The organism is Undibacterium sp. TJN25 (assembly GCF_049339885.1).
GTDB lineage: Bacteria > Pseudomonadota > Gammaproteobacteria > Burkholderiales > Burkholderiaceae_D > Undibacterium.
On record NZ_JBMPPM010000011.1, the window covers coordinates 1 to 57671 of the forward strand.

The 57671-nt window shown below is 52.0% G+C and carries 44 protein-coding genes and 2 pseudogenes (1 of these 46 running past the window's edge); 27 read left to right on the forward strand and 19 right to left on the reverse strand.

Annotated features, from left to right (window positions below):
• Positions 1 to 132, reverse strand: a 132-nt coding sequence (locus tag ACO0LO_RS23185) for a sugar phosphate nucleotidyltransferase (RefSeq protein WP_422968215.1), incomplete at its 3' end; no start/stop codon positions are given.
• Positions 133 to 568: 436 nt separating this feature from the next.
• On the opposite strand from ACO0LO_RS23185, the gene ACO0LO_RS23190 reads away from it, so the two are divergent.
• Both ACO0LO_RS23190 and ACO0LO_RS23195 read left to right on the forward strand, forming a co-directional pair.
• Entirely contained in the window at positions 569 to 2071 is a 1503-nt protein-coding gene (locus tag ACO0LO_RS23190; protein WP_422967858.1) for a methyltransferase domain-containing protein, read from the forward strand.
• Positions 2071 to 5436 (forward strand): glycosyltransferase family 4 protein, encoded by a 3366-nt coding sequence (locus ACO0LO_RS23195; RefSeq protein ID WP_422967860.1) that lies wholly within the window; start codon positions 2071 to 2073, stop codon positions 5434 to 5436. Before ACO0LO_RS23190 ends, ACO0LO_RS23195 begins: the two co-directional genes overlap by 1 nt.
• A gap of 124 nt (positions 5437 to 5560) precedes the next feature.
• On the opposite strand, the gene ACO0LO_RS23200 is transcribed toward ACO0LO_RS23195, so the two are convergent.
• The 4 genes from ACO0LO_RS23200 to ACO0LO_RS23215 are packed head-to-tail and all read right to left on the reverse strand — an operon-like array spanning position 5561 to position 9912.
• Positions 5561 to 6367, reverse strand: a complete 807-nt coding sequence (locus ACO0LO_RS23200; protein ID WP_422967862.1) for a Crp/Fnr family transcriptional regulator — start codon at positions 6365 to 6367, stop codon at positions 5561 to 5563.
• Positions 6368 to 6410: 43 nt separating this feature from the next.
• Positions 6411 to 6725, reverse strand: a complete 315-nt coding sequence (locus ACO0LO_RS23205) for a VanZ family protein (protein WP_422967864.1) — start codon at positions 6723 to 6725, stop codon at positions 6411 to 6413.
• A gap of 47 nt (positions 6726 to 6772) precedes the next feature.
• Positions 6773 to 8029, reverse strand: a complete 1257-nt coding sequence (locus ACO0LO_RS23210; protein WP_422967866.1) for a tetratricopeptide repeat protein — start codon at positions 8027 to 8029, stop codon at positions 6773 to 6775.
• Positions 8026 to 9912: a CHASE2 domain-containing protein gene (locus tag ACO0LO_RS23215; protein WP_422967868.1), complete on the reverse strand. Its 1887-nt coding sequence runs from the start codon at positions 9910 to 9912 to the stop codon at positions 8026 to 8028. Before ACO0LO_RS23215 ends, ACO0LO_RS23210 begins: the two co-directional genes overlap by 4 nt.
• 427 nt (positions 9913 to 10339) lie before the next feature.
• On the opposite strand from ACO0LO_RS23215, the gene ACO0LO_RS23220 reads away from it, so the two are divergent.
• The 6 genes from ACO0LO_RS23220 to ACO0LO_RS23245 all read left to right on the forward strand — a co-directional run bounded on the left by ACO0LO_RS23220 (position 10340) and on the right by ACO0LO_RS23245 (position 21714).
• Positions 10340 to 11695 (forward strand): FecR domain-containing protein, encoded by a 1356-nt coding sequence (locus tag ACO0LO_RS23220; protein WP_422967870.1) that lies wholly within the window; start codon positions 10340 to 10342, stop codon positions 11693 to 11695.
• A 353-nt stretch (positions 11696 to 12048) separates the two neighbouring features.
• Entirely contained in the window at positions 12049 to 15189 is a 3141-nt protein-coding gene (locus ACO0LO_RS23225; RefSeq protein WP_422967872.1) for a DUF4214 domain-containing protein, read from the forward strand.
• Between the two features lie 291 nt (positions 15190 to 15480).
• Positions 15481 to 17292 carry a sulfotransferase gene (locus tag ACO0LO_RS23230; protein WP_422967874.1) on the forward strand — a complete coding sequence of 604 codons (1812 nt, stop codon included), beginning with the start codon at positions 15481 to 15483 and terminating at the stop codon, positions 17290 to 17292.
• Positions 17282 to 17884: an adenylyl-sulfate kinase gene (gene cysC / locus ACO0LO_RS23235; RefSeq protein ID WP_422968216.1), complete on the forward strand. Its 603-nt coding sequence runs from the start codon at positions 17282 to 17284 to the stop codon at positions 17882 to 17884. Before ACO0LO_RS23230 ends, cysC begins: the two co-directional genes overlap by 11 nt.
• A gap of 116 nt (positions 17885 to 18000) precedes the next feature.
• On the forward strand, positions 18001 to 19542 hold the full coding sequence (locus ACO0LO_RS23240) for a class I SAM-dependent methyltransferase (protein ID WP_422967876.1): 1542 nt from the start codon (positions 18001 to 18003) through the stop codon (positions 19540 to 19542).
• Between the two features lie 63 nt (positions 19543 to 19605).
• On the forward strand, positions 19606 to 21714 hold the full coding sequence (locus ACO0LO_RS23245; protein WP_422967878.1) for a tetratricopeptide repeat protein: 2109 nt from the start codon (positions 19606 to 19608) through the stop codon (positions 21712 to 21714).
• A 104-nt stretch (positions 21715 to 21818) separates the two neighbouring features.
• Here the strand turns inward: ACO0LO_RS23245 and ACO0LO_RS23250 are convergent, their stop codons facing one another.
• From ACO0LO_RS23250 to ACO0LO_RS23260, 3 genes are all read right to left on the reverse strand, one after another.
• Positions 21819 to 23822, reverse strand: a complete 2004-nt coding sequence (locus tag ACO0LO_RS23250; protein ID WP_422967880.1) for a tetratricopeptide repeat protein — start codon at positions 23820 to 23822, stop codon at positions 21819 to 21821.
• 81 nt (positions 23823 to 23903) lie between these two features.
• Positions 23904 to 24434 (reverse strand): hypothetical protein, encoded by a 531-nt coding sequence (locus tag ACO0LO_RS23255; RefSeq protein WP_422967882.1) that lies wholly within the window; start codon positions 24432 to 24434, stop codon positions 23904 to 23906.
• 27 nt (positions 24435 to 24461) lie between these two features.
• Positions 24462 to 25310, reverse strand: coding sequence for an FAD/NAD(P)-binding protein (locus tag ACO0LO_RS23260; protein ID WP_422967884.1), 849 nt, complete (start codon positions 25308 to 25310; stop codon positions 24462 to 24464).
• A gap of 607 nt (positions 25311 to 25917) precedes the next feature.
• Here ACO0LO_RS23260 and ACO0LO_RS23265 point away from each other — a divergent pair.
• The 4 genes from ACO0LO_RS23265 to ACO0LO_RS23280 all read left to right on the forward strand — a co-directional run bounded on the left by ACO0LO_RS23265 (position 25918) and on the right by ACO0LO_RS23280 (position 31427).
• Positions 25918 to 27780 carry a type I secretion system permease/ATPase gene (locus ACO0LO_RS23265; RefSeq protein ID WP_422967885.1) on the forward strand — a complete coding sequence of 621 codons (1863 nt, stop codon included), beginning with the start codon at positions 25918 to 25920 and terminating at the stop codon, positions 27778 to 27780.
• Between the two features lie 2 nt (positions 27781 to 27782).
• The gene (locus ACO0LO_RS23270; RefSeq protein WP_422967886.1) at positions 27783 to 29138 is read left to right on the forward strand and encodes an HlyD family type I secretion periplasmic adaptor subunit; all 1356 of its coding nucleotides are present in this window, start codon (positions 27783 to 27785) and stop codon (positions 29136 to 29138) included.
• A gap of 2 nt (positions 29139 to 29140) precedes the next feature.
• Positions 29141 to 30502: a TolC family outer membrane protein gene (locus ACO0LO_RS23275; protein WP_422967887.1), complete on the forward strand. Its 1362-nt coding sequence runs from the start codon at positions 29141 to 29143 to the stop codon at positions 30500 to 30502.
• Positions 30503 to 30914: 412 nt separating this feature from the next.
• A complete protein-coding gene (locus ACO0LO_RS23280) occupies positions 30915 to 31427 on the forward strand; it encodes a hypothetical protein (RefSeq protein WP_422967889.1) in 513 nt (170 codons plus the stop codon).
• Positions 31428 to 31602: 175 nt separating this feature from the next.
• On the opposite strand, the pseudogene ACO0LO_RS23285 reads toward ACO0LO_RS23280, so the two are convergent.
• The 10 genes and pseudogenes from ACO0LO_RS23285 to gatC form a co-directional block, all read right to left on the reverse strand.
• Positions 31603 to 32338, reverse strand: a pseudogene (locus tag ACO0LO_RS23285) (hypothetical protein); the annotation flags it as partial.
• Between the two features lie 52 nt (positions 32339 to 32390).
• A pseudogene (locus tag ACO0LO_RS23290) lies at positions 32391 to 32708 on the reverse strand (helix-turn-helix domain-containing protein); the annotation flags it as partial.
• A 117-nt stretch (positions 32709 to 32825) separates the two neighbouring features.
• Positions 32826 to 34342, reverse strand: a protein-coding gene (locus ACO0LO_RS23295) for an IS3 family transposase (RefSeq protein ID WP_422968218.1) whose coding sequence is annotated in 2 segments (ribosomal slippage) — positions 32826 to 34249 and positions 34249 to 34342 — 1518 coding nt in all. Because the reading frame shifts where the segments join, the coding sequence is not laid out codon by codon here.
• A 548-nt stretch (positions 34343 to 34890) separates the two neighbouring features.
• Positions 34891 to 36249 (reverse strand): tetratricopeptide repeat protein, encoded by a 1359-nt coding sequence (locus ACO0LO_RS23300; RefSeq protein WP_422967891.1) that lies wholly within the window; start codon positions 36247 to 36249, stop codon positions 34891 to 34893.
• A gap of 185 nt (positions 36250 to 36434) precedes the next feature.
• Positions 36435 to 36854, reverse strand: a complete 420-nt coding sequence (locus tag ACO0LO_RS23305; protein ID WP_422967893.1) for a hypothetical protein — start codon at positions 36852 to 36854, stop codon at positions 36435 to 36437.
• A 43-nt stretch (positions 36855 to 36897) separates the two neighbouring features.
• Entirely contained in the window at positions 36898 to 37515 is a 618-nt protein-coding gene (locus ACO0LO_RS23310) for an IS3 family transposase (RefSeq protein WP_422967895.1), read from the reverse strand.
• 536 nt (positions 37516 to 38051) lie between these two features.
• Positions 38052 to 39512 carry an Asp-tRNA(Asn)/Glu-tRNA(Gln) amidotransferase subunit GatB gene (gene gatB / locus ACO0LO_RS23315; protein WP_422967897.1) on the reverse strand — a complete coding sequence of 487 codons (1461 nt, stop codon included), beginning with the start codon at positions 39510 to 39512 and terminating at the stop codon, positions 38052 to 38054.
• Between the two features lie 58 nt (positions 39513 to 39570).
• Positions 39571 to 40059, reverse strand: coding sequence for a hypothetical protein (locus ACO0LO_RS23320; protein ID WP_422967899.1), 489 nt, complete (start codon positions 40057 to 40059; stop codon positions 39571 to 39573).
• The gene (gene gatA / locus ACO0LO_RS23325; RefSeq protein ID WP_422967901.1) at positions 40056 to 41510 is read right to left on the reverse strand and encodes an Asp-tRNA(Asn)/Glu-tRNA(Gln) amidotransferase subunit GatA; all 1455 of its coding nucleotides are present in this window, start codon (positions 41508 to 41510) and stop codon (positions 40056 to 40058) included. Before gatA ends, ACO0LO_RS23320 begins: the two co-directional genes overlap by 4 nt.
• A 75-nt stretch (positions 41511 to 41585) precedes the next feature.
• Positions 41586 to 41888: an Asp-tRNA(Asn)/Glu-tRNA(Gln) amidotransferase subunit GatC gene (gene gatC, locus ACO0LO_RS23330; RefSeq protein ID WP_422967903.1), complete on the reverse strand. Its 303-nt coding sequence runs from the start codon at positions 41886 to 41888 to the stop codon at positions 41586 to 41588.
• Between the two features lie 390 nt (positions 41889 to 42278).
• Here gatC and ACO0LO_RS23335 point away from each other — a divergent pair, with 390 nt between their 5' ends.
• The 6 genes from ACO0LO_RS23335 to ACO0LO_RS23360 all read left to right on the forward strand — a co-directional run bounded on the left by ACO0LO_RS23335 (position 42279) and on the right by ACO0LO_RS23360 (position 49219).
• Positions 42279 to 43322: a rod shape-determining protein gene (locus tag ACO0LO_RS23335; protein WP_188567775.1), complete on the forward strand. Its 1044-nt coding sequence runs from the start codon at positions 42279 to 42281 to the stop codon at positions 43320 to 43322.
• 72 nt (positions 43323 to 43394) lie between these two features.
• Positions 43395 to 44411 carry a rod shape-determining protein MreC gene (mreC, locus tag ACO0LO_RS23340; RefSeq protein WP_422967905.1) on the forward strand — a complete coding sequence of 339 codons (1017 nt, stop codon included), beginning with the start codon at positions 43395 to 43397 and terminating at the stop codon, positions 44409 to 44411.
• Positions 44408 to 44926 (forward strand): rod shape-determining protein MreD, encoded by a 519-nt coding sequence (mreD, locus tag ACO0LO_RS23345; RefSeq protein WP_422967907.1) that lies wholly within the window; start codon positions 44408 to 44410, stop codon positions 44924 to 44926. The genes mreC and mreD overlap by 4 nt, the downstream gene beginning before the upstream one ends.
• Before the next feature lie 53 nt (positions 44927 to 44979).
• Positions 44980 to 46968 carry a penicillin-binding protein 2 gene (gene mrdA, locus ACO0LO_RS23350; protein WP_422967909.1) on the forward strand — a complete coding sequence of 663 codons (1989 nt, stop codon included), beginning with the start codon at positions 44980 to 44982 and terminating at the stop codon, positions 46966 to 46968.
• A gap of 5 nt (positions 46969 to 46973) precedes the next feature.
• Positions 46974 to 48080 (forward strand): rod shape-determining protein RodA, encoded by a 1107-nt coding sequence (gene rodA / locus ACO0LO_RS23355; RefSeq protein WP_422967911.1) that lies wholly within the window; start codon positions 46974 to 46976, stop codon positions 48078 to 48080.
• A 74-nt stretch (positions 48081 to 48154) separates the two neighbouring features.
• Positions 48155 to 49219 carry a septal ring lytic transglycosylase RlpA family protein gene (locus ACO0LO_RS23360; RefSeq protein ID WP_422968220.1) on the forward strand — a complete coding sequence of 355 codons (1065 nt, stop codon included), beginning with the start codon at positions 48155 to 48157 and terminating at the stop codon, positions 49217 to 49219.
• Positions 49220 to 49257: 38 nt separating this feature from the next.
• Here the strand turns inward: ACO0LO_RS23360 and rsmI are convergent, their stop codons facing one another.
• On the reverse strand, positions 49258 to 50172 hold the full coding sequence (rsmI, locus tag ACO0LO_RS23365; protein ID WP_422967913.1) for a 16S rRNA (cytidine(1402)-2'-O)-methyltransferase: 915 nt from the start codon (positions 50170 to 50172) through the stop codon (positions 49258 to 49260).
• A 39-nt stretch (positions 50173 to 50211) separates the two neighbouring features.
• On the opposite strand from rsmI, the gene ACO0LO_RS23370 reads away from it, so the two are divergent.
• The 9 genes from ACO0LO_RS23370 to soxC form a co-directional block, all read left to right on the forward strand.
• Positions 50212 to 50667 carry a YraN family protein gene (locus tag ACO0LO_RS23370; protein ID WP_422967915.1) on the forward strand — a complete coding sequence of 152 codons (456 nt, stop codon included), beginning with the start codon at positions 50212 to 50214 and terminating at the stop codon, positions 50665 to 50667.
• Positions 50668 to 50738: 71 nt separating this feature from the next.
• Positions 50739 to 51335, forward strand: coding sequence for a phosphoheptose isomerase (locus ACO0LO_RS23375; RefSeq protein WP_422967917.1), 597 nt, complete (start codon positions 50739 to 50741; stop codon positions 51333 to 51335).
• On the forward strand, positions 51328 to 52002 hold the full coding sequence (locus tag ACO0LO_RS23380) for a BON domain-containing protein (protein WP_422967919.1): 675 nt from the start codon (positions 51328 to 51330) through the stop codon (positions 52000 to 52002). Before ACO0LO_RS23375 ends, ACO0LO_RS23380 begins: the two co-directional genes overlap by 8 nt.
• A 128-nt stretch (positions 52003 to 52130) precedes the next feature.
• Entirely contained in the window at positions 52131 to 52721 is a 591-nt protein-coding gene (locus ACO0LO_RS23385) for a LemA family protein (RefSeq protein ID WP_422967921.1), read from the forward strand.
• Between the two features lie 129 nt (positions 52722 to 52850).
• Positions 52851 to 54797: a M48 family metallopeptidase gene (locus ACO0LO_RS23390; RefSeq protein WP_422967923.1), complete on the forward strand. Its 1947-nt coding sequence runs from the start codon at positions 52851 to 52853 to the stop codon at positions 54795 to 54797.
• A gap of 59 nt (positions 54798 to 54856) precedes the next feature.
• Positions 54857 to 55198, forward strand: a complete 342-nt coding sequence (locus ACO0LO_RS23395) for a c-type cytochrome (protein WP_422967924.1) — start codon at positions 54857 to 54859, stop codon at positions 55196 to 55198.
• Positions 55195 to 56475, forward strand: coding sequence for an FCSD flavin-binding domain-containing protein (locus ACO0LO_RS23400; RefSeq protein ID WP_422967926.1), 1281 nt, complete (start codon positions 55195 to 55197; stop codon positions 56473 to 56475). Before ACO0LO_RS23395 ends, ACO0LO_RS23400 begins: the two co-directional genes overlap by 4 nt.
• 133 nt (positions 56476 to 56608) lie before the next feature.
• Entirely contained in the window at positions 56609 to 56953 is a 345-nt protein-coding gene (locus ACO0LO_RS23405) for an ArsR/SmtB family transcription factor (protein ID WP_422967928.1), read from the forward strand.
• A gap of 77 nt (positions 56954 to 57030) precedes the next feature.
• A protein-coding gene (soxC, locus tag ACO0LO_RS23410; RefSeq protein WP_422967929.1) for a sulfite dehydrogenase crosses the window boundary here: on the forward strand, positions 57031 to 57671 show its beginning. It continues 718 nt past the right edge of the window; 641 of the gene's 1359 nt are visible here — the first part of the coding sequence; the start codon lies at positions 57031 to 57033; the stop codon falls past the right edge of the window.

The window sequence follows — 57671 nt, forward strand, 5'->3', positions numbered from 1 at the left end:
GCGGGTGGCAGTGGCTTGCAGCATTGTTTCTTCGCCGACTAGCGCCAGCAGCTGCTTTGGATGCTTTTCCCGGGACAGGGGCCACAGGCGCGTGCCGGAACCGCCCGATAAAATCACTGCTTGGAGTAACATGGGGGGGTCTTTCTATGAGTCTGTGAAGGTTTTTATTGTTCGTCGGTGAAAGACGTACTTCATTTGCCGTTGAACTGCATGAACCAGCTCAGTAAATCAGCAATGGTTAGTTTGTGCTGAATACAGAATCTAAAACCGGTATCTGTAAAAATTGAACAAAATAGTACCGGTTTGGGGCATTGCAAGCAAGCCGCTTACCGAGTGGTATATATTTTACAATAACAGGATTCATATGCATAATGCCGGCGATACAGGCAAACCTGCTGCTCTAGCGGTACTTGGAAGCGATTCCACAGTACAGCGTGAGTTCATTTATACTAATTGCTTTGCAAGCTGATTCACAGTGACGCCAAAGTTCACATACATACTCTTTCCCTTCACAGAATTTGTCTCTGCGTAAACCCTTGGGCTGTGATGCGAATACAAACACAATAATATGGCGATTAAAAATAATTCCGACTTTGATGCTGCAGAGCTTTCCAAAAAAGCTGAACACTTAAGTTTTCATCGGCGCCGCGCCGAATTTCAGCTCCCGAAAAAAACGGGCTTTCATAGTGAATATGCCGCCACTCTCGTTTCTGTCGATCAAGATAGCAATGCTACTGGTAATACAAATCTGACGCTGGAAAATAAGCCGGTTGAAAATGTGCCGTCGCATTCCGTGCCGCAGTCTGTCGCAGAAAAACCAGGTATCGCCGATTCGCACCATACCGCATCGCGTTACCTTCTTTTTGCGCAATCGGGATTAAGTCTTAAGCAGCGTGTCCGTTTATTCCCAGGGCTGGGATATTTTCTGGCATGGTGCAATGCATTGCTACGCTTACCTAGGATGAGACAGGAGATCATTTCTTTGCATCGCCAAGCCGATGTTCTTGATACGCTTTTGCGTCAACTGACGCAAAAGCATGATCAGCTAATGCACCTCCACCAAGTAGTGGCAGACCAGGTTAATGAATTAAATGCATTAAAAATAGGCCTGCGATTGCAGCGCTACGATGCACTTGATGTTGGTGATCGGTTGATGAAGCTTGATCGCCTCCAGATTGGCAGGCAGCTGAAATCCGTTAACCAGCTTATGCGCGAAAACGAAGCGGCCGACACGAGAAAACAGACCAGGGAGATCGCCTTGCTGGCCAGGATAAGCGCTCTGGAACAGGCTTTGCACAGCCAGCATACCGAATTAACACCAGATCAGCTAAAGGCTTGGCAGGCCCGAGCTGAAAATGCAAGCTCCGGCCAAAGTTCTTTAGTGCATGCAACATCCAAAGACTTTGACCATGATCGCTTCTATGTTGAATTTGAAGCTCTGTTTCGTGGTACGCGAGAAGATATCAAAGAGCGCCTGAAGGTTTACCTCCCCTATCTGGAGCATATCTCGAATCAGCCCAAAAACGAACGTTTAGCAGTGGTCGATGTTGGCTGTGGGCGCGGAGAGTGGCTGGAGTTGATGGATGAGCAGCATATTCCTGCCACTGGTGTCGATATGAATGCTGCGATGGTGGATGCATGCCTGGCCCGCGGATTTGCCGCGCGTTGCGACGATGCCATCGCCTATCTGAGAGAGCTTCCTGCAGGCAGTATCGCCGCAGTGACAGGCTTTCACATCATAGAACATTTGCCGTTTGAAATACTGATTGCTCTTTTTGATGCAGCACTTCATGCGCTGGCGCCTGGAGGAGTCATTATTTTTGAAACCCCCAATCCTGAAAATCTGATGGTGGGCGCGTGTAACTTCTATTACGATCCTACGCACCTGCATCCTATCGTGCCTCAAGTGGCGCAGTTCATGGCAAGGCAGCGCGGTTTTTCAAAAGCGGAAATCCTGCGCCTGCACCCTTTTCCCGAAGACCATCAATTACATGGAGGTACAGATGTAGAGGCTGCGGTTAACAAGGCGCTGTTCGGCCCCCAGGATTATGCCGTGATTGGATGGAAGTGATGGAAACGAAGGCGATACATCAATTCAGTCCTTCGTGTGGCAAGGGGGACGGTGTCAGTAACGGGATGTTTTTTACTCGTAGCCTGCTGAGAGGACTAGGTTTTTTGTCGGAAATCTATTGCGAGCTAATTCCAGACGACCTTCGTCATGAGGTTAAACATCTGAGTGTGCTGCAATTGCAGGGCGATGATCTACTGCTTGCGCATCATAGCCTGGGTTACCAAAATTGCGCGTGGCTTGAGCAACTGGGTACACGTAAAGTCATGGTGTACCACAACATCACTCCACCCCGTTTTTTGCCTGACAATGAATTGCCGGGGTTGAGCGTGCTGGGCCGTGAACAACTTGTTCAGTGGGCCCCTGAATATCTGGGCGCGATAGGCGATTCTGATTTGAATAGTGCTGAATTACGTCAGGCTGGTTACAGTAATGTGGAGTCTATTCCGCTATTGGTCGATATCGACCGCATGCTCGCCGTCACGCCTGAAAAACAGGCATGTTCACTTCCCGGCGATGCCTATAATATTTTGTTCGTCGGCCGCATTTGTGAGCATAAGCACCAAATGCAATTGATAGAAATGCTGCTGGAGTTAAGACAGCTTTCATCTCATCCGGTACGTCTGATCCTGGTTGGCGGCGTGACCAGTGAACCCTATCTGGAATTGGTGCGCAAACGCATTCACGATTGGCAAATGGATGCACAGGTTGTATTGACAGGTAAGGTCTCTGACGGATGCCTTGCTTCCTTATACCGCTGTGCCGATGCCTACGTGAGCCTGAGCGAGCATGAAGGCTTTGGCATGCCGCTGATAGAAGCGATGCTGTATGACGTGCCTGTGATCGCGCGTGCAGGGTCCGGTGTCAGCGCCACCATGGGTAGTAGTGGCATGCTGCTGGACGAAGGTGATTCTCCTGCACAATGTGCAGCGGCGGTTCACCTGGTGTTGAGCGAGCCTGGATTGCGCCGCCGCATGCTGGAAGGCCAGCGGCGCAATGTCCAGCGCTTTTCAAGAGAGCGGGTGCTGCAACAGCTAAGCGATTTTCTACGCCATATCGGTGTGAACATGCCTGTCATTCACTCGTTGGATGAACACGCTAAAACCGGTCCCGGATGGCAGATGGAAGGGCCGTTTGATTCCAGTTACAGTCTGGCCATTGTGAATCGAGAATTAGCTCGCTCGCTGCGTGGCCTGGGGTTCCCTATGATGCTGAGGAGCAGAGAAGGCGGAGGCGATTTTGTTCCCGACCACGCCTTTCTGCAAAAAAATCCTGACGTTGCCCTGATGCTGACACCTTCAGAAAAAGCCGGCTTTCTTCCTGACGTTGTATTGCGCAACTGTTACCCGCCGTATCTGGACGACATGCACGGCAGAATACGTGTCGTTCATTCCTATGGATGGGAAGAGAGTGGTTTCCCTGTAGAGTATGTCAATGCCTTCAATCGCAAGCTGGATTTGATCACGGTGGTCTCGCGATTTGTCGGCAAGGTTCTGCGAGACAATGGTGTACGAGTACCGATAGCGGTGGTCGGCAATGGGATTGATCATTTACTGGATGCGCCTGCCGAGCCTCTTTCGCATCAGGTCACGGCAGGCTGGCGCAGCTTCCGATTCTTGCATGTATCTTCGTGCTTTCCCCGCAAGGGAGTCGATGCGTTGCTGGCAGCGTATGGCAGGGCGTTCCGCGATACCGATGACGTGTCGCTGGTTATCAAGACCTTCCCTAATCCGCATAATGACGTAGAACAGCAGTTACATAAGCTGCGCTTGCAAGACCCTTCATTTCCGCATGTGCAGCTTATCAGCGACGATTTCTCTCAAGCGCAACTGACTGGCTTGTACCAGGCTTGCGACGCCCTCGCGGCTCCCAGTCGCGGTGAAGGTTTCGGACTGCCGATGGCAGAAGCAATGTTGCTGAACCTGCCGGTGATTACTACTGCCTGGAGCGGTCAGAACGATTTTTGTGACGATACTACCGCATGGATGTGCGACTACCGTTTCGCCAAGTCCGACTCTCATTTTGGCAACACCCACTCCGTATGGGCTGATCCCGATGTCTGTCATCTGGCTTCCCTGCTTGCCGAAGTACATGACAGTTCCGAAGAGCAAAGACTGGCGCGCACGGTTCCCGCGAAAAAGCGTGTACTGGAAAATTTTAAATGGGAACATGTTGCCACGCGCACTGCAGCCGCAGTCAATGCGCTAGCGCGTCAACCCTTGCTTCGCAACGAGCCTCGCATAGGCTGGATCAGCACATGGAACGCCCGCTGCGGTGTGGCCTCATACTCTTCCTTCCTAACCTGTGGCGTCCCGCAAGACCGCCTTGTCGTATTGGCGGCACATAAGCCGGAACGTACCGCCAGCGACTGTGAGAATATTTTCCGTTGCTGGGACGAGGGTTCGGATGACAATCTCGACTATGCCTATGACAATATTATTGAGCAGGGTGTCGGGGCGGTAGTGATCCAATACAATTTTGGTTTCTTCACACTGGATGTACTGGCTAGACTGATCCGCAGATTGAAACAGTCCGGCATTGCCGTGCATATTTTCTTTCATGCGACCGCTGATGTTATCAGGCCCGGCTACACAATATCGCTTTCCAGTATTGCCTCAGATCTCGCGGTGGCGAATCGTTTATATGTCCATGGCGTAGATGACCTGAACCGGTTGAAAGAGATTGGCCTTATCGACAATGTTGTGTTCTTTCCGCAAGGCTTGATGCCCACCTTGCAAAATTCCATCCTGCATCGAGATATGCAGTTGCGTCTGCAGGATAAAAAATTGATAGCGGCCTACGGATTCTTGTTGCCTCACAAAGGTATGCAGCCGCTCATCCAGGCTTTCAGCAAGCTTGCTGAAGGCGATTCCGACTTGCATTTATTGCTGGTGACTTCCTTATATCCGATTCCGCAGTCCGAACATGAACTGAATGACTGCAAGCGGCTGGTCGATGAATTTCGCTTAGGCGACCGTGTCACGATCATTTCGGATTATCTGGAGGATGAACAGAGTCAGGCTTTGTTGCAGCGTGCCGCCCTGATCGTTTATCCATACCAGTTGACGCAGGAGTCGTCCAGCGCTGCTGTTCGCATGGGACTGGCCTCCGGACGTCCGGTTGCAGTTACTCCGCTAAATATCTTCCATGATGTTGCTGATGCTGTGCACGTCTTGCCTGGAACCGATGCTGATTCCTTGATGGACGGGATATCGGATTTGCTCAAGAATCAGCAAGTTCTGTCCGAAAAGGCGAGGCAGGCAAAATCCTGGCGCGAAACCCGGCAGTGGCCGGCTCTATCGGCACGCTTGTTGAATATAATTGATGGCATAGCCAATGCGATAGACGATGGCATTGGTATGCTTTAACCGGACTGCCAAATTTAATTTTTGGGTGGAGCGAATTTTCCTCTTCTGATGGAAATCAAGAGTCAAAATTTGCATTTTTGATGGTCGGTGGAAGAACGTCCGCGTCGTACTATCCGTATATATTTTAAGTGTTACCCAAAGCCAGCTTCTGTAGTTCCTCGGGTTTGCGGATGATCAGCCGATGCAAATCTTTTTCTATAATGCCCTGCTGAGTTAGGCTGAGCAAAGCACGCGTGACGGTTTCCCGGCTGGTGTTGATCATCATCGCAATGTCCTGGTGCGTTGGCAGGTTTTCCACAACCTCCAGGTTGCCAGGTGCGACTTTTTTAAATAGTTCTATGAACGCATAGATTCGCCGTGAGGTGTTGTTGATGCTGAGTAGAGCGCGGAATTCTGAGTCTCTCTGGATTTTATCTGCCAGGTGGCGCAGCATCATATTGGCGACATTGGGAGAATGCGAGAACAGGTGCAAGGCAGTGGCGCTAGGCAAAAAACCGACGAGCACATTACTTAATGCGACCACCGAAGCGGAGCGGGTCGATCCATTAATGATGGCGATTTCACCGAAAAAATCTCCTTCATTCAGCATGCGCAAACCTATCGCACGTCCATCCTCGGTCACGTCCACTACCTGTAGTTGCCCTGACAGCAGAAACAGCAGGCTATCTCCCAGGCCTCCTTTTTGCAATACGACGTCGCGCTTGTTAAATTGCCTGACTCGTAACTCTGCCTTGACCCTCGTCATTTCCTCGTCGGTCAGGTTCTCCAGTAATGGAATTTTTCTCAGATTGATTGTAATCTGATTGATTTTGATCTGAACCTTTCCCTGAATATGGAGCTTGATTTGGAGTTGCTCAGGCGCAGTCTGCACTTGTTCCAATAGTGCAGGGGCATGTGTGATCAGAGCGACTTCGTTGTTGGTTGCTGTCATTAATTACATAAAATCCGGTTATATCTCGCGGAGGGAGACAAGTTCAAAAACAGGAGGCCACTGCGATCAAGGAAATTCCTGCGGTATTGGCAGCCATGTCTCTCCAGCAAAACTTGCGGCCAGGGACCCAGTTTTGCAAGATCTCTATTGTCAGCCCTGCCAATAATAAACCAAAAAACCACAATGCCAGTTCTTTCGGCGTACCCGCGACGAGTTTGGCCAGTACAGACAAACCTGCGAACGCAAAGAAGTGCATCCACTTATCGTGACGCAATGGCGGCAGCCACCGCGCGGGAATCAGGCATCCGACACAGATTGCCGTAGACGCCAAGATAAATAGTAATAACTCCGGATACATGATTTCGCCTTGCGTGATGCGTATGAATTATGCAAATTGCATTATGGTTAAAGGCTTTGCCAGCGCCAGCTTACCTGCAATGATTTGCTATTGTATTGAAACAGCGAAATATTTTCTTTGTTGCTGACATTACGCAATTCTATCTGTACCGACTGGCGCTGCCTGACAGGGAAGATAGCCGCCGCCCGGAAAATTTGCGTATCCTGGTGCCTTTCTTGGTTGATCAAACCGGGTGAGTAGACCAATTCATTTTGCCATATCTGGCGCGTCCAACCCAGTTCGCCGATGATATCTCCATACAGTTGAGTACGGCCTTGCGCGCTGGCAAACCAGCCATTGCGGTCACCCCCCTGGCGTGGGCCGGTGGCAAGGTCCGACATATACGCCAGGCTGGTTTGGAGATTATATTTATCGCTCTGATACGACAACAGGCCTCTTAATTCCCAGATATTGGAGTCGTAGTTGATCTGCGTCGGATACTGCAAATGGGTCAAGCCTCCCACGACACTGAATTGCATGGCAGCAGGCAGGTTCAGCGGCGGCGTCACCCTGGCCTGCAGCAATTCCTGCTTCTGGTATAGGTGGCCGTCCAGCGTCAGAAGGCCTAGCATGCCGGTGGTACGCAGACCCCAGTTCCCCAATCTCCATGGACGTTCAAATCCAGCAGCAAGCGCGATGGTGTTGTATTGCGAAAGCGTATCGTACTGTCGTACGCGCAGTTGTGCAAAGCCTACGCTGCCGTTAGAGGATACTTCACGCATATAATCGGCAGAAATAGTGGTGTACTGGTCTTGCCTGGGCAAAAATTCAGGCAGAAGTTGAAGATCAATCGCGTTCGGCGTGCCCGCCCCCAACGTGAAATTAGGATTGCTGGCACCTTGGTTGACATTGCTGTCTATGCCCCTGTCCAGCGTAAATGAATAGTGGCTGGCGGGTGGCGCGGCATTGCAACCGCTGGCGCGGTGCTGGTTGATGATTTCCAGAATGGCCGGCGGCGGCGCATAGCGGTCTATCAAGCCCTGAAACAGGCGCTCTGCCTCTGCCTTGTTGCCGAGGTCGCATTGCATGACGGCCAGTTCCATCCAGGCGCCCGCGTGCTGGGGTACTTTTTCTATCAATTGTGTAAATAATGCCTTGGCATCGTCCAGGCGCCTTTCGCTCAGTGCCTGCAGCGCATCCAGATAAAGGTTTTCAAAATCTGCATTGCCCGCATCGCCTTGCGCGTGGGCAGGCAGATTGGCTCCGGCAACGAGCAGCACCATCAGCAGACATGCGCGCAGCCATCCGCCAGCTAATCCCCTCATCCAGGTATCTCCACCGTGAACAGCGTGGTTGGATTTTCCTTGCCCCTCAACATTCTGTCCCCTAATAATTGGAATGTATGCCTGCGCGCATTATCGACAGTGCCCTGCCCAATGATAATGTCATGCGGCAAATCGCGGGCGATGTCTTCCAGGCGCGAGGCGACGTTGACGCTGTCTCCTACTGCAGTGTAAATGCTGCGGGAGGAAGTGCCGAAATCGCCCGCCATGGCGATACCGCTTTCTATACCTATCCTGACCCGCAGACGTGCGGAGCCTTGCCTGTGCTGATCCGCATTCAGCTTGCGCACATTGTCGACAATGGCGATGGCGGCATCCAGCGCCAGATCGGCATGGTCTGTGATCGGTAGCGGCGCTCCCCAGAATGCCACCAGGCCGTCGCCGGTGTATTTGTCCAGCGTGCCTCCCTTGTCCAGCACCGGTCCTGTAAGGCACTCCAGGAAGTCGCGCGTCAGCTTGGCCGCGTCTGCCACCGGCAAGCTTTCAACATGAGTGGTATAGGCCTCCATATCAGCAATCAGCGTGGTGACATGGGATTGGCGCGGCGCCAGTGGGTCTTTCAAGTCGCTGCGTAACAGCTCATCCACCACCGCCCGGGCAACGTATTGTTGCAAGGTCCCCAGCAGCCTGCGCGATTTCCCTTGAGATACCTGCCAGCCAAACGGCACGGCAAATGCCAGCAAAAATAGATTGGACAATACCGGGCCGCTTGGGGAAAAGAAAGGGTCGTGAGGGCTAAGTGCATAGGCAATGCCGAGCCACGCTATAGACGCACCGCCTAGGATGAGTGCGTTGGACAGCGCCGATAGACGGGGAAAGGTATACACCGCCAGTCCCGCGACCAGCAGAGAAAACAGCAGCGCCAGCCAGCGGCCGGGCAAGGCTTTTGGCAGCAAGCCCACCTGCCCGTCCAGTAGTGTTGATAGTGCCTGGGCGTGCACCAGGAAGCCGCTGGTATTGGGCCCGAAAGGTGTGGTTACCCTGTCCGACAGACTGAGTGAGGATGAACCCACCAGTACTAGCGTGCCCTGCAAAAATTCTGCAGGCGCAGTCTGGTCCAGTATTCTGGCCGCCTTGATGACGGTGTAGGCAGCCATACTGCGGCTATACGGAATGCGAATATACCCGTCCTTATTCAGAGGGGATGCCTTGAGCGTAGCGCTACCGGGTAAGGAAGTGGGATTTTTCGCTGCGCAGCAGTCGAAAATAGCCTTTGATAGGGTGGGATAAAGCATACCTTCAAATTGTGTAAGCGGCGGAATATGGCGCAGCACGCCGTCTGCGTCGTGGACAAAGCCGATATTGCCGGCAAACTGCGCTGCCGCCAAGCCGGCGTGATTGCCCATGTAGCCGCTGGCAGCCGGGCTGGCTTGTCCGCTTGCGGGGGAAGTCTTGACGTTAACTGCTTGCCCGGTAATCAGATTGCCGTTGCGCAGAGGAGCATTGCCATAGTCGAATGCCTGGGCCAGCACCACTGGCCCATGCTGTGCCAGCAGAGCGAGGCGCATGTCGCCTTCGGCATCTGCCGATTCGGGGAAATATAAATCCAGTGCGACAGCGCGCGCGCCATAATCGGAGAGTAATTTTTCTATCAGTTCTGCAATGCGTTCCCGCGGCCAAGGCCATGGGCCGATTTTGACAAGGCTGGCTTCATCGATATCAACCAGTGTCAAGCGGGTTTCCGGTTCGTCGCTCGCATGCCAACTGACGAACCTGTCTCTCAGCCATTCGTCGCCGGGATAAACGCCCACGGAGGGCGGCTGCCACTGAAAAATGGCAGAAATTAACACTGCGCAGACGGCCATCAATAGCCAGATCGGCGCGGCAGATATGGATAAGGTGCGTAGCTTAGGCAGCAAGTTCATGGAGCGTCGCCAGCATTGCAGTGCAATTATTGACTTGCAGGCATGACTTAAGTGCTGCCTTAAGAAGGTGAGTCACAATAAAATTATTAATTATGCAAATGTTTGCAAGTGTAAAGTATTTGCTGGGAAGAAAACGAATGATGCACTAAAATTTTTCAAGCACAAAACCAATTGGCACAGCATGGTATATTACAATAAATATGTAAAAATGTGACTGTTGTCACATTTTGTTGTGCTGATAAGCGGATAATCGCAGAGGCGGGGACTTTATATATCAGTTGCTGTTTCGTCGGCATTCTAAATCCCCTATATCGCCTGTCCGTTATTCCGGCTATCGGCAAGTGGATTTTGCAAGACCCTCTTACGTGTTGCTTGCTCCCCGCGTGTTCCATAAGAATAGCTGGAGTAAGGCTGCAAAGGACCCGCAATGAAGCGCAAGCTGAACTATTTAATCAAACTCTTCGCCCTGCTGTTATGCAGTGCTGCTTCCATGGCGCATGCTGACGAGGCGGGGCATATCGTTTTCGTCGCCGGCAAGGCGGAAATCGGTGGGCAGAAGGTTGCGCTGAATGCTGCGGTCAATGAAGGGGCCGAACTGAGCACCGGCGCTGACGGCTATCTTTATTTGAAGACGGTCGATAACGGCTTCTTTATCTTGCGCCCCAACAGCCGTGCGCGCATCGTCAGCTACCATGTAGACCAGAAAGACCCTTCCAACACCCATATCAAGCTGGAACTGCTCAATGGCGTGGCCCGCAGCATTTCTGGCGAGGCTGTCAAGCAGGCCAGGCAAAATTTCCGGTTTAATACGCCTGTAGCGGCAATTGGCGTGCGCGGTACCGATTTCACCGTATTCACTACGCAGGAAACCTCCCGCGTGGCAGTAAGCTATGGTGGCGTCATTGTCAGTGGTTTTGGCGGCGCCTGCGCGCCGCAAGGCACCGGCCCTTGCGAAGGTGGCGCCAGCGTGGAGTTGTTTGCCCGCCAGCGCGACCAGTTGGTGCAGATCAGCCGCGGCCAGAATAAGCCGCAACTGCTGCAAAGTACTGGTGCTGCGCCTGATGTGATCGCCCCGCCAAGGTCGGACGAGCCAACTGGGGGCAAGGCAGGGGGCGCTTCAAATAGTGTCAGCGGAGTGAATGCTGCAGCACCTGAAGTTTATCTGGATCCTCAAAAGGTTGCGGCGATAGCTGCCGAGATTAGTGCTGTTCCCGTTGGGCCAGTTACGCCTGTAACTCCTGTCTTGCCGCCCGTTTCCCCATCAGATACGAACGTTCCTGCCAACATCATTTGGGGGCGATGGGTGAGTGTATTGGGGCAGGCTTCGAATGTGGACTTTAATAAACAATTCAACCAATCCAAATTCATAGCACGTAACGATTACTTTGCTTTGTTTCAGATAAAAAATACAGAATGGCAACTTCCTACTACAGGTACGGCTGGCTTTGCGTTGCAAAATAGTGAGGTATACGTAAATAATTCGAAAACAAATACAATCAACACAGCCAGTCTCGAAAATGCTGTTTTAACAATAGACTTCGCAAAAACTACGTTTAGTACAAGTTTCGATTTGGTGAATGGCGGGCAGCACTATAATCAGCATGCCCAAGGAAAAGTTTACGGTGACGGTCAATTCGGAGCTTTGAATTTTATACCCAATACCATGTTGGTAAATGGTGTGCTGAGTTCGGAGAAGGGTGGCGCTGCCTCATATCTTTTTCAGACGAGGCTAGATGATAATAATTTGGCGTCTGGCGCTACTTATTGGATTAAGCAGAAGTAACAATCCTGAAGTATGTGTGGCATAAAAAAAGATCCCTCTGGGATCTTTTTTTATGCCACATTCGAGGGTAAATAAATAATTCACAACTCACTTATCGTCTAGATTATGCCTTGCTCCCCTTTTGCTTGCTTAGCCCGTGAAAATGTTTGAGAACTTTTATCCGCAGACCTTATAATCTCAAGTTGGCAAATTTTAAACTTGGCCAAATCGTAAAGACTGTGGTTTTTTTGAGGAATGTGATTTCCGTCACATCTTCAACATCGGTACATCTGACATCATCTGCCTGCCAAATGCGAGTAGATGATGTCTATGGCAAGCTTCGCATATTATTAATCGTAACTAGGAGTTCTTAAATGACTACTGCTAACACCGTACAATCGCTCTACATCGCTTATTTTAATCGCCCAGCAGACCAAATCGGTCTGGCATACTGGGTCGATCAGATTGACAACAAAGGTCAATCAATTACAAGTGTTGCAAACAATTTTGCGCTGCAAACAGAATACGCATCCAATTTCACTGGATTGAATACAACACAAGTCGTTAACCAAATTTATTTAAATTTGTTTAACCATGGTCCGGATCTGGCTGGCCTGCAATACTGGGTAAGCCAAGTTCAGTCTGGTGCAATGACCATGGGCAAGCTGGCTATCGCTATTTTGGCCGGTGCAACTGGTCCTGATGCGACTGCGGTAGTTTCCAAAGAAGCTGCTGCTGCGGCGTTTACTGCTGACATGACTACCGGCGCACAAGTTGTTGCTTACAACGGTGCAGCCGCTTTTGCTACAGCTAAAGCTTGGTTGAGCCCAGTGGTTGATGCTACGACAGCGACAGCTGCGACAACTTCAGCTCCGGCAACGATCAATGCAATCGTTGCAGCTAACGTAGCTGTCGGTACAACTACTGTGTTGACGGCTGATATTGACACCATTTCCGTAGTGGGTAACAACAATGTAATCACCGGTACTACTCACGGTGCTGCAGGCGTGACTACTACATTTAATCCTGGTGATACAATTAACGGCACAGTAGGCGCTACAGGCAATACATTGAAATTAGTGGATCTGAGCACAGGTGGTACATGGACTGCTGGCGGTGTTGCAGGTATTACTGTCTCTAACATCCAAAATCTGGTTCTGGTTTCTGGCGAGCCTACTGCCGTCAATACTGCTGCAAGCATCCAAGGTTTTTCTGGCTTGACTTCGTTGACTGTGACTGACGTTGGTGGCACCTCTGTTACAGCAGCAAATACAACAGCTGTCGTTGTGACAGACGTTGCAGCAGCTGGTGCGACTGAAGCCATCCAGGGTGGTTCCGATGTTACGCTGGTCGCCAATAACGTCACTGCCGGTGGCACAATCAACGTAGGTACGACAACAGCGCCAACAGGTGTTGTAAAAGTCACTGTAAATGAAGCCGTTACCACAACTAATAATACTGCTGATGCGATTAACGTAACTGGTGGTTCATCAGTAACGATCAACGCAAATCTGGCGGGCGCCGTCAACAATACTATCAGTGGCGGTAACGTTACCGTAGTAGGTACGGCGGCAACTACTTCCGTGACAGTGAACCAAACAGCCGCAGCAACGGCCGGTGCCAAAGTTGCCGGTGTTGTCGATGGCAACGTTATTATTTCGGATGTCAATGCCGCAAGCGCAACTAAAGCAGGCACAATCACTAGCGTATCCGTGGCTAATTATGGCACGCTGACTGTTAATGACAATGCGCTGACTACGTTGAACCTGTCTGGTACTGGTGGTGTTACAACAGTTTCCAACAACCTGACCACACCAACGGTAACGACATTGGCGCTGAATGCCAATAATTTGACCGCGACAAGCTTTGTTGATACTCACAATGAGATCACAACTCTGAACGTGGTTACTAGTGGCACGACGGCATCGTCGATCGGCGTAATTACCGACACTGGCCTGAAAACTCTGAACGTTGCTGGTACTCAACAACTGATCTTGGGAACTACCCCAGCAAGCCTTACTTCAGTTGCCGTGAGCGGTGCTGCTGGTGTTAATATTGCTCTTGGCGCAAATACTAGTTTCACATCCACCGGTACTGGCACTGACGTTGTTGAAATCAGTGCTGCAACAACAAAGACAGTAACTGGTAACGGCTCTGCAAACGAAGAAATCATCTGGAATGGTGCTGTGGCTCCTACAGCCACAGCTTATCTGGGTACTGTAACTGGCTTTAAGGTGTTGGGTATCGGTTCGGGTGTTGCTGCTACTACTTCTGTAGCGTTTGATATGACAAAGCTGACAGGCTTCACTGGCTTTGACGTGCTGGCGAACTCAACAACTAACACAGTTCAACTGTTGAACGTCGCCGCAGGTAGCCCATTGACGATTGATGGTGCTTTCGCTGGCACGCTTGTCTACTCAACAGCTGACTCTGCTGGCCTGACTGATAAGCTGGCACTGACATTAGGTGCTGCTTCCAATACCGCTGGTTTCACTGTCAATCAGTTGACTTTGCAAGATAATGCTCACTTTGGTATCGGTACTCTGAGTGTTACTACCAATGCTACCGGTGCCAATACGATTACAGCATTCCAAGATGCTGGTTTGTCGACATTGAACGTAGCTGGTACAGGTGGTTTGACATTCGCTGGTAACGTTGCTCTGACAGGTGCAAGCCTGACAGTAAATGCTACAAGCGGTACTGCAGCAGGTGGTGTAGGTACAGTTACTTTCGGTGGCGGTATTACTGATACGAGCTTGACTTCTTTGACTCTGAGCGGAACTGATAACATCAGCTTCGGTACAATCACCCACGGCACAAATGGTATCGTTGTTGCTGGCGCGTCTGATAATGCCAACATCAGCTTGGCATTGGCTGGCGTCACTGGCGCGACTCATGCCGATAGTGTCACTCTGGGTAACGGTAATAACGTGGTAACTGATACGGCCGCAGCCGGAGCTGTCAACATCACTTTGGGTAATGGTAACAACGTAGTAACTGTTGGTGCTACTGCAACTAATACAGTTGTTCTGGGTACGGGCCACAACTCGGTAATCGAAGCCGCTGGTGGTAACGTAGCTGTAACTTTTGGTGCTCATAGCGCTACTACGATTGTGGATAACGTGACAGTTGGCGCGTCTACAACTGCTACTGTTGCGCCGACAGCGGTTATCACTGGCTTCAATGATGTTGGCGTCGACACTATCACCTTTAGCGGCGATGCAGGCGCTACTGGATCGATCGTTGCTTACACCGTTGCTCAGATCAACACATTCGGTGCCAATCCAACGACATTGGCGAGTGCAATTGCGGGTGTATTGGCTGCTGGTGGTGGCAACTTGGCACAACACTCTATTGGTGAGTTCACTTTCCAAGGTAACACGTATTTCGTGGAACAAGCGGGCGCAACAGGTTCCGCTTATGCAGCTGGCGACACAATCGTTGAATTGGTGGGTAATCATACCTTCACTTCTGCGACTTCAGCAGCTGCAGGTGTTCTGACTCTGCACGGCTAATCATCAATGTTGTCGAGTAGCTTTGTCTTATAAAAGCCATTTGACGATGTAGTGTTGAATGTCGAAGTTTGATATTCGATTAGTGTTCCAATAAAAAAGCCAGGCGTAAGCCTGGCTTTTTTATCTTCAATATCCTGTACTAATCTGTTATTCATATAATTTATGAATTTTTCAGTGAGCTCCCACTTTATTTGATTTGTAGTCGATTTTAATACGTCGAATCATTCTATATTTTGCTCATCTATCTCGATATAATCTGTTTTTTACTACAAGCACCCCATCGGATCAATTTTGAGTACTGTAAATATCACAGATTTATTGAAAGATGCACTTAGTAAGCAACAGGCAGGTGATATTGAGACTGCAAAAAATCTATATCGGTGCGTGTTGCAGACTCAACCTCGCAATGCAGATGCCCATCATTTACTAGGGTGTATTTATGGGCTTGAGCACAATTTGAATAGTGCTATCGCCAGTATTGATACCGCCATTTCGATAAACCCTGAACAAGCTATTTTTTATAGTAGTTTAGGTACTTGCTATTTAGAAAAAAATGAACATATAGCAGCTGAATTATGTTTTAGGCGTGCGGCAGAGATATCACCGAAAGATGCGAGGGGGTGGGAAAATCTTGGCAGTATATTAATTAGCGGACTGAGGTTTGGCGAAGCGCGGACCGTGTTGCTAAAAGCGAATGGCCTTGTTCCGGGTCATGACGGCATCATGTGTAATTTGGCCTGGGCACATGTAGGACTGGGGAGGTCTCAAGAAGCGTTGGAAATATACCAGGATGTCATTAAAGTTAATCCCTCAAGCGCGGTGGCGTTAATGGGCATGGCCATTTGCATGAATAATCTTCAACAGCCTAAGGCCGCAATTGTACTGATAGAACAAGTAATGGAACTTGGGGCCTTCACTGACAAGGCAATGCAGATCAAAGGGGTGGCCTTAAGCGCTTTGGGTCGAATAGATGAAGCTATTCATTGCTACGATAGCGCGCTGGAGAAAGAGCCTACTTCCGCGCATTTACTACTCAGTAGAGTTGAATTGCGCAAAGTGCAAAAAGAGGAACCATTTTTTAAACATTTGCTACAAATTGAGGACCAAGCTGATCGGATACATGGGAATGCACGTACTCAACTATTTTATGCGCTCGGAAAAGCATATCAGGATACCGGCGATATTGCTGCGGCAGCAGGCAGCTATGCAGTAGGCGCTTTTAATCATGCGATGATCTTTCAATACAATGAAGCTGATGATATTGCGCGCGAATCAGCAATTCAGGAATGTATGACGGAAGATTGTTTGAAAACGCTCAAGTGCGCAGGCATGGAGTCCGACAGGCCCATATTTATTCTGGGCATGCCGAGGTCAGGTACGACACTCATTGAGCAGATGCTTGCTAGCCACCCGGAAGTTGCAGCCATGGGTGAGTTGACTTTTATTAATGAAGTACTTGATGGCGCTGTCATACCGGGTGGATGGCTGCTGGAATTTGAAACAGCTAATAAGTTACCTGCAAGCGCTACGTTTAGAGAGCGTGCCGAGGCTTATTTGAAGAAAGTAGATGAATTTTCTCCCCTGGCTAAGGGAAAACGCTTTACCGACAAAATGCCTGCAAACTATTTGAACATAGGGCTTATTTTGGCGCTTTTTCCCAATGCCTACATTATTCATTGTAGGCGCGACCCTATCGATACATGTATTTCGTGCTATACGACTTTATTTTCGGCTAGGCAATATTGGAGCTATGATTTGGGAGTCTTGGGCCGAACATATCAACGCTATTGGAGCTTAATGCAGCATTGGCGCAGTGTGCTTCCGGGCCGTATTATGGAGGTTCGTTACGAACAGGTTGTTCTTGACCCGGAGCAAACAGCGCGAAAATTGCTGGCGTGGTGTGGACTTGAATGGGATCCAGGCGTATTGAAATTCCATGAAACAGAGCGTCCAGTCATGACGGCCAGCGTCGCGCAAGTGCGTGAACCGATGTATCAGACATCAGTAGGCAGGTGGAAAAAATGGACCCCGTATATCCAGCCTTTGCTCGCCGAAATTCAAGACATCGAACACCAATATTGGGCCGAGCTTAATAATGGATAGTTCATCCAATCTAGTGTGGCATGATGGCCTGGTACTTCGAGCCGATCGTGAGCGTTTGTATGGACGCCGTAGCATCATATTATGGTTTACGGGTTTGTCGGGGGCTGGTAAGTCGACCTTAGCCCGCGCGGTTGAGCAACGATTATACGAACTTCGTGCCAGTAGCTATGTCTTGGACGGGGACAATGTAAGGCACGGACTTTGCAGCGATTTGGGATTCTCAGAAAGTGACCGGAGTGAAAATATCCGGCGGATTGGCGAAGTCGCAAAACTGTTTCTCGATGCCGGAATAATTATTCTTGCTGCCTTTATCTCCCCTTATAAAAGGGATCGAGAGCGTGTTCGCAGCCTGGTCGCTAAAGACGATTTTTTGGAAATTCATTGTAGTTGTTCCGTTGCCGTATGTGAGGCTAGAGACGTAAAGGGTTTGTACAAACGGGCTCGGAGCGGCGTGGTTAAAGATTTTACCGGAGTATCTTCCCCTTACGAAGAGCCTGTAGAGGCTGAATTGGTGATCGATACCGGGACTTTGAGTCTTGACTCCTCCGTAGAGTTAGTACTGCAGCTATTGCGGACACGCGGCATCCTTTGAATGTGAAGCAAATATGTACTGATGTTACAAAGTATTTTAATAAAAACACGTAGGGGATAGTGCTAACCTACGCGGTATTTGAAACGTAGACTAATTGCGATAATCGGAAGAGAGATATGGACTGGACAGCAGGATATGCGTCAGATATTGAGTACACGGCGGGATTTTACAGAGAACAAAGTCCAGGTTATTTAAATTTCGTTTGCTTGTTAAATGGGTTTGAGGCCATTCCTCTTGATAAACCGTTTACCTATTTTGAACTTGGGTTTGGGCGCGGTCTGACCGCGAATGTGCAAGCGGCTGCGAATCCCAAGGGGCATTTTTACGCTGCAGATTTTAATCCTGCCCACGTATGTGGGGCAAGGTCATTGGCCGAAGCTGCGCAATTGACGAATCTAACCTTACTGGAGAACAGCTTTGCTGATCTGGCTCAAGGCAAGGTCGCGGATTTACCGCAATTCGACTTCATTACTATGCACGGCATTTATACCTGGGTTACGGCTGAAAATCGGCAGCATATAGTCGATTTTGTTGGGCGCTATTTGAAGCCAGGTGGTATCGTTTATCTCAGTTACAACGCCTTGCCTGGCTGGTCTGCGGCACAGCCGTTGCAGAGATTATTAGTCGAGCATGCTGATCTTCACCCCAATCGTAGTGATCTACAAATGGATCAGGCAAAAAAATTTGTAGATCGCATGATGAAGTTAAACGCAGGATATTTTGTACAAAACCCTAATTTAGACAAAAGACTGGAAACTTTAAGAACAGGCAATACGAATTATCTCGTCCACGAATATATGCACAGGCATTGGCAACCCATGTATTACATAGATGTTGCTCGCGAAATGGCGGGTGCTAAGCTTAACTATGTTGGATCTGCAGAGTTGCCTCTAGCATTCCCGATTTTATATCTTACGCCGGAAAAACAGCAATTGCTTGGAGAGATCTCTGATGCGGCGCTGCGTGAAACCATGAAAGACTATTTCATGAACACCGCATTCCGTAAAGATGTATTCGTTCGCGGCGCTAGGACAATGACAGTAGCTCGGCGTGAGAATTGCCTTCGCCGCGTAGGCTTGGCCTTGACTGCGCCACGTCATCGGATAAGTTTGAAAATGAAATTATCAATTGGAGAAGTGAGCGCCAAGGAGGAAATGTATTTGCCGATACTTGAGGCATTGGCACAGCGGCCACATTCATTGCTCGATCTACTTGCTTTGCCAACTTTGGCTGACCAAACCCTGACCAGCCTCGCTGAAGTAGCGGTTATCCTGACTGCTTCCGGCCACGCCTCTCCATACTTTTTGGACCAAGCATCTGCGTCGGACGTGGCGAATTCAATGAATCGCGCTTTGGCTGAGCAAGCATCCTTCAATGACGAGTTTCAAGTACTGGTCTCTCCGCTATTGGCAAATGGAATACACGCCACTTTTGTTGAGCGCTTGGTATATTTATCGCTACAGAGGTCCGGGAACGAAATCGACGCTACATCCATAGCTTTACGAATTTCACGTTTGCTTAGCGAGCAGGGACGTCGACTAACCCGAAATGGGGAGGCGATAGCGACTGAAAATGAACATATGGCAGAGTTAGTCGCTACCGTTGAAAAGGTCTTGGTTGATGTCGTCCCTGTCTGGCGGCAACTCGGAATAATTTGATCAGTATTCAGTATCAGCCCGGTTTAATTTGTTCTTCTTTTTTTCTGCCTAGCACGCTCATTTATGAATGCACCTCCGTTGAAAATTAACCTGGAAGAAATTCTCCAACGAGCAATTGCGTTGCAGCAAGCGGGGAAGCTTCAGGAGGCGGAGCGCCTCTATCGCGACGTTGTTTGCGTTAGACCAGAAGATGTAGAAGCAAATAAGAGATTGGATTCACTTATTCAGCAGAAAACTCATATTGAAAAATTGATAGCGTTGTTTAACGCGGGCCAATATGCGGTTGCTGAAAGACTTGCGAGGGCGCTAGTGTCCGACTTTCCTGCATATGGCACTGCCTGGAAAATATTAGGGTCACTAGAATATCAGCAGGGTAGATTGGCTGAGGCAATTATAAGTTTGAGGCGCGCGGTGGAAATCGACCCATCTGATGAGGAGTCACATAACAATTTGGCGATTTCTTTTAAGGCACACGGACAACTTGCGGAGGCAGAGCGTAGTTTTCGTAGAGCGATGGCAGTGCAGCCAGATCGAGCGGAGATTCAATTTAATCTCGGTTGTACGTTGAAAGAGCTTAGTCGTTATCAAGAGGCGGAAATTTATGTCCGAAACGCGCTAAGTTCCAACCCGCACTCGATACCCTATAACAATGAGCTCGGCACAATTTTGCATGCGCAGAGAAAATGGGATGAGGCAGCAAATATTTATAATGGCATATTGGCACGCGAATCGGATTTCCCCGAAGTTCTCAACAACCTCGGTATTACGCTTATTGCACTCGGACGGTTTAGCGAGGCTGAGAGCGACTTGAGAAGGGCTGTCTTATTGGCCCCTAGCGTCGTGGAGATCCGCTTTAATCTAGGATGTGCAATACATAGGCAAGGCAGGGTGGTGGATGCGGAAATTTGTTTTCGACAAGTATTATCCGCTTCCCCTGGACATTTGAACGCGCACATCCACCTGGGTATTGTACTAAAAGAGCAACTGCGCAATGCAGAGGCAGAGGCAAGTTACCGGAAAGCTTTGGAAATTGTGCCTGACCATGCCGACGCGCTCGTACGGATGGGTGAAGTAGTGGCGGCAAAAGGAGATTTCGTCGAGGCTGAAATTTTCTTTCGAAAAGCTATCGCGGTTCATCCCGCTATGCCTGAAGCCTGGGCTGCAATAGCCCGTATGCGAAAGATGGGCGATAAGGATGCGAACTGGTTGGAAACCGTCGAAGGTTTGGTTGATAGTCATTTGCCGCCCGAAAAGGAGGTCTATCTGCGCTACGCATTGGGAAAATATTTTGATGACACAAAAACTTACGATGCGGCATTCGAAAATTTCAGCCGGGCCAATGTCCTGACGGCTCAGTATGGACAGAAATATGACCGCAAGTATCAAGAGGGTCTTGTTCGGTTACTGTCGCGGGTTTATGACAAAAATTGGGTGGAAGTAAAGAAAGAAGGGGCCAGTCAATCAAACAGGCCAGTTTTGATTATAGGTATGCCGAGGTCAGGAACTTCTCTCGCTGAACAAATACTGTCGTCTCACACCGCTGCCTTTGGTGCTGGCGAACTGACATACTGGAAAACTGCATTATCTAATTTTGACCCTTTTGTATTAAAGGGGCAATTAAATAAAGAAATTGTGAAAATTCTGGGTTCGGATTATTTGCAACTTTTGCAGAGTTTCTCTAGTAGTGCATTGCGGGTAATTGACAAAATGCCGCATAATTTTTTGTTTCTCGGTCTTATTCATACCGTATTTCCTCAGGCCCGGTTTATTCATATGCAGCGCAATCCAATAGATACTTGCCTATCGATTTATTTTCAACACTTCGACAGTTCGCATACATACTCCAATGATTTAGACGATATAGCGCATTACTATTCTGAATATAGACGGATGATGGCTCATTGGGAAATGGTGCTGCCTGACAATGTGTTGCTTCAGGTTCCTTATGAGGAACTGGTTTCCGATCAGGAAATTTGGACGCGCAAGATGCTAGAGTTTGTAGATTTGCCTTGGGAGGAACGCTGTATGGAATTTCACAAGAGTGAGCGCACAGTAAATACGGCAAGCATCTGGCAGGTTAGGCAGAAAATGAGTAAATCTTCTGTCGAGCGGTGGCGTCATTATGAGAAACACGTTGGACCGCTGATGAACTTACTCGGCAACCAAATATAAAATATATGTATAGTTGGAAAACTGTACTTTTAAAAAAGCTTGTTTAGATTAAATTGCAATGCATTTCTTAATTGCTGCAAAATGAGCAGATAACTAATAGTGGCTTATGCCTGCTGGCTAGGCTGGTCACACCAACGTACCCACATACCCCGCAGGGCAACTTCAAGCTTGAAGGCAAGGCGCGTCGAGTTAAACAACGTTGAAGTCAGGAGCTGTTGTCGCAAATTGCCTCGCAAATTTGCTAGTTGTTGTAGATTGCTAGCATGAGAAATTGCGCGAGCTATATAGTCATCCGGCGTTATTGCGATCCAATCAGGTAAGTTGGCATTTATTAAAAGGCTTACTCCTTGGCGTTCTAGAAAGCTCTCTCCAGCCAAAGTTAATACGGGCACTCCCATCCATAAGGCCTCGATCGTAGTGGTTCCACCCGGAAAAGGGAGGGTATCTAACATGATATCGACGCGATGATAGGCCGCAAAATAGGCTTTGCGAGGTACTGCCCCTTCTAAGAGTAGCCTGTCTGCGGTGATGCCATAGCTGGCGAATAGCCCTACCGTTTTCTGTCGCATGCCAAGATCGTCAAGTTGTCTTGACTTGAGGAGTAGCCGGCTATAGGGAATTGCGGCCAGCAATCCCGCCCACAGTGCAATGGTCATATCATTCACTTTGCTTAGGTTGCTGAAACAACCAAAAGTAATGTGATTATTTACCAAAGCAGGCAGCGCAGATACTGGTACTTCTTCATTTGGTACAGAAAAACATAAACGTGTTTCCGGCAAATGCCACACTTTTTCGGTGAAATGATGCTCCTCGTCATTCGGAAGGCTCCAGCGATCTGCGAGTATATAGTCTATTTCTTGAACTCCAGTTGTTGCGAAATAGCCGAGCCAGGTAACTTGAATCGGGGCCGGCTTCCAGGCAAACATGGGTAAACGATTCCGTGCAGTATGGCCAGAAAGATCGATTAGTATGTCAATTCGGTCATGATGAATTTGTCTCGCCAAGCGCGCATCCGATATTCCTTCAACTAGCCTCCAGTCATGGCAATATCCCTGAATTCGCCTGGAAATATCGTCATCCAAATAGTGGTTTGAATAGGCAATGTACTCTACGGTACCCGATCCGTCTTGCTTGTGTGAGGCCAGGATACTTTCTATGAAAAAGCCAACTGGATGGCTTCGGAGGTCTCCCGATACTAGCCCTATTCGCAATTTTCGGTGAGGGTTGGGAGAGTTAGGCCATTGATCAAAGGGGTGAGCATAAAACCTTACTAATTCGCCGAAATTCCTGGCCTCACTTAGCTGTATTTCAGCAAGTGCTTTTGGCAAATAGTTGCTGGTAAAAAGAAAGTTACTCCTCGCGACAAAAAAATCAGGCTGTATATCTAGAGCCCGGCGGTAACTCTCTAGCGCCAATTCCAGTTGCCCCTTGTCCCGAAGAAGTTCGCCTAAATTGTTATGCGCGCCTGCGAAATTGGGATCAATTTGAAGGGCCTTACGAAAATCCGCTTCTGCATTGTCGAACTGTCGTAGTTCTCGGAAGACCGTACCCAACTGGGTGTGGACTAAGGCGCTGTCAGGCTTGAGCGCTAATGCACGCTGGTACGCTATGACGGACTCAGGTAATTTCTGCAGACTGTGTAAAGTGAGCCCTTGGTTAAAATACGAATCTCCATTTTCTGGGTCCAGTGCAATCGCCGCTTTAAAGCTTGCAAGTGCCTTATCAAATTCTCTTTGTTCATGGAAAATCGTTCCAAGATTACTATGAGCTTGAGCGTAGTCTGGCTTCAGGTCCAGCGCCCGGATAAAACTTGCTTTTGCTTCCGCAAGGCGGCCTTTCATTTTCAAAGCCACGCCAAAATTGCAATGTAACTCAGCGTGGTCAGGATTAATTTGCAAACTCTGGCTCATTAATTCGTATGCAAATTCTACATTGCCGCTTTGTAAAGCAAGTGCGCCGTACAAATGCAAAGCAGCGGAGTTAGTCCCATCAACATCCAGGATGTGTTTATAAATATTCTCTGCGGCTGAAAAATCTCCCGTCTGATGATGAGCTAAGGCAATTTGTATTGCTTCGTTGACTGAGGTAACTTTGCCGTTGATTTCCATACTTCCCTTCCCTGATCACGGAGGCTTTCAATATTGACTCAACATCTAATTTCGAATATCGACATTTTTTTGCTCGCCTTCTTAGGTTTTTGTAGCGGAGCCGAGCCCTAGATTTAAGATGTGAATTGCAAGTTGACGTGCAAAAACGCGTAGCTCAGGAACGGCAGTTGCCTCCCAGTATTTAGCTCTTAACAAAGGTCCAATATAGAAAATATTGTTTGAGGGATTGCCGAAACGATCCATTACTGCCAGTTGATCACTTACTTGCAGGCCTAGACCCAGCGGGTCTGGAAGAATGATATTTTTCTGTAACAGGTTCTTTATCAATTCGTCGTCGATTTGAGTCAGGTTACTAGATGGGCCGGTGCAATTAATAACCTGGCCAATCCTGAGCTGTACATTCTCGCTACTATGCCTGAATCGAATGATAGCTTTAATATTCTCGGTATCTATTTGCATAAAATCGATAATTCTTCCGGCGATGATTTCCACCTTCCCTTCTTCAAAGGCTCGCTGAAAATTTTTATGGGGCTCTGGCGCGAGGCGATGACGATAAACCTCCCAGTAGGGACGTAGGTGCCTTAAAAACCGTAACTTATCTTTAACTTGCAAATATTTCCATATTTTCTGAGAGTGCGGTCATATTGAATTGATAATCTCGCGCCAATCCGCGCCGCCAGAAGATGCGATATGAATTTGCCGCCGCGTTGCGCGAAGCTGAGCTCGTAAAGTTTTCAACCCATCTAGTATCGGTTTGGTAAATTGGTCCGTTTTATATGTCGGAAGAGAAACACGATGAGATTGAGGAAGTAATCCATGTCTTGATACTAGGTAAATCTTTTCGTTTCCAGGCTTGTGCAGCAAGCTTGTACATATATCAATTGCTGTTAATCCACTGCCGATAAGTAAGGTGGGCACGGTTCTGTCGAATATCGTTGTTGTCTTCAATTGCCAAGGATCGTTTGCATACTTTTCGTTCAAATAGAATGTACGGTCAAAAATTTGTATATTTTGCGGGGGATAATTTCCGGTCGCTAAAACAATACTGTTTCCCGTCAATTTTTTTCCGTCTTTAAACGTCACTGATGGCGGTGTTGTCCCATTCCCTGCACTTAAGCTAATGACTTCACCGAAGACGCGCGTGATAACAACTTGCCCATCAAGAGACCGTTCATTGTCTGATAATAGTTGCTCCAAATAATCACCGTAGATTGCTCGGCTGACAAAGCTGCTAGGGACTATTTTTTTATTGTATTTTTTGCAGTATTCAATAAAATGATTTGGATCCTCTTCTAAAGCGCTCATATTTCCAGCGGGCACATTTAAAAAATAGTTCTTACTGTCTGACTTGTAAGCGACTCCGCGTCCCATGTCGCAGTTTCGATCTACTAACGTGACATTGATGGATTGCCCTGACGAATTTCTAATAAGTTGCACTGCCGTCAGTGTTCCGCTAAATCCGGCGCCTATGATGATGATATTCTGCATTGGAATCTTGATTCAATCTTGTAATGTCGGATGATAGCGGAATTTATCGCTTTAGCTTGACGTAGGTGATTTACCCTACGAGTTCCCGAATCGTCTGCGCAGCATAGCAATTGCTATTAGCGTAACTATCGAGCATCGGTGGCAATTTCGCTTGCTGTAACCACGCATTGACCCCTGGCGAAGTTTGACAGTATGCAAATGCAAAGGCAGCGCTTTTCCTGGTGGGGCTTGAATAATTGTTGATCAAATCGAATGCGGTATCGAAACCTGACGCACATCTTTGTGCCTTCTAGTTCTAAGCATCTCTGCTAGACTTCGGGTAAAAGAGGGAGGTCCACCGGACCATGAGATATAGTTTTCTTATTAATCGAATCTTTAATTATGACGTTTATCAACGTATGGCAAGTTTTAGATTTTCGAAAAATCTTTGCAGTGAGTCTTCCTTGTGGTAATCTCTGAAAATTGTGATGCATGTCACATTTTTTGGAATTCTGCCCGCTGATAATATCGCACTATTAAATTCTTTATTTCTCATACTCAAATTAGCTTAGGCGATACGAGTGTCGTCAATGATTTTATTGCACTGATAGTGCATCGAGCTCCCCAAATGATACCCAAAATCAAGTTGCCGCAAAATGAAATTGCGCAAGCGCTTTATTCATTTAAGAACGCGTTCAGGACAGTAGGCATGTTCAGTGCAGTGATCAATTTGCTGATGCTGACGCCATCTTTATATATGCTGCAGGTTTACGATCGGGTGCTGCCCAGTCGAAATGAACTGACCTTGCTAATGTTAACGCTGATAATGCTTGGTGCCTATGTTTTTGTAAGTGCATTAGAGTTTGTACGCAGTTTTGTATTAATACGGCTAGGCGCTCAATTGGATGTGAAGCTGAATAAGCGAATTTATACCGCTGCTTTTGAGCGAAACCTTAAAAAGGGCGGAGGCAACGCAGCACAATCATTGTCGGACTTTACCGCAATCCGGCAATTTCTGACCGGAAATGCATTGTTCGCGTTTTTTGATGCGCCTTGGTTTCCTATTTATATCATCGTCATTTTCATGTTCGAGCCCTCACTTGGTATTTTTGCTCTGGTTGGTGTAGCTTTACTTGTTATTCTTGCATATGCTAATGAGGTTGTTTCAAAGAAGCCTTTGCTTGAAGCTAATACGATGGCGATAGTCTCAGGAAATCTCGCAAACAATAATTTGCGCAATGCCGAAGTTATAGAGGCTATGGGCATGCTGCCTCATCTGATGTCACGTTGGTACAAATTGCATGGACGTTTTTTACAATTACAAAGCGAAGCTAGCGAAAAGGCTGGGATCGTTAATGCCATCACAAAATTTGTGCGTATCTCCATACAATCGCTTATTTTGGGATATGGAGCTTTGCTGGCAGTGGAAGGAAAAATTTCTCCGGGAATGATGATTGCCGGCTCAATTTTAATCGGTAAGGCAACAGGACCAATCGAGCAACTTATTGGTGTGTGGAAGCAATGGAGCGGCGCCAAAGCTTCATATCAGCGTCTGAATGAGTTGTTGCAAGAAAACCCAGTTCGTGATGCAGGAATGTCACTCCCTAAACCACTAGGCGCGATAGCGGTAGAAACTGTTACCGCCGCACCTCCAGGTTCAAAAACTGCGATCATCAAAGGTCTGAGCTTCGGCATAAATCCTGGAGACGTGCTGGGCATTGTGGGGCCGAGTGGCTCCGGTAAGTCGACTTTAGCTCGCCTGCTCGTTGGAATCTGGCCTTCGGCGGTTGGTAAAGTGCGTTTGGACGGCTCCGATATTTATGCATGGAATAAAGATGAGCTTGGCCCTCATATTGGCTATCTGCCACAGGATATTGAATTGTTCGGTGGAACCGTATCTGAAAATATCGCTCGTTTCGGTTTAATAGACTCGGAAAAGGTAATTCTCGCAGCTCGCCGAGCCGGTGTTCATGAAATGATATTACATCTTCCGGATGGTTATGACACTAGGCTTGGAGATGGAGGCGCCGGCTTATCGGGAGGTCAGAAGCAACGTTTGGGGCTGGCGCGAGCGATGTATGGTGACCCATCGTTGTTGGTGTTGGATGAGCCAAATTCAAATCTTGATGATGTTGGCGAGCACGCCCTGCTAGTGGCAATCCAGGATCTACGTCAGCGAGGAAAAACTATCATATTGATTACGCATCGCACAAGCATCATTAGTGTGACTAGTAAGCTATTGGTAATTCGAGACGGTATGGGCCAATTTTTTGGTCCGAGGGATGAGGTGTTGAAGGCGCTTACGAACGCCAATCAACAACAAGCCCAGCTACAGCAGGCGGCTCAGCAACAAGCAGCTCAGCAACAAGCAGCTCAACACTCGCATGCAACTGCGTCCATGTCCGAAAGCGCCACAGCACCTGAATATACGCAGGAGCGCGTAGAGGATGCGTCCAGGAATGTTAAAGCGACTGTGATAGAACCGGAGTAACGATGAAAAAATTATTTGGCAATCAAGCGGAGGTCCAAGATGTGGCGTCTCACGACGTCACTGTATTGGAATTGGACACGGATGCGAGTGCTCATTCACGTTTGGGCTGGATCATCATTATTTTGGGCGTGGGTGGATTTTTATTATGGGCCATGTTCGCACCTCTTGATAAGGGTGTACCTGTAAATGGAACTGTGGAGGTGGCCACGAACAGGAAGGCAGTACAAAATCTTGCGGGAGGTACTATTGAAGAGATTCTCGTTAAAGAAGGCGATGTCGTTAAAGCTGATCAGGTACTGGTGAAGATGAACAATGTCGCAGCTAAGTCTGCTGCCGAAATAGCAAATGTCCAACTTGATACGGCACGCGCCACTGAAGCCCGGTTATTGGCTGAGCGTGATGGAGTTCACAGCGTTAATTTTCCTGCTAAGTTGGAAAATAATAAGAATGATCCACGCATCGCTAACAATATTTCTCTTCAACGCCAATTATTCACTGCGCGTCAAAGTTCATTGCAAAGTGAGTTGGGCGCGATTGATGAGAATATTCTCGGGCTTAAAAGCCAGTTGCATGGGTTAGAGGAGTCGATGAGCGGGAAGAAGCAGCAACTGGGGTTTTTGAAGGAGCAATTGGATGGCATGCGCGATCTGGCAAGGGACGGGTATGTAGCGCGTAACCGATTATTGGAATTGGAGCGTACATATGCTCAGCTAAGTTCTGGCATATCTGAAGATCTAGGAAATATAGGGAGGGGGCACAGTCAAATTGCGGAACTGATTTTGCATAAGGCACAAAGGCAGCAGGACTATCAAAAAGAAGTGCGAGGACAACTTTCTGATGTACAGAAAGAGGCGGAAGCGCTGAGTAACCGGATGGCCGCACTAAATTATGATTTAAATAACGTCCTTGTGAAGGCGCCCGTAGACGGCACAGTGGTTGCGTTGAGTGTATTTGGTAAGGGAACTGTTATTAGCCCTGGTTTTAAAATGATGGAGGTGGTACCGAGTGAGGATGCGTTAATTGTGGAAGGCGAAGTGCCTGTAAATTTGATTGACAAGATCCATGTTGGTCTAAAGGCAGAATTGATATTTTCTGCTTTCAATCAAAATCAGACCCCGCATATTCCAGGAGAGATCACTCAGGTATCTGCAGATAGATTGGTCAACGAGCGTACTGGGCAGCCATATTATAAGTTGCGAGCCAAGGTCGCCCCCGAAGGTATGAAAATGATCGCGAATCTTCAAATACGTCCTGGTATGCCAGCAGAGATTTTTGTAAAGACAGGTGAGCGAACGATGATGAGTTACTTGCTGAAGCCCATATTTGATCGTGCAAAAACATCAATGACGGAGGAGTGATAATGCCCAGAAGAACAGCACGCCAGGGCTTTATCTTTGTAGCCGGAATTGTTATATCTTTACAAGTAGGGCAGGCTTCAGCAATGGGGCTATTGCAAGCATATGAGGCTGCCTTGCAGAATGATGCCACTTACCGGTCTGCGATTTTTGATAATCAAGCCGGGCAGGAAAATAAAATTCTCGGAAGATCCAATTTGCTTCCAAATGCTCAGTTGAACTATTCGACCGCTAAAAATAAGGCGGATTTGACCCAACCGGAAAATTTTGCGGGGGTGGTGATTCCTTACACCACGCATCCTGACTATACAAGTACGTCTAGTAGTGTGACAGTTCGCCAAGTTTTGTTTAGTCTTGATGCGTACGCAAAATATAAACAAGGTATCGCCCAGACCAATTTTAGCGATGCACAATTCACGGCACGGCGGCAAGATTTGATAATTCGGCTGGTGACTGCTTATGCCGAGGCTCAGTACGCGAACGATCAAGTTGCGTTAATTTCTGCGCAGCGAAACGCGTTTGCTGAGCAAAGGCATATTAATGATCGTATGTTTGAAAGGGGTGAAGGTACTAAAACGGACATGTTAGAGACTCAGGCGAAGTTGGATTTATCTGAGTCACAACTTATTGAAGCACAGGATAACTTGCTTACCGCGCGAAATACCCTCGCATCGATGTTGGGTCAGAGCGTTGAACAACTAGATGGCTTAACAGATAACTTTCGCCTGTTGCCCTCGACGGTTTCAACTTTTGATGAATGGGTCGCTCTCGCTATTGAGAATAACGCTGAGATACTTGCCGGCAAATATAATATAGAAGTAGCTGAGCAGGAAGTTAAGAAAAATTGGGCTGGGCATACTCCTCGATTGGATTTGCAGGCTAGCTACAGCAGGGCCAAATCGGACAGTCTTACCACGTTAGATCAAGATCAAACAACCAAGAGTATTGGATTGCAGTTAGTTATTCCCTTATATTCCGGTGGCTCAGTAAGCGCATTGACACGGCAAGCCGTTGCAAACCGCGAAAAAGCGAAATCTGACCTTGATTTCACGACTAAGAAAATTTTGTTGGAACTCCGTAAGCAATACAGCGCTGTTATGAGTAGTTCAGCTAAGATTGACGCCCTAGTGAAGTCTGTTAGTTCAGCGACTTTACTGGTCGAGGCCACGAATCAAAGCGTGAAAGGCGGCGTAAGGATCAATCTGGATGTGCTGAATGCGCAGCAACAATTAGTTACTTCAAAGCGTGATTTGGTTCAGACGAGATACAACTATCTTCTTGCATATTTACGTTTGCGCAACGCTGCTGGAACTTTGAACGGTGCCGACTTGGTTGATATTTCGCACTATTTCGCCAGTACTCCTTAATTTCGTAAGGATGACCCTGACAGATCGATTTTTCTACGTTCAATCTATTTTTGAGTTTAACGAATACTGATTCTCTTTTAAACTCCCTGGATTGAATATCAATTCTATTTAACCCGGTAGAGGAGGGGCCATGGCATTACTAGAAAATGCTTGATGTATATGTCCTCCAGTTTCTCATTGGGCCTTAAATAGTTGGACGTCTCAAGGATCATAGTCCATAGTCCTGCTGTTTATACGCTAAAGTTTATAGGGCTAGTATAGGTAGAGCAGCAAACTGCTAGTGCCATCAATAAATACTTTTTTGTTTGGTTGCGGCTGAAATTAGATGCAGACGAGAATCGCAACCGACGGCGGAGTCGGATTAAAAGCTACCGCTTTTAATTCATGGTATCTATACACAGAGACGAGGCGTATGATTGAATGGCCAGTGCGGGAAATGATCGCTGGCGGTACTAGGTGGTTCAATCAATGCATTAAGGCTATTTATATGCTCACTCGCTTCGCATTTAGTATTTTCAGTGACGACGTTCGCCACGAAGTAGGTAACAAATCGTCCATTATGGGAATCTACGGGCCGAATATTATTTTTTCCAAATTCCCCGCAATCTTGGACAAACTTTGCATCACTACCACAGTTCACTGTGACGTTGGCAGTCCAGTGCTAAGTCTAAAAATCGAAGTTGGTTTCCAATACAGTACCTTACAAGAGTTTGTCGCACCAAGAGATTTTTTAGACAGAACACATAATCTCTTCGCTATAAGCCGAGCACAAACTGGAAAAGGAACTCAGTGCTATTACAACATTCAGTCGTTTATCGCTCCATTTAACATCGTTGGACCGGGGCAACTGACCGTTAAGGCAGTATTGGATGACTTGGAGTATGAAGCGGGTCAAATTAATATTCTGCTAGAGACGAAAGGATGAGCAATTCATGTTCTTTTGTTCGCTTACGGTATTGCGCTACGCGATAAGCAAAGCCGAATCGCGCAGCCGGTGGTTGCAGGGGGATCGTCCGGAGAGGCCATAACCGCGTAACTGTGGCACTGGCGAATAAGAATGCGTAAGTGATGCAGGCATCGTTGAGAAGTTTGAATTTTAGCTAATTGCGGGCCAAGAGTACCGCTTTCTTTTCGAGCTTATCCTTCAGCCTTGGGCTTTGTTGCACGATCTTCGCGCCGGAATTGCTTGATTCCATACTCAGCGCTTCCCCCATCTCCTTCGGTTGAAAGAAACGCCTTAGCAATCGAAGAAACATCCTCCTCGCTCTCCTCAAAAGCTGCATTCCCCAATCCCGCCCGACAAACCGCATCCAGCGCCGCTGGTCATAGCCTCCCGCTTTGCGCTGCTCATCCGTCTGCCTGGCCTCCGCAATCGCCCCCTCCAGCGTCATCCCTTCCCGAATCGTCAGATCCACGTAATAGATCGCCGTCCGATAACTCATCATCGTGCTCTTGCCCCTAAGTCGCAGCTCCAGCGGCAGGCAGGCCAGCAAATTCCCCGACACCGCCTGGTAATAACTGAGTCGTGCCGCTAGTGTGCGAATGCTGTTGAATCCGGTGGTCCTGAATATGAACGTGCCAAGTTCATCGTCGTCACCGATCTGGAGGTTCAAACGTCCAAAGGGCCTGCAGCCCGACTTCGCCAGCTCGCAGCCATCCGGCGACGGGCAGGGTAAGGTCTGCATCCCCATTTCGATCCGGCGCCGGCAGGTCTCGCCATTCCCCACGCAGTCCGGACGACCAGTCTGACAATCAATCAAACAAACTGTACTGCGCGCGCAGGTTCAGGTCCGGCTGATTGAACAGCAGCCGGACCGGGATGGCCCGCAGCTTGCCGTCCGCTGACTGTGCGTTTGCTAGCTGAATTGACCCGGTCAGTTTGACCCGCCCGCCATACCCTCGCGAACGCCGCAACCCGGTCGTAAGACCCCTCAAAGCCCAATCCCTTTAGATCCTCATGACGCTGCTTCAAAGTGCGCCGCTGCTTGCGTGATTTGGCCGCCTCGGTCTTCAGCAACGCCGATAGCTGGAAAGCATACTTGTCGATTGCGCTGGTTGTGCGCCTGTCCGGGTAAGACGACTCTATGGTTTCCGAGCGCAGGTAACGCCGGACGGTGTTTCTTGAGATGCCAAGGCGTCTGGCGATTTCTCTTAGTGGGACCTGGTCGCGAATGTGCCAGCGTCGAATAATGCCTAGTAGTGCCACGTCGATCACTCCAATTCCCCACTCAATGTCATGAGTAGGATTGTGTCTTAAGCGTGGGTCAGTTTCGTGTGCAAATTATGCGGCAAAGTGGGGGTGCGGCGTAAAACTTGGACTGATTTATGCCGTAAATCCGAGGCTTTCTCGGTATTCGAGGGGACTGAGTGAGCCAAGGGATATCTTAATGCGCTTTTCGTTATACCAGCGAATGTAAGAATCAACTACCTGAATGAATTGCTCAACGGTTGTAGTTTGCCAGTCCCGAGGGTAGAACAACTCCGTCTTCAGCCGTCCGAAGAAGCCCTCACAGGCGGCATTGTCGGGTGAGCATCCTTTGCGCGACATTGAACGAATCAGCTTTGCGTTGTGTATCCTTGAGAGCCACCCAGGCCAGCGATAGTGGGCTCCACGATCAGAGTGAACGACAGGCCTGTCTCCGCCGTTGGCGACCGTCTCAATGGCTGCATCCAACATCGTGTTCACCAGATCGGCATCTGGACGTGTGCCGATAGACCAGCTGATAACCAAGCCATCAAAGCAATCAATCATGGGCGATAGATACACTTTCCCAGCCGGGATCTGGAACTCCGTGATGTCGGTAAGCCATTTCTCATTTGGGGTAGCAGCCTGGAAGTCCCGGTTGATGAGATTCTCTGGCGCTGGGCTGATTTCGCCCAGATAGGATCCATACCGACGCCTTCTGTTAGCGGTGACGACCAAACGTTCCTGCTTCATCAAACGTTGTACGACTTTCTCCGAGATAAACACCTGGCGCCTGCCAAGTGCCGCACGCATCCGCCGATAACCGTAGCAACGATGATTGCACTCGAAGACTTCGGTGATGGCAAGACGCACATCAGCATACTTGTCAGCGCCACGGAGTTGGACCCGATGATAAAAGTAGGAGCTGCGGGCGAGATCAAGTTCGACCAAGAGTTCTGACAGCGAATAGGTTTGCTTCAGGGCGTCAACCAGCAGCGTCTTCTCCCGGTTGCTCAGGATCTGCAGATCGACGCCCAGGCCTTTTTTTAACAGTTCATTGGCCTTCTTCAATAGGTCGTGTTCAAGCTGTAATCGCCGGATGTCCCGTTGAAGCGAATCGACTTGCCGCTGCAGCTCCGTCTGTTCAGGAACTGGCTTTGAATCGTTCTGGCGTTTCATGGATGGGGATGCCTCACGACCGAGTAATTGATTCTTCCAGTTATACAACGTCGGCCTGCACACTGCCAGTTTTTGAGCAATTGCTTGTGCACTTGTCTTCCTGGTACACAGATCAATGACTGCCGCATTCTTGAACTCAGGGCAGTGCTGTACGTTTGCAGCTCTGCCGATAACGCGATGGCGAACTTCGGGGTGCAGTTCATCAATCCACATAGTGAGCGTTGCACGGCCGGGGTATCCCAGTGTCTTCATAGTTGAAGCAATACAGCGATCGTGCTCTAGGTAATGTTGAACCGCCGCCTGTTTTTGTTTGTCAGAATATCTCTGCCTTGAGCGCATATAGCCCACCTGCAAATCGCGACTTTGTTGGTATTCTCGATACAGCTCTTGAGTGCATTCTTTGTTGGATAGCCCAACTGCCGAATGGTCGGGCGAATGCGCTTCCCGAGCTTGATATAAAGCTTGACTGCTCGAATGCGGTCTTCGTATTAGTACATGAACTACCTCCAAGTAGTCCAAGTTATTGTCCGCACCCCCCTTACTCCACCATTGTCGAAGTTGGACAACCTGGTCAAAGAACTGATCGGGGAGTACGAGGCTGGACGGCTTAAGTTGACGGTTGCCGATGTAAGGAAATACTGCCGATGCGCCCAGGACAAAGCCAGGGAACTGAAATGGATGGTTGAGGCAAAGTTTCTGATCCTGGATCAGCATCGTGAGTTGCTCGAAATTAGGCAGACTTCATGGAAATGAAATTGGCCATAAAAATTAAACGCCCTCTGTTTATGACGATTTTTTTACGGCAGACGTTGACTGCTGCTATTCTGACAAACAAGAACAGGAAACCGTCCTTGATATCGAAACCGGGCATTGCAATTTACAACGGCGGATCGATTTATGAGGGAAATGAACAAGGGGGCAGACGTTGTCGACTTGGGCACGATTCACGTCCGCGCAAGCGCAGGTAACGCACACAGCAGTGCGGAACGCGGGGAAGGTAAGGAGGAATTGGAGCCATTACGATTCAGTATAGATGTTTTGTAAATGCTTCGGTGTAGGCTTCGGTGCGCAGGTGGACATAGTCAATATGCCAAAAATCGTTTGACAAGCCATTTCCAGAATCGGTCATCGCATAAGTATCTAGAAAATTCATCCCGCGAAGCAGAGCATATTCTTTCAACCGCAAATTGAATATTTTTACTGTGGAAAAAAACTCTTCAGCATCGCTCCCTGCGGGAAGCAACCACGAGGAGGTAAGCGCAGGCACGCCACATATGACGAATTGAAAATATTTTTTCTGGCAGACGCGCTCCACATAAGCCAGATAATTTTCGATGGTGCTACAGATTACTTGATCTAATGTTTTGGATCGATTTTTGCTCCAAGCTGAAAAGACTCCATTTTTCAGCAAGCAGTCAATCTGACCAATTGCCAGCACTAACTTTGATCCGCTAGGCACACGGCTAATTGCAATGTCGAAAGTCTTCTTGAAATGATTTTGTTCGGCGTTTCCCAAGTCCCACTGCTTGATATTTTCAATCCAAATGGCTGAGCAAACATGCTCTTGCCCTCTAATTGACACGCCGTTTCCATGCAAAGAAAGGCTATGGCTATCGCCAATTACATATAGCGTTCTTTTTGTCGCGACGCGGGGGGAACTTTCTTCGGTATTTTCACCGTCGCCCAGCAATTTTTCCAAGAATAGTAGATAGCCTAAGGAGTGGGCATATTGCGGATGTGTCATCTGCTTAAGTGGCGCGGCTTTCGACAGCATCTTCATGGCCGAAATACGGTCGTTATTCAAATAATGCGAAAGTGCAGAGCCCAAGGCACACTCGGAAACCAACCCAATGTCAGAATTTATGGAGGGCTCGCTTTGAAACGCGGCAATAGCTCGCGCCGATTCAAGAAGTGCCTGATATGATTTCCCTAAGGCCTTGAGGTATTCGACGGAACCTGGGTGAATACGCAGCGCCTTTTCGATTCGATCAATGGCTCTTTCGATTTCACCCCTCTCAAAATCGATTAACCCAGCATTTAAATGCGCTGCTGCCAGATTCTCATTAATGGCTATTGCTTGCTGAAAGCAACTCATCGCGTCATCAGTTTTTCGCAGACCCTGTAGAGCTAAGCCCAAATTATTGAGGGCGTTAGCATTTTTTGCCTCGATTTGTAGGCTCTGACTTATCAAGTCTTGAGCGACTTGAAAATGCCCAACGTAAAGGGCTAGGTTGCCATATGCTTGCAAAGCAAAAGCGTGATTGGGGTCAGCATGCAATATTGCTTTATATAAGTCTTCCGCCTCCTTTAGTCGCCCCGCCTGATGGTGCTCGATTGCACTTTGTAGTGCATAGTTTGTCACAAGAATTTCGGAATTCGACATGCTTAAAATCTCTCTATTGCTGTAAATAGAAGGGTGAATTGGGAATGGGGCGCTGCTACTCTACGCCATGGTCAGGAATGCCAATAGCATAACGGATATCATGCGTATAATTTTACACGGTCTCCAATTTGTAAGGCTTTACACCGTAGCGCCGTTTGGGATGTCTAGACGTATGTTTTAATTTTTCAAGCAGCTCCATCTCGACTTACACCTGTTAGTTCGCGCTGGCCAATGACCCGGCGTTGGACTGAGACGTTTGGGCTGGACCAATCAGGTCTCGAGATGCAGGCCGCTTGCCTAGCGAGTTGTGCCTCGAATTTATTGGATGATTGTGAGCCTAGCGCCGAGTACATCCAAATCTGTTCGATGAAATACGGCGATCCGTTAGCAACATCACGGAACGTCTTAAAGCCGGCCAGATAAACTACTTTCAAGGTCTTCATAAAGCTCTCCGCTTGCGTGTTATTGTAAGGATTCTCCGGCGCACTTATCGAACCGATCAAACCAAACTGCGCCAACGCATCACGATACAGCGTGCTGGCGTATTGGCATCCTCTATCCATGATGGATGCAAGTGCCTGCTGCGTATCGGTCTGCTGCGACAAGGCATAGCCAATGACTTTATGGCTACAGGCTTCGAGATAACGGTTAGATAAACAAACCCGGCTGCGTGTGGATATACGTAATATCGGCCACCCAAACGCGGTCTGGCTCCGTCGGGATATTGTTTAGATAAAGGTTCGGATACGCACGCAAATCGGCCTCGAAACCTTTTGCTGGTTTGAAACGGCGCGTTCGGTGAGCATCCAAATCATGAGCTTCCATAATTTTGGCGACGCGCTTGCGGTTGACTACATAGCCTCGCTTGAGTTCCAGCGTGACTCGACAATAGCCATCGTGGAATTCACCGTCGAGGTCGTCGATCAGGCCGACCGAAACCACCAGGTCATCAATTTGCCGTTCGGCCGCGCTAGGCCGGTAATAATAGGTGCTTCGAGGAGGGGCGATCACTTGGCATCCCCGCCGAACGGAGCAGGCTTCGGGCCACGGACAATCGATGAGGTCTCGTTGTCGCTCACAAGTCGCAGCCGGGCGTTTTTTACGAAGGTCCAGTTCTATGGTTAGTTGCCCGACCTTACGCTCCAGCGTAACAATATGGGCTTCGTATTCGTCCGCAGTCGCAGCGGCGGCTTCTTCTAGATCACGCTCGCCGCGATAAAATTGTGCCAGCCATATCTGCATGAGATTGGCCGATAAGTCGCGCATCTTCAACGCCCTCCCGGCGTCCAACTTTGCCACTACGAATATCGCCGCGGACCTGATTTAAATTGCAGGCTATGTCGCCAGTGGGATCCTCTTACTGATGTGGTGTCGCTCATCTTATGAAGGCGCGACAAGCGTATCACTTCTTCTCGCTACCCTGGTCCAGCCCAGGGGATTCAGTCCAAAAGTGAATCAGTTTTCAATGTAAATCAACAGTTGTCCTTATTAGCGAATTAGTACTAATCGGAAGGTAACGATTTTAAATAACTAAGCAGAGACTTCTCTTGAAGTTAAAAATCAGCTGATTCTGTTTTTTGCTTTCTGGCCTAGCTCAGTTAATTATAAAAGCGGACAGAACGCTGGTTTGCTCCGCTGCAATGAGCGAAGGGGACCATTCTACGAAATCAGGAGCGCGAGCCCAAATTAATCAATTAAAATGAGTGACAAGCAAATTTTTATTGTCTTAAGTTGCCACGAACTTAACCGATATCATTCATTAATTTTTCGATAGATGACTCTTCTGCTTTGGCACAATGTAACTACCCCGCCAACTTCCTCTTCAACAACTCATTCACCTGCGCAGGATTTCCCTTACCCCTGGTCGCCTTCATCGCCTGCCCTACCAGCGAATTGAAGGCTTTTTCCTTGCCGGCGCGATATTCGTCGACTGACTGCTGGTTGGCGGCCATTACTTCATCGATGATTTTTTCCAGCGCGCCTACGTCGGAAATCTGCTTAAGACCTTTGGCTTCGATGACCTGGTCCGCCAGTGCGGCATCGGTGGAGGGGGCCTGCCACATGGCGGCGAAGACTTCCTTGGCGATCTTGTTGGAGATGGTGCCGTCGGCGATGCGTTGCAGCAGCAGCGCCAGCTGCGCGGCGGTGACTGGGATGGCGGCGATGTCGATGCCTTCGCGGTTCAGCGTAGAGGAGACGTCGCCCATCAGCCAGTTGGCGGCTTGCTTGGCTTGCGCGGCGCCTGCGGCGATTGTGACGGCCTCAAAGTAGCCCGCCATGGCCTTGGACTGGGTCATGATCATCGCATCGTATTCGGAGATGCCATACTGGCTGATGAAGCGTTCGCGCATGGCGGCCGGAAGTTCTGGCATGGTGGCGCGTACTTGCTCTATCCACTCCTGGCTGATGGCCAGCGGCGGCAGGTCGGGGTCGGGGAAGTAGCGGTAATCCTGCGAATCTTCCTTGCTGCGCATCGAGCGCGTTTCCTTGCGGTCCGGGTCGTACAGGCGGGTTTCCTGTATGACCTTGCCGCCGTCTTCGATCAGTTCGATTTGGCGGCGCACTTCGATGTTGATTGCTTCTTCCAGGAAGCGGAAGGAATTCAGGTTCTTGATCTCGCAGCGGGTGCCGAATTCTTTCTGGCCGAACGGTCGCACGGAAACGTTGGCGTCGCAGCGGAAGGAGCCTTCTTGCATGTTGCCGTCGCAGATACCCAGCCATACCACCAGCGAGTGCAAGGCCTTGGCATAGGCTACCGCTTCAGCGGCGCTGCGCATCACTGGTTCTGTCACGATTTCCAGCAGCGGCGTGCCGGCGCGGTTCAGGTCGATGCCTGTCATGCCCTGGTAGTCTTCATGCAGGGATTTGCCGGCATCTTCTTCCAGATGGGCGCGCGTCAGCTCTATGCGTTTCACTTCGGATTTGCCGTCTTTTTCCACCACGCAGGAGACGAAGCCGCCTTGCACCACCGGGATTTCAAACTGGCTGATCTGGTAGCCTTTAGGCAGGTCGGGGTAGAAATAATTCTTGCGCGCGAAGATGGATTCCGGCGTGATCGTGGCGCCTACGGCCAGGCCGAACTGGATGGCTTTTTCTACCGCACCTTTATTCATCACCGGCAGCACGCCGGGCAGCGCCAGGTCCACCGGGCTGGCCTGGGTGTTCGGCTCTGCGCCGAACTGCGTGGATGAACCGCTAAAAATTTTTGATTTGGTGGAGAGCTGCGCGTGCGTCTCGAAACCGATAACTACTTCCCATTGCATAATACGTTTCCTTCTTGTCTGTTGGCCGCGCAATCCATCGATCTGCGCGTGCGTGCTCTTATTCGTCGTAGTGGCAGGCGCCGGTCTTGGCATTCACCGTCAGCGCTGTGAAATTGTTGCGCGATCCGCACATCACCGCGCACGTGGGCTTGATGTGGACTTCGTCGCCGTCGCGTTCCAGCCGGATGCTGCAATTATTGCCGCGCTCGGTGTCATAGCCGCGCGCGGCGCGTGCTGCCAGTGCGTCCTTCAGTGTCACCCGCCATCCTTTTTCTGTCACTTCCGCCTGCACGCCGTCGCTTTCATCAATGCTGCAATCAAAGCCATGCGTGGTACGGAACAGCGAAGATTCCCATTGGAAGGTTTTGATCTTGTCCTTGTCCAGGCTGAACCGGCCCTGGTCCGCGTAATTGACGCGCTCGCCGTCGCCGTCTTCCTTGCGGATGTCGCTGCAGATGAAATGCGTGTCGAGCGTCTGCGCCAGCACCGGCGCGGCCGTGGCCGCCAGGAAGCAGGCCAGCATCAGGTGGGAAGTGATTTTTTTCATACGGGCGATTTCAGGTGCCAGCCGGTCGCCTGCTGGAACTGGTGGGCGGCATTCAGCAATTTGGCTTCCTCATAATAGTTGCCTATCAATTGCAGGCCGACCGGGCGTTTCGCATTTTTTTCACCCTGGCCGAAACCGCAGGGGATGGACATGCCCGGCAAGCCCGCCAGGCTGGTGGACAAGGTGAAAATATCCGCGAGGTAGTTGGCCACCGGATCATCCGATTTGTCGCCCAGGTCCCATGCCACGGTCGGCGCCACCGGCCCCATGATCACGTCGCATTGCTGGAAGGCTGCCTGGAAATCCTGCGCGATCAGGCGGCGTATCTTTTGCGCCTGCAAGTAGTAGGCGTCATAGTAGCCGTGCGACAGTACGTAAGCGCCGACCAGGATGCGGCGTTTAACTTCATCGCCGAAGCCTTCCGCGCGCGACTTGCTGTACATGTCGTTCAGGTCTTTGTAGTTGGCCGCGCGGTGGCCGTAACGCACGCCGTCAAAGCGGCTCAGGTTGGACGATGCCTCGGCTGGGGCGATGACGTAATACACGGGGATGGACAGCTCGGTCTTTGGCAAGGAGATGTCGACCAGGATTGCGCCCAGCTTTTCGTATTCGGCCAGCGCGGCGCGTACGGCCTGTTCCACATCCTTGGCCAGGCCTTCGCTGAAGAATTCGCGCGGCACGCCTATGCGCAGACCCTTGATGTCTTTGTTCAGGTCTTGCGTGAAATCTTCCTTGGGGCGCTCCAGGCTGGTGGAGTCTTTCGGGTCGAAGCTGGTCATTGCATTGAGCAGCATCGCGCAGTCTTCCGCGGTCTTGGCGATAGGGCCGCCCTGATCCAGCGATGATGCAAACGCGATCATGCCGTAGCGCGACACACTGCCATAGGTTGGTTTGATACCCGTCACGCCGCAGAACGATGCCGGTTGGCGAATGGAGCCGCCGGTATCGGTCGCGGTCGCCGCCGGCGCAAGGCCTGCGGCGATGGCGGCTGCGGAGCCGCCAGAAGATCCGCCGGGAACGGCGTTCAGGTCCCAGGGATTTTTAACAGGGCCGAAATAGGAATTCTCGTTGCTGGAACCCATCGCAAATTCATCGCAGTTCAGCTTGCCCAGCGTCACCATGCCGGCATTGTTGAAATGCTCGACTACGGTCGCATCAAAAGGGCTGGTGTAATTCTCCAGCATCCGCGAGCCGGCGGTAGAGCGCCAGTCGCGTGTGACGAAAATATCCTTGTGCGCAATGGGGATGCCTGTCAGAGGCGTCGCAGTGCCGTCTGCCAGGCGCAGGTCGGCTGCGGCTGCCTGTTTCAGCGTCAGCGCTGCATCCACGTGCGTAAATGCGTTCAGGCCGCTGGCCTGGATGCGGTCGAGGAAATGCTGGGCCAGCTCAGTGGCGGAAATCTGTTTGCTGTGCAGCAGGACGGACAATTCTTTTAAGGTCTTGGTGTGCATACCGGGGTATATCCTTGCGATCTGCGTCTTGGCTGACGCTGTTTCTGCCGGGTCGGCGCGTGGCGCCGCGGCGGTTTATTCTATGACTTGCGGCACCAGGTACAGGCCGTCCTGTGTGGCGGGCGCCGGTTTTTGGTAGTCTTCGCGGTGATTGCTTTCCGTGACCACATCTTCGCGCAGGCGCAGCGACAGGTGCTCCCTGATGGCGGCGATAGGGTGGCTCAGCGGTGAGATGCCGGTCGTGTCCACGGCCTTCATTTGCTCTACCAGTGAAAAAATACCATTGAGCTTGTCCAGCGTGGAGCTTGCTTCAGCTTCGGAAAGTTCGAGTCTGGCCAGATTGGCGATTCGTTTCACTTCGGAAAGGTCAAGTGACATGATGAGATCTTTTTGTAAGTAAATGCTAAAAAGCGGGTAATGCAGGCAAAATTGCTGAAAAATCGCGGATCGATCCTGCATTTTAGGTGTTTTGATCAGCTAAATTTATATAGATTATAAGGTAGAATGTCGGGTTAATGCCCTTAAAGGGGTGAATAAGCTACTGCGCGCCATGATCTTGGGCCTGCGATGCTCGTCGTACTTGAGTACGACTGCGCTTCTTGACCCAAGCTCAAGACGCTCGCTACGCTTCTTCACTCCCTTTCATGCGCTGATCAATTCAAGTTCTTCATTGAGAGATGGCGGGTGTTTGGGGCGATTGCAAGACCCTATTTCTAAAAATTCAATGCCTGCAGCATTGCTGCAGGTGAGTACATCACAGGACAATACATGTTTGGTTTTTTACGTAGCTATTTTTCGAACGACCTGGCGATTGATCTGGGCACCGCCAACACACTGATTTATGTACGCGGCTTGGGCATCGTTCTGGACGAGCCTTCGGTAGTGGCGATACGGCAGGAAGGCGGACCTAATGGTAAAAAGACAATTCAGGCGGTAGGCAAGGAAGCCAAGCAGATGCTGGGCAAGGTCCCTGGCAATATCGAGGCGATACGCCCGATGAAAGACGGCGTGATCGCCGACTTCACCGTTACCGAGCAGATGCTGAAGCAGTTCATCCGCATGGTGCATGACACCAAGTTCTTCAAGCCCTCCCCGCGCATTATCATCTGCGTACCTTGCGGTTCTACCCAGGTAGAACGCCGCGCGATCCGCGAATCCGCCCTGGGCGCAGGCGCTTCCCAGGTCTACCTGATTGAAGAGCCGATGGCAGCCGCAATCGGCGCCGGCCTGCCGGTTTCGGAAGCAACCGGTTCCATGGTGGTCGATATCGGCGGCGGTACGACCGAAGTCGGCATTATCTCGCTGGGCGGCATGGTGTACAAGGGCTCGGTCCGCGTCGGCGGAGACAAGTTCGACGAAGCCATCGTCAACTACATCCGCCGCAACTACGGCATGCTGATCGGCGAACAGACCGCGGAAGCGATCAAGAAAGCCATCGGTTCTGCTTTCCCGGGTTCCGAAGTCAAGGAAATGGAAGTCAAGGGCCGTAACCTCTCCGAAGGCATCCCACGTTCTTTCACCATCTCCAGCAATGAAATCCTGGAAGCGCTGACCGATCCGCTGAACAACATCGTCTCCGCTGTGAAGAACGCGCTGGAACAGACGCCGCCGGAACTGGGCGCCGACATTGCCGAAAAAGGCATGATGCTGACTGGCGGCGGCGCCTTGCTGCGCGATCTGGACCGCCTGCTGATGGAAGAAACCGGCCTGCCCGTCATCGTTGCAGAAGACCCGCTGACCTGCGTTGTGCGCGGCTCCGGCATGGCGTTGGAGCGCATGGACAAACTGGGTTCCATCTTCTCCTACGAATAACAGTAATCCATCGTCCATGTCCAACGCTCCCCGAAATAATGGCACGGCGCTGGACCGATAGCAGGTACATCAATGGAATACAGTCCACCACCACTTTTCAAGCAAGGCGCTTCCGCCCGGGCTAAAGTGGTGTTCTTCGCTATATTGGCAATTTTCTTGCTGGTGGTCGACGCGCGTCTCAAATCCCTGAAGCTGGTCCGGCAAGTGCTGGGCACCGTGCTGTATCCGGTACAGATGGTTGCGGTGATGCCGCGGGACGCGGTGCTCAATATGTCCGACTACTTCACGTCGACCAATACGCTGGAAAAAGAAAATATCCGTCTCAAGCGCCAGCAGACGTCCAATGCCGACAAGCTGCAGCAGAATTCGCAGCTGGCCGCGGAAAATCTCCATTTGCGCAAACTGCTGGATGCGCGTGAGCGCCTGACAGTCAAATCCATCATGAGTGAAATCCTCTACGATGCGCGCGACCAGTCTTCGCACAAGATCATCCTGGACCGCGGCTCACAGCATGGCGTGGAATTGGGTCAGCCGGTTATCGACGACCTGGGCGTGGTCGGCCAAGTGACGCGCATTTTTCCGATGACTTCCGAAGTCACGCTGCTGACAGACAAGAATCAGGCCATTCCCGTACAGATCGCGCGCAATGGTTTGCGCAGCGTCGTCAATGGCCGCGGGCAATCGACCTACCTGGACATGCGCATGACAGCCAATGCCGACGTCAAGGCCGGCGATGAGCTGGTCACGTCGGGGCTGGACGGCATCTATCCGCCTGGCCTGGCCGTTGGCAAGGTGGTGCAGGTAGAGAACAAGGCCGTAGAAACCTTTGAGGTCATCCTGTGCACGCCCGCTGCCGGCATAGACCGCAACAAGCAGCTGCTGATCCTGCTGGTATCGTCCAACGACCTGCCGCGCCCCGATCCGGAAGAAGTGCGCAACAAGAAAGAAAAACTGAATCGCAAGGTCACCCGCGATTCAGTGAAGGAGCCGGGCAAGGAAGGCGATGCAACCAAAGAACCCACTAAGGAACTCGCCAGGGAAGCCGTGCAAGAGGATGTGAAAGACAAGGCCAAGGAGGCACAGAAATGAACAGCCCGCACTACATCCTGCTGCCGGTCAGCTCCTTCTTCATCGCCGTCAGCCTGGCGCTGGCCTTTTTTCTCAATTTCCTGCCCTGGGGCAGGGCCGTCGGAGTGCCTGACTTCGTGGCGCTGGTGCTGGTGTTCTGGAGCATCCATCAGCCGCGCAAGGTTGGCATAGGCGTGGCCTTCATGATGGGCCTATTGATGGATGTGCACGATGCAACGCATCTGGGCGAAAACGCGCTGACCTACACGCTGCTGTCCTATTTCGCCATCACCATCCATCGCCGCGTGCTGTGGTTCAAGCCGTTGACGCAATCCTTGTACGTGCTGCCGCTGTTCCTGTTTGCGCAGGCCGTGCAGATCGCCGTGCGGCTGATCGTTGCGCAAGATTCCATCTTTCCCGGCTGGCTGTATTTTGTCGAAAGCCTGGTGACCACCGCGCTGTGGCCGATTGCAAGCTGGCTGCTGCTGGCGCCGCAGCGGCGTGCAGTGGACAGGGACGACACGCGTCCTATCTGATCTGATTCAAGCGGATGGCATTGCCATCGGCAGGCATATTAATCTTCAAAGGTATGACAGAACTCAAGAACACGGAACGCGAACTGCATTTATTCAGGATGCGCCTGTTATTCATAGGCGTCTTCGTGTTCATCTGTTTTTGCCTGCTGGTATCCCGCTTTGTCTGGCTGCAGATCGTCAAGCACGATCAGTATGCGCTGCAGGCGGATGAGAACCGCATTTCCATCGTGCCCGTCGTACCCAATCGCGGCCTCATCATGGACCGCAATGGTGTTGTACTGGCGCAGAACTATTCCGCCTATACGCTGGAAATCACGCCGTCCAAGATCACCACCGACCTGGATGTGCTGATCGACGACCTGTCCCAGCTGGTGGATATCCAGCCCAAGCACCGCAAGCGTTTCCGCAAGCTGATGGAAGATTCCAAGAGCTTTGAGAGCCTGCCCATTCGCACCCGGCTGACGGATGAGGAAGTGGCCCGGTTCACTGCACAGCGTTTCCGCTTTCCCGGCGTGGATATCCAGGCGCGCCTGTTCCGCCAGTATCCGCTGGGCGATGTTGCTTCGCATGTCATTGGCTACATCGGCCGCATCAGCCAGAAAGACGCCGACATTATCGACGACCTGGAAGACGCCTCCAACTACAACGGCACCGACTACATCGGCAAGGAAGGCCTGGAAAAAAGCTATGAGAAGCTCTTGCATGGCAATACAGGTTTTGAGGAGGTGGAAGTCTCGGCTGGCGGCAAGGCGCTGCGCACGCTGTCCCGCAGCGCGCCCACTTCCGGCAGCAACCTGATCCTGTCGGTCGATATAGAACTGCAAAAAGTCGTGGAAGAAGCTTTCGGCGACAGGCGCGGCGCGCTGGTCGCCATCGAACCCGAAACCGGCGACGTGCTGGCCTTTGTATCCAAGCCTACCTATGACCCCAACCTGTTCGTCGAAGGCATAGACCAGCAGAGCTGGAACGAGCTTAATACTTCGGAAGAAAAGCCGCTGGTGAACCGGCCGCTGACGGGCTCCTATCCGCCGGGCTCCACCTACAAGCCTTTCATGGCACTGGCTGCGCTGGAACTGGGCAAGCGTACGCCATCCCAGGCAATTTCAGATGCCGGCTTCTTCATGTTCGGCGGCCACCGCTTCAACGATGACAAGCCGGGCGGGCACGGGCTGATCGACATGTACCGTTCCATCGTCATGTCCTGCGACACCTATTACTACATGCTGGCCAATGATCTCGGCGTGGACGCGATCCATGATTTCATGAAGCCCTTCGGCTTCGGCCAGAAGACCGGTATCGACCTGGAACACGAGAAGCAGGGCGTGCTGCCGTCCACCTCATGGAAGAGGGCGGCATATAAAAAGCCCGCGCAGCAGCGATGGTATGCCGGCGAAACAATCTCGCTGGGAATAGGCCAGGGCTACAACACGTTTACGCCGCTGCAGATGGCGCACGCGATTGCCACGCTGGCCAATAATGGCGTGGTCATGAAGCCGCATCTGGTCAAGATCGTGGAAGATCCCAAGACCAAAAAACGCACGCTGACAGTGCCGTCGGAGAGTTTCCGTATTCCGCTGAAGCAGGAAAATATCGACATCATCAAACACGCGATGATAGGCGTTACGCAGGAAACCTTCGGCACCGGCTACCGCGCCTTTGCCGGCGCCGAGTACGTTGCTGCGGGCAAGACCGGCACCGCACAAGTCGTCAGCATCAAGAAGAACGAAAAATACGACTCCAAGCGCATGGCAAAGAATTTGCATGATCACTCGCTGTTCACCGCCTTTGCACCGGCCGACCATCCCAGGATAGCGCTGGCCATCATCGTGGAAAACGGCGGCTTCGGCGCGGAGGCCGCGGCGCCTATCGTGCGCAAGGCGCTCGATTATTATCTGCTGGGCAAGCGTCCGCAGGACAAGGACAAGACGCCGGCGCAAAAAGTGGATATCTCGCAGACCAGGCCGGAGGCAGAAGTGAAGGCGGATGCAGAATCCGAAGGCGGGCCCAAGCCCGGCGGTGAAACCACTGGAAACAAGGACTAAGCGGTATGCAAGGTAAATTCGTCAACTGGCAGGCGATCCGGTCCCGCGTCATGGTGTTTGATGCGACGCTGGCCATGATCATGTTCCTGATTATGTCGATAGGCATTGTCACGCTGTATTCCGCCGGCATGGACTTCCCCGGCCGTGTCGAGGGCCAGATGCGCAACATCTTGATCGCCTTCTGCGTGATGTGGATCGTGGCCAATATCCCGCCGCAGACGCTGATGCGCTTTGCCATTCCCATTTATACCTTCGGCGTGGCGCTGCTGATCGCCGTAGCGGTAGTCGGCACGGTCAAAAAGGGAGCGCGCCGCTGGATCAATATAGGCACCGACGTGCAACCCTCGGAAATCATGAAGATTGCCACGCCGCTGATGCTGGCCTGGTACTTCCAGAAGCGCGAAGGAGGCTTGCGCTGGAAAGATTTCATCATTGCCGCTGTCATCCTCGGTGTGCCGGTAGGCCTGATCGCCAAGCAGCCTGATCTCGGCACCGCGCTGCTGGTCGTCGCCGCCGGGTTTGCGGTGATCTTCCTGGCGGGGCTATCCTGGCGCGTGCTGATTACGCTGGTGCTGCTGGTGGCCGCCAGCGTGCCGGTGATCTGGCCGCGCCTGCATGGCTACCAGCGCGACCGCGTGATGACGATGATAGACCCGACGACCGATCCGCTAGGCAAGGGCTTTCATATTATCCAGTCCACGATCGCAGTAGGGTCCGGCGGCATCAGCGGCAAGGGATGGCAGCATAGTACCCAGGCCAGGCTGGGTTTTGTGCCGGAGCAGACGACGGACTTTATCTTCTCGGTCTTTTCTGAAGAGTTCGGCTTTGTCGGCAACTGCGTTCTGGTCGTGCTGTATTTCCTGCTGGTGATACGCGGGCTCATGATCGCTGCGAATGCGCCCACTCTGTTTGCCCGGCTGATGGCCGGGTCGGTGACGATGATTTTTTTCACCTATGCCTTTGTCAACATGGGCATGGTCAGCGGAATCCTGCCGGTAGTGGGCGTGCCGCTGCCTTTCATGAGCTACGGCGGCACCGCGCTGGTCACGCTGGGCATGGGAGCGGGCATTCTGATGAGTGTGCAGCGTAACCGCAAACTGGTGCAGTCATGATCCGGCGTTTTCAATGGCCGCAACAGGGCCGAACGGCCTTGCGATACGCGGCCTTGCAATGCGCGGCCTTGCTTGTGCCAGCGGTGCTGCTGGCCGGCTGCGGCAGCACACCCAAGCTACCCACATCCGAGACTCCGCGCCAGGCAGGCGCCGTTGCCAGGCCCGCGCCGGGCACGCCGCAGCTGCCCAAGGCCAATTCCGGCAAGGGCGGCTATTACAAGGATGACGGCCCTGGCGATAATCCGCCGGAAGGGCTGGAATTCACGGTTGATCCGATTCCGGTCGTGGAAGCCTTTTCCAAGTCCGGCAACAAGCCGTACTCTGTATTCGGCAAGACCTACACTCCCATCACCGACACCACCACGCCTTTCATCCAGCGCGGCATTGGCAGCTGGTACGGCAAGAAATTTCATAATCAGAAGACGTCTTCCGGCGAGCTGTACGATATGTACAAGATCACCGCAGCCCATCCCACGCTGCCCATTCCTTCATACGCCAGGGTCACCAACCTCGCCAACGGCAAACAGATCATCGTCAGGATCAACGACCGCGGTCCCTTCCATTCGACGCGCATCATCGACCTGTCCTATACCGCCGCGCTGAAGCTGGGTTATTTGGGCAGCGGTAGCAGCCAGATCGAAGTGGAGCGTCTGCTGCCAGCAGACATAGAGAAAATGGCCGAGAATCGCAAGAACCAGCCGCCGGCGCTGGCAGCGGCGTCGGCCACGCTGGCGACGACCAATGCAGTGCCTGCGGTAGCACCTGTGCCGGACAATAAAAAGACCTCAGACAAAACGCTGGTGGCGGATACCGGCCCGACGGACCAGATCACGATGGAAGACTTGCTGGCCATGCAGGAAAGCAAACCTGTGGAGAAAGTGGCGGCCGTGCCCAGCACGTCTGCCGCGTCCGGCTACTACCTGCAGTTCGGCGCCTATGCGATCAAGGCCAATGCGGAAAGCATCCAGACCCATTTGCAGGCCAGACTGGAAAACCGTTTGCCCGCGTTCGACATCGTGCAGCAGGGTAGTTTGTACCGGCTGGTCAGCGGGCCGTTTGCCAGCCGCGCGGAAGCGAGCGCAGCCTTGGCGCAGGCCGGCAGCCTGGGAATAGCGAAACCGCTGATCGTGCAGCGCTAGCCTGGCCCTGAGGGTGGCGTTGAAAGGCCGCAGCCGGGCTATTCTTCCGCGGCTTCCTTCATTTCCAGCGCCAGCTGATAGAGTGCATTTTTCTTTTGTCCGGTGATCTGTGCAGCCAGAGACGCAGCCTGTTTTACTGAGCATTCTTCCAGCAAAATACCAAGGATGCGCCGCGCCTCGTGCAGGTCGTCGTCGTTGTCGGCGGGGGCGCCTTCGACCAGCAGCACATATTCACCTTTTTCTCCGTGCGCATTATTCTTCAGCCATTCTGCCGCGTCCGCCAGGGGGCAGCGATGGATCTGTTCAAACAGCTTGGTCAGCTCGCGCGCGAACACAATCTGGCGGCTTGCGCCGAATACGCCGGCCAGAGCCTGTACCGACTCGACGATACGGTGCGGCGCTTCATAAAAGATCAGCGTTGCGGGAAGCTGCTCCAGCGAGCGCAGCACGGTGTCGCGCTGGCCGGCCTTGGCAGGCAGGAAGCCGGCAAAATAAAACTGGTCATTGATCAGGCCGCTGGCGGACAGCGCGGTGATGGCGGCGGAAGCACCTGGCATCGGCATCACGCTCAGGCCCGCCGCGCGCACTGCATCCACGATCTTGGCACCAGGGTCGGACACCCCGGGGGTGCCTGCATCCGATACCAGCGCAATGCGCTCGCCGGCCTGCAGGCGTGCAACCAGCTTGTCCGCTACTTCCCGCTCATTATGCTGATGGGCGGCAAGCAGCGGCTTGCTGATGCCATAGCGTGTCAGCAGTTGCGCGGTATTGCGCGTGTCCTCGCAGGCGATAGCGTCTGCCAGCGACAGCAGGTGCAGCGCGCGCAGCGAGATGTCGCAGACATTTCCTATCGGCGTGGCAACCACGTATAAGGTGCCGGCCGGGTAGCTTTGCCTGGCCAGGGTTTCCATGACAGGAGAATTGACCAGCGTGTGGATGTCGGACGTGCTCATGCTATATTCCGGGATGTGAACTAAACAGGATTGTACGACATGCCGGTATGGGAATGGCTGACCGGGCAGAAACAGGCGCAAAAATCACCGGACTTGCCTGAATCGCCCACTCTGAAGCATAAACCGGGAAGCCGGCAAAGCGGCGCGCGCACCAGCCGCCAGCAGGCCGGCGACGAGGGTGAGCAGCGCGCCTTGCTGTATTTGCAGAAAGCCGGCCTGGTGCTGGTGGAGCGCAATTTCCTGTGCAAGGGCGGCGAGATCGATATGGTCATGCAGGACCGGGCCAGCCTGGTGTTTGTCGAAGTCCGCAGCCGCGCCTCGTCGCAATTCGGTGGAGCGTTGGCCAGCGTGACGCCGGCCAAGCAAAGGCGCATGGTAGTTGCCGCACAAGTTTTTTTACAGCGTTACAGCAGGGTTCCAGCCTGCCGTTTTGACCTGGTCTGCATACAGGATGGCGAGCTGGAGTGGTTACAGGATGTAATAACGGGGTCTTAGCGCCCGGTTCCATTACAAAATAGTTATTTCCTTCAAATTTAGGGCTGTTTGCCGCTTTATAATCGCGCATCATGACAAATCAACGTATCCTGGCGCACTTCCAAGAAAGTGCCGAATTAAAAATGCAGTCCGCCGAACTGCTGGCCCAGCCTATCGAATATGCTGTGGAACTTATGTTTTCTGCATTGTCTAACGGGAACAAGATCCTGGCGTGCGGCAATGGCGGCTCGGCAGCGGATTGCCAGCATTTTGCGGCAGAACTGGTCGGCCGCTTCGAGCGTGAACGCCTGCCGCTGCCGGCGATGGCGCTGACGACCGATACCTCTATCCTGACTGCGGTTGCCAACGACTACAGTTTCCAGGAAGTGTTTTCCAAGCAGGTGCAGGCTTTCGGCCAGGCCGGCGACGTATTGCTGGCCTTGTCCACGTCGGGGAATTCTGCCAGCGTGGTCAATGCGATCAAGGTAGCGCTGGAGCGCGAAATGCGCGTCGTGGCGCTGACCGGCAAGGGCGGCGGAGAAATCGGCAAGATACTGACCGACGCCGACGTCAATATCTGTGTTCCGCATGACCGTACCTGCCGTATCCAGGAAGTCCATTTATTAACCATACACTGTCTGTGCGACGGCATCGACGCCGCACTATTCGGAGGAGACGCAAATGACTGACCGTTCTACTGTCTGGCAAAAGACGGCCAAGCCGCTGGCTGCAATAACCCTGTGCTGTGCTGCACTGGTAAGCCTGCAAGGCTGCGTAGGCGTGATGGTGGGCGGCGCAGTAATGGGTACGCTCGCTGCCACCGACCGCAGGACGCTGGGCGCACAGACCGAAGACAAGACCATTGCCGTCAAGGGCGATACCCGCCTGAACCGCGTGCTCGGCGATTCTGCGCATGTCAATGTCAACAGCTTCAACCGCAAGGTACTGCTGACCGGCGAAGTCGCCGACGAGCAGGCCAAGGCAACGGCTGACCGTGAAATGCGCGGCATAGAAGGCGTGGCCTCGGTCGCCAATGAATTGCAGGTGGCCGGCGTGTCCAACTACACCAGCCGTTCCAATGACGCGCTGATCACCGGCAAGGTGAAGGCGTCGTTTGTGGATACCAAGGACCTGTACGCCAGCGCCTTCAAGGTCGTCACCGAATCCAACGTTGTTTACCTGATGGGCCGAGTGACCCAGCGTGAAGGCAACCTTGCCGGCGAAGTGGCGCGCGGCGTCAGCGGCGTGCGCAAAGTGGTCAAGGTGTTTGACTACATCAGCGAAGGCGAGCTGAAGGAAATGATGGCGACACCAGATACTTCCAGCAAGGATAAAGACGGCAGCAAAGACAAATAATCTGGCGGCAGCCGCCAAGCCGGGTTTTTACTCTTCATCACGCTTAGCCGCAATTCGCAATACTGCACAGAAGACGCCCGCGGCACCAGTTGCCCCGGGTTTCCTTACCATACTCTACGGGAGCAATCATGGCGGCACTGATCATTCTGGTGGTCATTATTCTGGTATTGGTTTTCTGGGCGGTCGGCGCCTACAACAGGCTGGTCAGCCTGCGTAATCGTTTCAAGAATGCGTTTGCACAGATCGATGTGCAGCTTAAACGCCGCTACGACCTGATTCCCAACCTGGTTGAAACCGCCAAGGGCTATATGAAGCACGAAAGGGAAACGCTGGAGGCGGTGATCGCCGCGCGCAACCAGGCGGTTACCTCCAGCGCCAAAGCCGCCGGTGATCCCGCCGATGCGGCAGCGGTGCAGCAGTTATCCGCAGCGGAAGGCGCGCTGACCGCGTCGCTGGGCCGCATGTTTGCGCTGTCGGAAGCCTATCCCGACCTGAAGGCCAATCAGAACATGATGCAGCTCACCGAAGAGCTGACCAGCACCGAAAACAAGATCGCTTTTTCGCGCCAGGCGTATAACGATAGCGTCATGCAGTACAACACGTCGATAGAGCAATTCCCGGGTTCGGTCATTGCCGGCATATCGGGTTTCCGCGCCGGTGAACTCTTGCAGGCAACCGAGTCGGCTGAAGAGCGTAAGGCCATCAAGGTGTCGTTCTAGGCGAAAGCCAAGTTTCGGCAATATGGCTTGGCACAATACGGCAAAACACACAAAAGCGGCAATAAGCGGCAACAAGCGGCGCGCCGCTGCCTTCGCATACCACGTAGTATTTAAAGCCTCCAGATCCTGATGGATTTCTTTGAGCAACAAGACCAGGCGCATCGCCAGAGCAGGAAATTGCTGCTGCTGTTCTTGCTCGCGGTGCTGGCCATTGTGCTGGCCGTCAATGGCAGCCTTGCGCTGATCTGGATATGGGCGCATGGCGGCCCGCTGTCGCCGGCCCATCCTTATCCGCATGGATTCTTCCTGACCAATACGCTGCTGACACTGCTGTTTATCGGCGGCGGCACCTTGCTGGAAACTGTCAGGCTAGGCAGCGGTGGCGATGCGGTAGCGCAGATGGCCGGCGGCCGCCTCGTGATGCCGTCTTCAAAAGATACGCAGGAGCGTCGCCTGCTGAACGTTGTCGAGGAAATGGCGCTGGCATCCGGCATTGCCTGCCCCCGCGTATATGTGCTGGACAAGGAGGATGCGATTAACGCCTTTGCCGCCGGCTACCACCAGAACGAAGCGGTGGTGGCCGTCACGCGCGGCGCGCTGGCACGCCTCACGCGGGACGAACTGCAAGGCGTAGTGGGGCATGAGTTCAGCCACATCATGAATGGTGACATGCGCATGAACATCAAGCTGATCGGCGTGCTGTTCGGCATACAGATGCTGGCCGGCTTTGGGCAGGAGCTGATGTATTGGGGTTCGCAGCTGGGCTCATCGCGCGGCCGCGACGACAAGGGGCCGCCTTTGCAACTGGTGCTGCTGGTGGTGGGCGCGGTATTTTTTGTGGTTGGCTACGTTGGTATCTTTTTCGGGCGCCTGATCAAGTCCGCCGTGTCCCGCCAGCGCGAATTCCTGGCCGATGCCAGTTCGGTGCAGTTTACGCGTAATCCGGACGGCATAGGCGGCGCCTTGCGCAAGATAGGCGGCCTCGGCCGTATCAACCAATGCGGTTCGCGCATAGACAGCCCCAAGGCAGAACAGTTGTCCCACCTGTTTCTCGGCGCGGCGCGGCCCAGCCTGTTGTCCGGCCTGTTCGCTACCCATCCGCCGTTGCAAGAGCGGCTGCGCCGCGTGTATGGCCGGCATGTGGATTTCCTGGACGCAGGCGAGCTGCATGAAGCGCTGGATATCGCGCCACTGCCCGAGGGTGTATACGGTTTCGGCTCCAGGAACATAGAACTGGTGCAGGCCGCAAAAGCCAAGGCGCAGGCAGCGGCAGGAGTGTCCCAGGCGGCTGACGGGCGGCCCCGAACGGCACTGGCGCCGGCATTGATGAATGCCGCGCGCGACCCGTTCGGCGCGGGCGCACTGGTATATGCGTTATTGCTGGACAAGTCGGATCCGCAAGCCTATGTGGAGCAACTCGCCATACTGGACCGCGGCGCGCAGCAGCAATGCGCGCTGGCGACGCAATTATGGGAAGGTATCGAGAAACTGCCTCTCAGTGCGCGCCTGCCGCTACTGGACCTGGCAATGCCGGCGCTGCGCATGCTATCTGATGAGCAGCGCATCAGCCTGCTGGCGATCGCAGACCAGTTGATCGTGGCTGACCAGCGAATCACGCTGGCAGAATTCGTGTTGCAGACTGTGCTCAGCCGGCGCCTGGGGCCCCGTTCCGCGCGCGCCGCGGAGGTCCGGTACCGGCGTCTGACGGAGTTGCGGGCTGAGACTATACTATTGCTATCGCTGGCTGCTTTTGCTGCGGGAGAGACCGGTTCAGTCAGTCAGGCGTTCATGCGCGGCGCATCTGCCGTGCCGGAGCTAGGCATAGAAGGCAAGGACATGGTGGCCGTGGCAAAGCTGGATTTTGCTGCTGTCAAGCAGGCACTGGACAGGCTTAATCAACTGGCCCCACTGGCCAAGCCTTTTCTGGCGCGCATGCTGTTGGCCGCCGCCGGCTCTGCCATGAACGTGCAGGTTGCGGATCTGGTGCGTTGCATTTGCGCTGCTATTGATAGCCCGGTGCCCGATGCAGTCGCGGCAACGTACACGCAGCACCATTGGGCTTACGGCGGGGCCTGAAGCGGCAAGATGGACAGCAATACAGACGACAAGACAGACACAGATAATAAGGAGGCCCTATGGCTCGCATGATTGCATGGATGCTGTTTAGCTGCGCGCTGCCTGCGCTGGCGCAGGCAGCAGCGGATACCACAATGGATACCCGCAAAGCGGCGCAACGCCTTGCCGCCAGCTGTGCCGGCTGCCATGGCACGACAGGGGTGGCTGTGGGCAACAGTTTGCCGCCGCTGGCGGGGCAGTCCAGCGCCGGCATCATTACCAGCATGCAGGCGTTTAAATCCGGCGCCCGGCCTTCGACGGTGATGCAACAGCTGGCCAAGGGATATACCGATGAACAGGTGGCGCAGATAGCCGCCTATTTTTCTGCACTGAAACCGGTTCCGGCAAGAGGTGAAAAATGAAACGCCGTCAATTCATGCAGGCGCTGGGCAGCCTGGTGCCGGCCGGCGCGTTGCTGGCTAGCCCGCTGGCGCGCACGCAGGCTGCACCTCGCGCAAGGGTGGTTGTCGTCGGCGGCGGTTATGGCGGCGCTACGGCCGCTAAATACCTGCGCCTATGGGGCGAGGGAAAAATCGATGTCACGCTGGTGGAGCCGAATCCGCAGTTCGTTTCCTGCCCCTTGTCCAATCTGGTGTTGGCAGGGTTCCGCCAGATGTCTGACATCACGCTCGGTTACGATAACCTGGTGCAGCGGCATGGTGTAAAGCTGGTCCGGGATTATGCGCAGTCGGTAGACAAGGAGCAGCGCATGCTCACACTGGCCAGCGGCCAGAGCCTGGCTTATGACAGGCTGATCTTGAGCCCCGGCGTTGATTTCCTGTGGGACCAGCTGCCCGGCATGGCTACGCCGGAAGCCCAGCAAAAAATCATGCATGCATGGAAGGCCGGGCCGCAGACGCTGACCTTGCGCAAGCAGCTGGAAGCGATGCCGGACGGCGGCACGTTTGTCATTTCCATTCCGCCGGCGCCCTTCCGCTGCCCACCAGGCCCGTATGAACGGGCCTGCCAGGTGGCGGCCTATTTTGCCCGCTACAAAAAGAAATCCAAGGTGCTGATCCTGGACGCCAATGACGACGTATTGTCCAAAGGGCCGCTGTTCAAAAAGGTCTGGGCCGAGCAGTACAAGGGCATCGTTGAATATACGCCAAAATTTACAAGTGCCGATGTCGATGCCGCCGCCAATACTGTCATTTCCGACTTCGGCGACAGGGTGCAGGGTGCGGTAGTCAATGTGATTCCGCCGCAGCGCGCCGGCGCCATTGCCGTGCAGGCAGGCGTTGCCAACATGAACAAGCGCTGGTGCGAAGTGGACTTCCTCACGTTTGAATCGACCCAGGCAAAGAATATCCACATACTCGGCGATGCGATCCAGGTCGCGCCGCTGATGCCCAAGTCCGGGCACATGGCGAACCAGCATGCAAAGGTCTGCGCTGCCGCAGTCATTGATCTGCTGAACGGCGACACACCCAACCAGGCGCCCATGCTCAACAATACCTGTTACAGCTATGTGTCGGAGAAAGAGGTCGTGCACATCGCTTCGGTGCATGCCTACAGCGCCGAGAAAAAGACCTTCCTCAGCGTGCCCGGCGCCGGCGGCCTGTCGGCGGCGGCAAATGAAGCCGAAATGAAGTTCGCTGAAAGCTGGGCGCAGAATATCTGGGCCGATACCCTGGCCTGAGTGGCCTTTGGGCAGGCATTGCAGCGGACGCATCTGCTGCAATGCAAGATCAAAATGTCTTGTATATTCAACTTATTAATTGATAATGCATATAACTATATGCTTTATTGCGCATATAGTTGATGGAGCAGCGATGAATGAACTGAACCAGTTGTTTGAAAAAGTATCGGGATATTTTGCCCTGTTGTCCGAGCCTACCAGGCTGAAGATCCTGCACGCCTTGTGCGATGGGGAGAAATCGGTAACGGATGTGGTCGCGTCGGTGGAGTCCACGCAGGCCAATGTGTCCCGGCACCTGAATACGATGTACCGCGCCGGAGTCCTGGGCCGCCGCAAGGAAGGCAATATGGTGTACTACGTCATTTCCGACGAAGCCTGTGTCGAACTATGCCGGTCGGTATGCACGCAGATTGCCAGCAGCATGGAAGAGCAAAATATTTCCAGGCGAGCGGTCAGGGATTTCATGCCATTGGGATAGCCGTTTCGTAAGATATCCGGGTTGTAGCCGGTTTGTCTGCACGACGGCCTTGTAGCATTGTGCAAAAGACGGACAAGATGACCCAGCAAAAACCGCCAGGACGTTTGCAGAAAGCCCCAGAAAATTTCCTCGGCCAGGACCTGATCCAGGAAATCACGACACAGGGGCTGAACGAGCAGCGCCGCTCCTTCCTGCGCAGGAGCTTTGCCGCCACACTGGGCACGGCCGCTGGCCTGGCCTCCTCAAAGGCGATGGCTGCGGACGTCTTCGAGGGTGATCCGGCGATCCTGAACCTGCCCGAATATTCCAGAACCCTGGGTTTGCCGGTGGCAACCAGCCCCTATGGCCAGCCTTCCAAATACGAAAAAAATCTGCAGCGGCGCGAAAGCCCGGGCCTGACAAGAGTGGGCGCGGCTTCGGTATCATTCTGCCCGCTGCAAGGCATGTTTGGCATCATCACCGCCAACGGCCTGCATTTCGAACGACACCACCAAGGCTGGCACGACATCGATCCGCAACAGCACCGGCTGATGGTTAACGGCCTGGTGAGCAATCCCAGCGTTTTTACGATGGACGACATCATGCGGCTGCCGTCGGTGTCGCGCATGCATTTCATCGAGTGCGGCGCCAATACCGGCATGGAGTGGGGCAATGTCGCCGTGCCTACCGTACAGTACACGCACGGCATGCTGAGCTGCTGCGAATTCACCGGTGTGCC

Excerpts from the sequence above, each read along its gene's own strand:
- ACO0LO_RS23320 (WP_422967899.1), bottom strand. The coding sequence starts at position 40,059 with ATGAAAAAAATCACTTCCCACCTGATGCTGGCCTGCTTCCTGGCGGCC.
- ACO0LO_RS23205 (WP_422967864.1), bottom strand. The coding sequence starts at position 6,725 with ATGTATCCGGAGTTATTACTATTTATCTTGGCGTCTACGGCAATCTGT.
- ACO0LO_RS23400 (WP_422967926.1), top strand. The coding sequence starts at position 55,195 with ATGAAACGCCGTCAATTCATGCAGGCGCTGGGCAGCCTGGTGCCGGCC.
- ACO0LO_RS23190 (WP_422967858.1), top strand. The coding sequence starts at position 569 with ATGGCGATTAAAAATAATTCCGACTTTGATGCTGCAGAGCTTTCCAAA.
- ACO0LO_RS23385 (WP_422967921.1), top strand. The coding sequence starts at position 52,131 with ATGGCGGCACTGATCATTCTGGTGGTCATTATTCTGGTATTGGTTTTC.
- ACO0LO_RS23370 (WP_422967915.1), top strand. The coding sequence starts at position 50,212 with ATGCCGGTATGGGAATGGCTGACCGGGCAGAAACAGGCGCAAAAATCA.
- ACO0LO_RS23225 (WP_422967872.1), top strand. The coding sequence starts at position 12,049 with ATGACTACTGCTAACACCGTACAATCGCTCTACATCGCTTATTTTAAT.
- ACO0LO_RS23310 (WP_422967895.1), bottom strand. The coding sequence starts at position 37,515 with ATGCGCGACTTATCGGCCAATCTCATGCAGATATGGCTGGCACAATTT.
- ACO0LO_RS23395 (WP_422967924.1), top strand. The coding sequence starts at position 54,857 with ATGGCTCGCATGATTGCATGGATGCTGTTTAGCTGCGCGCTGCCTGCG.
- ACO0LO_RS23260 (WP_422967884.1), bottom strand. The coding sequence starts at position 25,310 with ATGCAGAATATCATCATCATAGGCGCCGGATTTAGCGGAACACTGACG.
- mreD (WP_422967907.1), top strand. The coding sequence starts at position 44,408 with ATGAACAGCCCGCACTACATCCTGCTGCCGGTCAGCTCCTTCTTCATC.
- ACO0LO_RS23220 (WP_422967870.1), top strand. The coding sequence starts at position 10,340 with ATGAAGCGCAAGCTGAACTATTTAATCAAACTCTTCGCCCTGCTGTTA.
- mrdA (WP_422967909.1), top strand. The coding sequence starts at position 44,980 with ATGACAGAACTCAAGAACACGGAACGCGAACTGCATTTATTCAGGATG.
- ACO0LO_RS23390 (WP_422967923.1), top strand. The coding sequence starts at position 52,851 with ATGGATTTCTTTGAGCAACAAGACCAGGCGCATCGCCAGAGCAGGAAA.
- ACO0LO_RS23270 (WP_422967886.1), top strand. The coding sequence starts at position 27,783 with ATGAAAAAATTATTTGGCAATCAAGCGGAGGTCCAAGATGTGGCGTCT.
- ACO0LO_RS23300 (WP_422967891.1), bottom strand. The coding sequence starts at position 36,249 with ATGTCGAATTCCGAAATTCTTGTGACAAACTATGCACTACAAAGTGCA.
- ACO0LO_RS23250 (WP_422967880.1), bottom strand. The coding sequence starts at position 23,822 with ATGGAAATCAACGGCAAAGTTACCTCAGTCAACGAAGCAATACAAATT.
- ACO0LO_RS23245 (WP_422967878.1), top strand. The coding sequence starts at position 19,606 with ATGAATGCACCTCCGTTGAAAATTAACCTGGAAGAAATTCTCCAACGA.
- gatC (WP_422967903.1), bottom strand. The coding sequence starts at position 41,888 with ATGTCACTTGACCTTTCCGAAGTGAAACGAATCGCCAATCTGGCCAGA.
- ACO0LO_RS23200 (WP_422967862.1), bottom strand. The coding sequence starts at position 6,367 with ATGACAGCAACCAACAACGAAGTCGCTCTGATCACACATGCCCCTGCA.
- rodA (WP_422967911.1), top strand. The coding sequence starts at position 46,974 with ATGCAAGGTAAATTCGTCAACTGGCAGGCGATCCGGTCCCGCGTCATG.
- ACO0LO_RS23210 (WP_422967866.1), bottom strand. The coding sequence starts at position 8,029 with ATGAGGGGATTAGCTGGCGGATGGCTGCGCGCATGTCTGCTGATGGTG.
- ACO0LO_RS23275 (WP_422967887.1), top strand. The coding sequence starts at position 29,141 with ATGCCCAGAAGAACAGCACGCCAGGGCTTTATCTTTGTAGCCGGAATT.
- rsmI (WP_422967913.1), bottom strand. The coding sequence starts at position 50,172 with ATGAGCACGTCCGACATCCACACGCTGGTCAATTCTCCTGTCATGGAA.
- ACO0LO_RS23375 (WP_422967917.1), top strand. The coding sequence starts at position 50,739 with ATGACAAATCAACGTATCCTGGCGCACTTCCAAGAAAGTGCCGAATTA.
- ACO0LO_RS23405 (WP_422967928.1), top strand. The coding sequence starts at position 56,609 with ATGAATGAACTGAACCAGTTGTTTGAAAAAGTATCGGGATATTTTGCC.
- mreC (WP_422967905.1), top strand. The coding sequence starts at position 43,395 with ATGGAATACAGTCCACCACCACTTTTCAAGCAAGGCGCTTCCGCCCGG.
- ACO0LO_RS23195 (WP_422967860.1), top strand. The coding sequence starts at position 2,071 with ATGGAAACGAAGGCGATACATCAATTCAGTCCTTCGTGTGGCAAGGGG.
- ACO0LO_RS23335 (WP_188567775.1), top strand. The coding sequence starts at position 42,279 with ATGTTTGGTTTTTTACGTAGCTATTTTTCGAACGACCTGGCGATTGAT.
- ACO0LO_RS23280 (WP_422967889.1), top strand. The coding sequence starts at position 30,915 with ATGATTGAATGGCCAGTGCGGGAAATGATCGCTGGCGGTACTAGGTGG.
- ACO0LO_RS23240 (WP_422967876.1), top strand. The coding sequence starts at position 18,001 with ATGGACTGGACAGCAGGATATGCGTCAGATATTGAGTACACGGCGGGA.
- ACO0LO_RS23265 (WP_422967885.1), top strand. The coding sequence starts at position 25,918 with ATGATACCCAAAATCAAGTTGCCGCAAAATGAAATTGCGCAAGCGCTT.
- gatB (WP_422967897.1), bottom strand. The coding sequence starts at position 39,512 with ATGCAATGGGAAGTAGTTATCGGTTTCGAGACGCACGCGCAGCTCTCC.
- gatA (WP_422967901.1), bottom strand. The coding sequence starts at position 41,510 with ATGCACACCAAGACCTTAAAAGAATTGTCCGTCCTGCTGCACAGCAAA.
- ACO0LO_RS23380 (WP_422967919.1), top strand. The coding sequence starts at position 51,328 with ATGACTGACCGTTCTACTGTCTGGCAAAAGACGGCCAAGCCGCTGGCT.
- ACO0LO_RS23215 (WP_422967868.1), bottom strand. The coding sequence starts at position 9,912 with ATGAACTTGCTGCCTAAGCTACGCACCTTATCCATATCTGCCGCGCCG.